This is a genomic window from Brevundimonas sp., from assembly GCF_035627475.1.
Classification (GTDB): Bacteria; Pseudomonadota; Alphaproteobacteria; order Caulobacterales; family Caulobacteraceae; genus Brevundimonas.
This window is the reverse complement of the sequence record NZ_DASPLR010000030.1, coordinates 55760-111714: the sequence shown is the minus strand read 5'-3', so window position 1 is coordinate 111714 and position 55955 is coordinate 55760. Positions and strand designations below refer to the sequence as shown.

The 55955-nt window shown below is 69.8% G+C and carries 54 protein-coding genes (2 of these 54 running past the window's edge); 25 read left to right on the top strand and 29 right to left on the bottom strand.

Features of this window, described 5'->3' with window-relative positions:
• From VEA62_RS08380 to VEA62_RS08365, 4 genes are all read right to left on the bottom strand, one after another.
• Nucleotides 1-993: the 5' portion of an MBL fold metallo-hydrolase gene (locus VEA62_RS08380; RefSeq protein WP_324820503.1), read on the bottom strand. It extends 588 nt beyond the left edge of the window; only the first 993 of its 1581 coding nucleotides appear in the window; the start codon lies at nucleotides 991-993; its stop codon lies beyond the left edge, outside the window.
• A gap of 45 nt (nucleotides 994-1038) precedes the next feature.
• The gene (locus VEA62_RS08375; RefSeq protein WP_324820501.1) at nucleotides 1039-1899 is read right to left on the bottom strand and encodes a universal stress protein; all 861 of its coding nucleotides are present in this window, start codon (nucleotides 1897-1899) and stop codon (nucleotides 1039-1041) included.
• A 68-nt stretch (nucleotides 1900-1967) separates the two neighbouring features.
• Entirely contained in the window at nucleotides 1968-2465 is a 498-nt protein-coding gene (locus VEA62_RS08370) for a pyridoxamine 5'-phosphate oxidase family protein (protein WP_324820499.1), read from the bottom strand.
• Entirely contained in the window at nucleotides 2462-2848 is a 387-nt protein-coding gene (locus tag VEA62_RS08365; RefSeq protein ID WP_324820497.1) for a cytochrome c, read from the bottom strand. The genes VEA62_RS08370 and VEA62_RS08365 overlap by 4 nt, the downstream gene beginning before the upstream one ends.
• 113 nt (nucleotides 2849-2961) lie before the next feature.
• Here VEA62_RS08365 and VEA62_RS08360 point away from each other — a divergent pair, with 113 nt between their 5' ends.
• The 3 genes from VEA62_RS08360 to VEA62_RS08350 are packed head-to-tail and all read left to right on the top strand — an operon-like array spanning nucleotide 2962 to nucleotide 4756.
• A complete protein-coding gene (locus VEA62_RS08360; RefSeq protein WP_324820495.1) occupies nucleotides 2962-3792 on the top strand; it encodes a universal stress protein in 831 nt (276 codons plus the stop codon).
• A gap of 10 nt (nucleotides 3793-3802) precedes the next feature.
• The gene (locus VEA62_RS08355; RefSeq protein WP_324820493.1) at nucleotides 3803-4174 is read left to right on the top strand and encodes a hypothetical protein; all 372 of its coding nucleotides are present in this window, start codon (nucleotides 3803-3805) and stop codon (nucleotides 4172-4174) included.
• 3 nt (nucleotides 4175-4177) lie between these two features.
• Complete coding sequence (locus VEA62_RS08350; protein ID WP_324820491.1) at nucleotides 4178-4756, top strand: NAD(P)H-dependent oxidoreductase; 579 nt, start codon at nucleotides 4178-4180, stop codon at nucleotides 4754-4756.
• A 58-nt stretch (nucleotides 4757-4814) separates the two neighbouring features.
• On the opposite strand, the gene VEA62_RS08345 is transcribed toward VEA62_RS08350, so the two are convergent.
• Nucleotides 4815-5360 (bottom strand): DUF1003 domain-containing protein, encoded by a 546-nt coding sequence (locus VEA62_RS08345; RefSeq protein ID WP_324820489.1) that lies wholly within the window; start codon nucleotides 5358-5360, stop codon nucleotides 4815-4817.
• Nucleotides 5361-5573: 213 nt separating this feature from the next.
• Nucleotides 5574-7118, bottom strand: a complete 1545-nt coding sequence (locus VEA62_RS08340; protein ID WP_324820487.1) for an acetyl-CoA hydrolase/transferase family protein — start codon at nucleotides 7116-7118, stop codon at nucleotides 5574-5576.
• Nucleotides 7119-7367: 249 nt separating this feature from the next.
• Here VEA62_RS08340 and VEA62_RS08335 point away from each other — a divergent pair, with 249 nt between their 5' ends.
• Nucleotides 7368-9695 (top strand): GH92 family glycosyl hydrolase, encoded by a 2328-nt coding sequence (locus tag VEA62_RS08335; RefSeq protein ID WP_324820485.1) that lies wholly within the window; start codon nucleotides 7368-7370, stop codon nucleotides 9693-9695.
• 40 nt (nucleotides 9696-9735) lie between these two features.
• Here VEA62_RS08335 and VEA62_RS08330 read toward each other — a convergent pair whose 3' ends face one another.
• The 5 genes from VEA62_RS08330 to VEA62_RS08310 form a co-directional block, all read right to left on the bottom strand.
• Complete coding sequence (locus VEA62_RS08330) at nucleotides 9736-11145, bottom strand: glycoside hydrolase family 47 protein (RefSeq protein ID WP_324820483.1); 1410 nt, start codon at nucleotides 11143-11145, stop codon at nucleotides 9736-9738.
• A 41-nt stretch (nucleotides 11146-11186) separates the two neighbouring features.
• Nucleotides 11187-11951 carry a peptidase gene (locus VEA62_RS08325; RefSeq protein WP_324820482.1) on the bottom strand — a complete coding sequence of 255 codons (765 nt, stop codon included), beginning with the start codon at nucleotides 11949-11951 and terminating at the stop codon, nucleotides 11187-11189.
• A 73-nt stretch (nucleotides 11952-12024) separates the two neighbouring features.
• Nucleotides 12025-12849 (bottom strand): transglutaminase family protein, encoded by an 825-nt coding sequence (locus VEA62_RS08320; RefSeq protein WP_324820480.1) that lies wholly within the window; start codon nucleotides 12847-12849, stop codon nucleotides 12025-12027.
• A gap of 4 nt (nucleotides 12850-12853) precedes the next feature.
• Nucleotides 12854-13786: an alpha-E domain-containing protein gene (locus VEA62_RS08315; RefSeq protein WP_324820478.1), complete on the bottom strand. Its 933-nt coding sequence runs from the start codon at nucleotides 13784-13786 to the stop codon at nucleotides 12854-12856.
• A gap of 146 nt (nucleotides 13787-13932) precedes the next feature.
• Nucleotides 13933-15360 (bottom strand): circularly permuted type 2 ATP-grasp protein, encoded by a 1428-nt coding sequence (locus VEA62_RS08310; protein WP_324820476.1) that lies wholly within the window; start codon nucleotides 15358-15360, stop codon nucleotides 13933-13935.
• A 169-nt stretch (nucleotides 15361-15529) separates the two neighbouring features.
• Here VEA62_RS08310 and VEA62_RS08305 point away from each other — a divergent pair, with 169 nt between their 5' ends.
• Nucleotides 15530-16495, top strand: a complete 966-nt coding sequence (locus VEA62_RS08305) for a hypothetical protein (RefSeq protein WP_324820474.1) — start codon at nucleotides 15530-15532, stop codon at nucleotides 16493-16495.
• A 282-nt stretch (nucleotides 16496-16777) separates the two neighbouring features.
• Here VEA62_RS08305 and VEA62_RS08300 read toward each other — a convergent pair whose 3' ends face one another.
• The 7 genes from VEA62_RS08300 to VEA62_RS08270 all read right to left on the bottom strand — a co-directional run bounded on the left by VEA62_RS08300 (nucleotide 16778) and on the right by VEA62_RS08270 (nucleotide 25681).
• The gene (locus tag VEA62_RS08300; RefSeq protein ID WP_324820472.1) at nucleotides 16778-19213 is read right to left on the bottom strand and encodes an alpha/beta hydrolase family protein; all 2436 of its coding nucleotides are present in this window, start codon (nucleotides 19211-19213) and stop codon (nucleotides 16778-16780) included.
• Between the two features lie 67 nt (nucleotides 19214-19280).
• Complete coding sequence (locus VEA62_RS08295) at nucleotides 19281-20117, bottom strand: hypothetical protein (protein ID WP_324820470.1); 837 nt, start codon at nucleotides 20115-20117, stop codon at nucleotides 19281-19283.
• On the bottom strand, nucleotides 20114-21439 hold the full coding sequence (locus VEA62_RS08290) for a tyrosinase family protein (RefSeq protein ID WP_324820468.1): 1326 nt from the start codon (nucleotides 21437-21439) through the stop codon (nucleotides 20114-20116). The genes VEA62_RS08295 and VEA62_RS08290 overlap by 4 nt, the downstream gene beginning before the upstream one ends.
• Before the next feature lie 58 nt (nucleotides 21440-21497).
• Nucleotides 21498-22016, bottom strand: coding sequence for a hypothetical protein (locus tag VEA62_RS08285; RefSeq protein ID WP_324820466.1), 519 nt, complete (start codon nucleotides 22014-22016; stop codon nucleotides 21498-21500).
• Between the two features lie 15 nt (nucleotides 22017-22031).
• Nucleotides 22032-23468: an MBOAT family protein gene (locus tag VEA62_RS08280; RefSeq protein ID WP_324820465.1), complete on the bottom strand. Its 1437-nt coding sequence runs from the start codon at nucleotides 23466-23468 to the stop codon at nucleotides 22032-22034.
• Entirely contained in the window at nucleotides 23469-24761 is a 1293-nt protein-coding gene (locus VEA62_RS08275; protein ID WP_324820463.1) for a hypothetical protein, read from the bottom strand. It abuts the gene before it with no gap.
• A gap of 2 nt (nucleotides 24762-24763) precedes the next feature.
• Nucleotides 24764-25681: a DUF459 domain-containing protein gene (locus VEA62_RS08270; protein ID WP_324820461.1), complete on the bottom strand. Its 918-nt coding sequence runs from the start codon at nucleotides 25679-25681 to the stop codon at nucleotides 24764-24766.
• Nucleotides 25682-26326: 645 nt separating this feature from the next.
• Between VEA62_RS08270 and VEA62_RS08265 the strand changes: the two genes are divergently transcribed.
• Genes VEA62_RS08265 through VEA62_RS08255 form a run of 3 tightly spaced genes read left to right on the top strand, consistent with a single transcriptional unit; the run spans nucleotide 26327 to nucleotide 28578 of the window.
• On the top strand, nucleotides 26327-27031 hold the full coding sequence (locus VEA62_RS08265) for a CoA transferase subunit A (RefSeq protein WP_324820459.1): 705 nt from the start codon (nucleotides 26327-26329) through the stop codon (nucleotides 27029-27031).
• Nucleotides 27031-27684, top strand: a complete 654-nt coding sequence (locus VEA62_RS08260) for a 3-oxoacid CoA-transferase subunit B (protein WP_324820457.1) — start codon at nucleotides 27031-27033, stop codon at nucleotides 27682-27684. The genes VEA62_RS08265 and VEA62_RS08260 overlap by 1 nt, the downstream gene beginning before the upstream one ends.
• 48 nt (nucleotides 27685-27732) lie before the next feature.
• Nucleotides 27733-28578, top strand: a complete 846-nt coding sequence (locus VEA62_RS08255; RefSeq protein WP_324820455.1) for a hypothetical protein — start codon at nucleotides 27733-27735, stop codon at nucleotides 28576-28578.
• On the opposite strand, the gene VEA62_RS08250 is transcribed toward VEA62_RS08255, so the two are convergent.
• From VEA62_RS08250 to flgK, 8 genes are all read right to left on the bottom strand, one after another.
• Nucleotides 28579-29193 carry an ABC-type transport auxiliary lipoprotein family protein gene (locus tag VEA62_RS08250; RefSeq protein WP_324820453.1) on the bottom strand — a complete coding sequence of 205 codons (615 nt, stop codon included), beginning with the start codon at nucleotides 29191-29193 and terminating at the stop codon, nucleotides 28579-28581.
• Nucleotides 29190-30128: an MlaD family protein gene (locus tag VEA62_RS08245; protein ID WP_324820451.1), complete on the bottom strand. Its 939-nt coding sequence runs from the start codon at nucleotides 30126-30128 to the stop codon at nucleotides 29190-29192. Before VEA62_RS08245 ends, VEA62_RS08250 begins: the two co-directional genes overlap by 4 nt.
• 13 nt (nucleotides 30129-30141) lie before the next feature.
• Nucleotides 30142-30936 (bottom strand): ABC transporter ATP-binding protein, encoded by a 795-nt coding sequence (locus VEA62_RS08240; protein WP_324820449.1) that lies wholly within the window; start codon nucleotides 30934-30936, stop codon nucleotides 30142-30144.
• On the bottom strand, nucleotides 30933-32048 hold the full coding sequence (locus tag VEA62_RS08235) for an ABC transporter permease (RefSeq protein WP_324820447.1): 1116 nt from the start codon (nucleotides 32046-32048) through the stop codon (nucleotides 30933-30935). Before VEA62_RS08235 ends, VEA62_RS08240 begins: the two co-directional genes overlap by 4 nt.
• A gap of 111 nt (nucleotides 32049-32159) precedes the next feature.
• The gene (locus VEA62_RS08230; RefSeq protein WP_324820445.1) at nucleotides 32160-33593 is read right to left on the bottom strand and encodes a UdgX family uracil-DNA binding protein; all 1434 of its coding nucleotides are present in this window, start codon (nucleotides 33591-33593) and stop codon (nucleotides 32160-32162) included.
• On the bottom strand, nucleotides 33593-34834 hold the full coding sequence (locus tag VEA62_RS08225; protein WP_324820443.1) for a putative DNA modification/repair radical SAM protein: 1242 nt from the start codon (nucleotides 34832-34834) through the stop codon (nucleotides 33593-33595). The genes VEA62_RS08230 and VEA62_RS08225 overlap by 1 nt, the downstream gene beginning before the upstream one ends.
• 64 nt (nucleotides 34835-34898) lie before the next feature.
• Entirely contained in the window at nucleotides 34899-35825 is a 927-nt protein-coding gene (locus tag VEA62_RS08220; RefSeq protein WP_324820441.1) for a flagellin, read from the bottom strand.
• The gene (flgK, locus tag VEA62_RS08215; RefSeq protein ID WP_324820439.1) at nucleotides 35825-37939 is read right to left on the bottom strand and encodes a flagellar hook-associated protein FlgK; all 2115 of its coding nucleotides are present in this window, start codon (nucleotides 37937-37939) and stop codon (nucleotides 35825-35827) included. Before flgK ends, VEA62_RS08220 begins: the two co-directional genes overlap by 1 nt.
• Before the next feature lie 418 nt (nucleotides 37940-38357).
• Between flgK and VEA62_RS08210 the strand changes: the two genes are divergently transcribed.
• From VEA62_RS08210 to VEA62_RS08185, 6 genes are all read left to right on the top strand, one after another.
• Nucleotides 38358-39746: a flagellar hook-length control protein FliK gene (locus VEA62_RS08210; RefSeq protein ID WP_324820437.1), complete on the top strand. Its 1389-nt coding sequence runs from the start codon at nucleotides 38358-38360 to the stop codon at nucleotides 39744-39746.
• 2 nt (nucleotides 39747-39748) lie between these two features.
• Nucleotides 39749-40504, top strand: a complete 756-nt coding sequence (locus VEA62_RS08205) for a flagellar hook assembly protein FlgD (RefSeq protein ID WP_324820435.1) — start codon at nucleotides 39749-39751, stop codon at nucleotides 40502-40504.
• 13 nt (nucleotides 40505-40517) lie between these two features.
• Complete coding sequence (gene flgE / locus VEA62_RS08200) at nucleotides 40518-41972, top strand: flagellar hook protein FlgE (RefSeq protein WP_324820433.1); 1455 nt, start codon at nucleotides 40518-40520, stop codon at nucleotides 41970-41972.
• A 164-nt stretch (nucleotides 41973-42136) separates the two neighbouring features.
• Nucleotides 42137-42427 (top strand): DUF1153 domain-containing protein, encoded by a 291-nt coding sequence (locus tag VEA62_RS08195; protein WP_168046867.1) that lies wholly within the window; start codon nucleotides 42137-42139, stop codon nucleotides 42425-42427.
• 117 nt (nucleotides 42428-42544) lie between these two features.
• On the top strand, nucleotides 42545-43756 hold the full coding sequence (gene mnmA, locus VEA62_RS08190; protein WP_324820431.1) for a tRNA 2-thiouridine(34) synthase MnmA: 1212 nt from the start codon (nucleotides 42545-42547) through the stop codon (nucleotides 43754-43756).
• Complete coding sequence (locus tag VEA62_RS08185) at nucleotides 43749-44330, top strand: hemerythrin domain-containing protein (RefSeq protein ID WP_324820429.1); 582 nt, start codon at nucleotides 43749-43751, stop codon at nucleotides 44328-44330. Before mnmA ends, VEA62_RS08185 begins: the two co-directional genes overlap by 8 nt.
• On the opposite strand, the gene VEA62_RS08180 is transcribed toward VEA62_RS08185, so the two are convergent.
• Entirely contained in the window at nucleotides 44327-45169 is an 843-nt protein-coding gene (locus tag VEA62_RS08180) for a thioesterase family protein (protein ID WP_324820427.1), read from the bottom strand. The genes VEA62_RS08185 and VEA62_RS08180 overlap by 4 nt on opposite strands.
• A 180-nt stretch (nucleotides 45170-45349) precedes the next feature.
• Between VEA62_RS08180 and VEA62_RS08175 the strand changes: the two genes are divergently transcribed.
• The 6 genes from VEA62_RS08175 (at nucleotide 45350) to VEA62_RS08150 (ending at nucleotide 52054) form a co-directional block, all read left to right on the top strand.
• On the top strand, nucleotides 45350-45847 hold the full coding sequence (locus VEA62_RS08175; RefSeq protein ID WP_324820425.1) for a helix-turn-helix domain-containing protein: 498 nt from the start codon (nucleotides 45350-45352) through the stop codon (nucleotides 45845-45847).
• Nucleotides 45848-45923: 76 nt separating this feature from the next.
• A complete protein-coding gene (locus VEA62_RS08170) occupies nucleotides 45924-47105 on the top strand; it encodes an acetyl-CoA C-acyltransferase (protein ID WP_324820423.1) in 1182 nt (393 codons plus the stop codon).
• Nucleotides 47106-47524: 419 nt separating this feature from the next.
• Nucleotides 47525-47974, top strand: a complete 450-nt coding sequence (locus tag VEA62_RS08165; protein WP_324820421.1) for a DUF305 domain-containing protein — start codon at nucleotides 47525-47527, stop codon at nucleotides 47972-47974.
• Nucleotides 47975-48091: 117 nt separating this feature from the next.
• Nucleotides 48092-49075, top strand: coding sequence for an alpha/beta hydrolase (locus VEA62_RS08160; RefSeq protein ID WP_324820419.1), 984 nt, complete (start codon nucleotides 48092-48094; stop codon nucleotides 49073-49075).
• A 116-nt stretch (nucleotides 49076-49191) separates the two neighbouring features.
• Nucleotides 49192-51555: a M1 family metallopeptidase gene (locus VEA62_RS08155; RefSeq protein WP_324820594.1), complete on the top strand. Its 2364-nt coding sequence runs from the start codon at nucleotides 49192-49194 to the stop codon at nucleotides 51553-51555.
• 4 nt (nucleotides 51556-51559) lie between these two features.
• Entirely contained in the window at nucleotides 51560-52054 is a 495-nt protein-coding gene (locus VEA62_RS08150) for a DUF6702 family protein (RefSeq protein WP_324820417.1), read from the top strand.
• On the opposite strand, the gene VEA62_RS08145 is transcribed toward VEA62_RS08150, so the two are convergent.
• Nucleotides 52051-52287: a helix-turn-helix transcriptional regulator gene (locus tag VEA62_RS08145; protein WP_324820416.1), complete on the bottom strand. Its 237-nt coding sequence runs from the start codon at nucleotides 52285-52287 to the stop codon at nucleotides 52051-52053. The genes VEA62_RS08150 and VEA62_RS08145 overlap by 4 nt on opposite strands.
• On the bottom strand, nucleotides 52287-52784 hold the full coding sequence (locus tag VEA62_RS08140) for a DUF2975 domain-containing protein (RefSeq protein WP_324820415.1): 498 nt from the start codon (nucleotides 52782-52784) through the stop codon (nucleotides 52287-52289). The genes VEA62_RS08145 and VEA62_RS08140 overlap by 1 nt, the downstream gene beginning before the upstream one ends.
• Before the next feature lie 101 nt (nucleotides 52785-52885).
• Between VEA62_RS08140 and VEA62_RS08135 the strand changes: the two genes are divergently transcribed.
• The 5 genes from VEA62_RS08135 to VEA62_RS08115 all read left to right on the top strand — a co-directional run.
• Nucleotides 52886-53839: an ABC transporter ATP-binding protein gene (locus tag VEA62_RS08135; RefSeq protein ID WP_324820413.1), complete on the top strand. Its 954-nt coding sequence runs from the start codon at nucleotides 52886-52888 to the stop codon at nucleotides 53837-53839.
• 14 nt (nucleotides 53840-53853) lie between these two features.
• Nucleotides 53854-54579, top strand: coding sequence for an ABC transporter permease (locus tag VEA62_RS08130; RefSeq protein WP_324820592.1), 726 nt, complete (start codon nucleotides 53854-53856; stop codon nucleotides 54577-54579).
• A 158-nt stretch (nucleotides 54580-54737) separates the two neighbouring features.
• A complete protein-coding gene (locus tag VEA62_RS08125) occupies nucleotides 54738-55076 on the top strand; it encodes a VOC family protein (protein WP_324820411.1) in 339 nt (112 codons plus the stop codon).
• Nucleotides 55061-55504, top strand: a complete 444-nt coding sequence (locus tag VEA62_RS08120; RefSeq protein WP_324820409.1) for a YkgJ family cysteine cluster protein — start codon at nucleotides 55061-55063, stop codon at nucleotides 55502-55504. Before VEA62_RS08125 ends, VEA62_RS08120 begins: the two co-directional genes overlap by 16 nt.
• 64 nt (nucleotides 55505-55568) lie before the next feature.
• Nucleotides 55569-55955: the 5' portion of a hypothetical protein gene (locus VEA62_RS08115; RefSeq protein ID WP_324820406.1), read on the top strand. Its footprint extends 93 nt past the window's final position; 387 of the gene's 480 nt are visible here — the first part of the coding sequence; it begins with the start codon at nucleotides 55569-55571; its stop codon lies beyond the right edge, outside the window.

Below are 55955 nucleotides of genomic sequence, written 5' to 3'. Positions count from 1 at the left end.
GCTCAGGCGCTCGAGCCGATCGCTCTCCTGGGGACGCATCAGGTGGTGGAGGCGGGTGGCGTGGCGCAGCGGTTCGAACGGATTCTCCCCGGAATCCGGGTTCCAGCCGCGCCGCAGAAAGACATCGGTGGCTTCGATGGCGAGCGGAGAGTCGAGGAAGATGTCGGCGGCCAGATCCGGCTCGGCGTCCATCACCGCCAGAAGGTCGAGGATCAGCTCCTGGGCGCGGCCCACGGCGAAGGTCGGCAGCAGCAGCGGTCCGCCCGCCGCGCGCGCCTGGCGGAGTTCATCGGCCAGCGCGCGACGCCGGGCCGAGAGCTCCAGATCGATGCGTTCGCGATCGCCATAGGTGCTCTCGAGAATGACATGGTCGACCCCGGCGGGGCCGTCCGGACGCGGCAGGAAGGGCTGCCGCCCCGATCCGATGTCGCCCGAGAACAGCAGGTTCAGGCCTTCACCCGCCCCATCCACCTGCACTTGGATCGAGGCGGCGCCCAGCAGGTGACCGGCGGGCCAGAAGGTCGCCTGAACGCCTCCCACGACCGCCGTCGGTTCCCCGAATTTGACCCGCTCGAACAGCCGAAGCGTCGGATCGACGTCCTGGGTCGTATAGATCGGCTCGACCGACTTCAGGCCTCGCTGGGCGTTGCGCCGGTTGAGGTGCCGCACCTCGCTTTCCTGGATGCCGGCGGCGTCCGCCAACATCACCTCGCACAGATCGCGCGTTCCCCGCGTCGAGAAGATCGGCCCCCGGTAGCCAGCCCTGACCAGCTTCGGGAGCAAGCCCGAATGGTCGATGTGGGCGTGGGTCAGCAACACCGCGTCGAGCGACTCGACCGCAAACGGAAAGGGCTCGTAGTTCAGCGCCTTGAGCGTCTTCGGCCCCTGGAACATGCCGCAGTCGATGAGAATTCGCCGGCCAGCCGACTCGAGCAGCATGCAGGAGCCGGTGACGCACTCGGCGGCCCCGTAAAAGGTCAGGTCAGCGGTCAAGTTGCGGTTTCCGGGGACAGTGGAGGGACAGCGGCTGGAGAGACGTCAGTGCGCCAGCAGAAGGCTGGGTCCTTCCTTGCGCCCGAGGAAGCTTCGCGTCGCGCCGCCGAAGACCGTCTCGCGAACCCGGGAGTGTCCCCAGGCGCCCGCCACAAGCAGCCCCGCCTGCAGGGCCTCGGCCCCCGCGATCAGCGCCGCGCCCTCCTCGGGGCCCTCCACCAGGGTCGCTACCCCGGCGCCGACACCGTGAAGCCGGAGGTAGGCGTTGAGGTGCTCCACGTCGGGATCGGCGGTCTGCGGGTCGAGAGTCGTCACGCACTGAAGCACATGGATGGCGCTGGCCATCGCCAGCAGCGGCAGGGCGGCGCGGACGGCCCGGCCCGCTTGCGGGCTTCCGTCCCAAGCGATAGCGGCCGGACCGGCCAGGCGCTCCGGTTCACCGCGCGCGATCAGCACCGGCGCGCGGTCCGCGAGCAGGGTCTGGCCCAGCAATTCCCTTCCCGGCCCGGTCTGGAGCGCCTCCTGGGCGACCACTACCAGGTCCGCCAGGGCTGCATGGCGTGACACGGCCAGCGACGGCCGAAGTCCCCGCGTGAGGACGGACAGCCGCGGCGCGCCCTCCCCGGCGCCGAACACCACGTCCGCCTCGTTCGCCGCCTGGCGCGCCGCCTCGGTGATGCGGTCGTGCAGCTCCCGCTCCGCCGCCGTCACCTCCTCGATGGCCTCCTGCGACAGCGTCGCGCCCAGGGTCATGCCGAGGGCGATCATGTCTATGGCGGAGTCGGCATAGGTCGGGATCACCTCGACGACGGCGTCGTGCTGACCCGCAAGCCAGGCGGCGAAGGCCAGGGCGGAGGCGTCCCCGGCGCCGCCTGACGCGAGGGCGAGAATGCGTTTGAAGCTCATGCCGGGTCTCCCTTTTCTATCAGCCTGGATCAGGCGGGCCGCCTTGGCCTTGATCGGAGTCAAACACCTCAGAACAGCCGGGAAACGCTCTCGTCCCCGCTCTCGCCGACCGTGAATGTCTCCGCTTCGCTGCGCCCCCGCGTCACCCCGACGGCGGAGATGATGGTCGGCCTGAAGTGAAGCACGGCCACGGAGTCGCCCGACGGGGAGTAGATGTGCACCTCGGGGTAGCGCTCGCCGATGCGGCGATTGAGCCGTCCGACGGCTTCCGGATCGACCACCTCCGCCACCCGTCCCGCCATGGAGACGCCGACGCCGCCGCCATGGCCGCCGCTCTCGGACCGGATCGCCACCGAGGCGCGCGGATCAGCCGAAAGGTTGGCGTATTTCTGGCTCGTGCGGGCGACGATGAAATACAGGTTCAGGCCTTCGTTCAGATAGCCCACGGTGGTCGCCTGCGGCCAGCCGTCGGGGCGGTTGCAGGCGATCGTCATCAGCCGCTCGCGCTCCAGCAGCTCGACGATGGCGTCGACCGCACGGCCGTGGATTGGAGCCGGAGCGCTCATTGCTCCGCCTTCACGGTCTCGAGATAGGCGATCAGATCGTCGATCTCGCTGGCGCGGAACACAAAGGCCGGCATGGCCGGATGGCTGGTCACCAGCCCCTCGGCGAAGGCCTCCTCCAGTTGATCGAGAGGGTAGCGGTGCGCGATCTCGCGGAACGGAGTGGCCTCCGCCATCGGGCTGGCGCCGACGGGTCCGACCGAATGGCAGTTGGCGCAGGTCCTGGCCGCGATACGCTGGCCGCGCGCCGCGGCGTCCATCGCCGCATCCGGGCTTGCCGACGCGGGCGAGGCCGACGCGGGCGAGGACGGCGGCTGGCCCGCGCAGGCGGCGGCGCCCAGGGTGAGGGCGGCGAGGGCGCCGGGGCCGAAACGGTGCATGAACATGCTGCATCTCCAGGGTGGCGCACGATCACCCGACGGTGAACACACGGCGTTGATCCTGATCAAAGCGCGCGACACCGGCGTGCGGTTCTCTCGGGCCAGACCTGGAGACCACCATGACCTACGCCAGCCTGCTCGTCGCCGTCGACGACGGCCCGGAAAGCGACAGCCGCCTCGAACTGGCCTGCGACCTCGCAAACGCCTTCAACGCCCACCTGACCGGTCTCTGCGTCGGCTCCATCGCACCGCCCCTGTATGATCCGCTTGCCGGCGGAGCCATGGCCGGAGAGCTGTTCACCCTCTACCGCGACATGGCGGAGGCTGAGGTGGAAAGCGCCCGCACGCGCTTCTTCCAGATCATCCGCGACCGGGACGTGGAGGCTGACTGGCGGGGCAAGGTCGGCTTCCCCGGCGAGGCCTGCACGCGCGCCGCCCGGGCGGCGGATCTGGTCATACTCGGCGGCCGCAACACGCGCGCGCCCTATCACGCGCCGGACGTCGCCGACGTGCTGATGGGATGCGGCCGGCCTGTGCTGGTCTCCCCGCCGACGCGCCTGCGCAATCCCGTGGGGGAACATGCCCTCGTCGCATGGAAGGACTGCCGCGAAGCCCGTCTGGCCCTGGCCGCGGCGATTCCGCTGCTGCAGCGGGCGAAGGGCGTTACCCTCTATGCGATCCGGCCGGGCGACGAGCACGAAGTCGCCGACGCCGAACTCGCCGACGTCGTCCGATACCTGACGCGCCACGGGATCGCCGCCGAGCCGGTGGTCGCCCATCCAGGCGACACCGCGGCCGGTCGTCAGATTCTGGACGAAGCACTCGCCCGCAGCGCGGGCCTGATCGTGGCCGGGGGCTACGGCCACGCCCGCATGCGCGAATGGGCGCTCGGCGGCGTGACGCGCGACCTGCTCGACGACAGCACGATCTGCGTCTGCCTCGCCCACTAGGAGGGTCCTGATGACCGCACACATCCGCCACATCCGCCTGGAACTCGCGCGCGAGCCCGCCCATCCGAATGGCGACGCCAGTACTGGCTACGACATCGTCGCCTTCCTCGACGACGAGGGCCGGCTGGATACCGCCGCCTGCCGCGACCAGTCCGACCGTTGCCGGGTGCGGCGCTTCGAACACGACGCCACCGCGGCGACCGGCCAGCTCCGCCATACGACCGGCGACCGCTGGCTGCTGGATTTTCCAGGCGGCGACCGCGAGGACGCGACCGGCTTCCGCCTCGGCGAGGAGCGCTTCGTGCCGGGTGAATATGTCTCGATCATCGCCGGCGACGGCGCCACCCATACCTATCTCGTCGAGCGCGTGGCGGAGCTCTGAGCCATGGCCCGCCGGATCCTCGTGCTGGACGGCCATCCGGATCCCGATCCCGGCCGCTACTGTCACGCCCTCGCCGCCGCCTACGCCCAGGGCGGGGCCGGCGCGGGGCACCTGGTCCACCGCGTGAACCTGTCAGGGATGGACTTTCCGATGCTGACCACCCGACAGGACTGGGACGCCGGAACGCCCTGCCCTGCGGTGCTCGCCTTGCAGGAAGAGCTGCTGTGGGCCGAGCACGTGGTGATCATCTATCCCCTCTGGCTGGGAGCCATGCCGGCCCGGCTCAAGGCGCTGTTCGAGCAGGTCCTGCGGCCGGCCTTCGCCTTCGGCGGAAGGGCGGTGGCGCCGGGGAGCGGCCGGCTGAAGGGACGCTCGGTGCGGATCATCGTCACCATGGGCATGCCGGCGCTGATCTATCGGACGGTCTTCTTCAGCCACTCCCTCAAGGCCCTCAAGACCGGCATCCTCGCCCTGGTCGGCTTCGGCCCGACCCGGGAGACGGTTCTGGGCGGGATCGAGTCGCGCCGCGATCGCGATCGCCTGCTGAAGCGCATCCGCGAAATGGGCGCACGCGCGGCCTAGGGCGGATCGGCTTTCGAGTCGGCGCTCCCGGGCCGCGGGCCGTGCCGGGTCGCGCGGCTCAACGCGGGGCGCGTTCGGCCGCGTAAGGCGGGGCCGACGGTGGTGAAACCGCCAGGGCCGCCTCGATCCGCTGCAGTTGCTGCTCATTCAGTTGCAGCCGGTCGTGCAGACGCATGATCTCGAGTTCGGCCCTCAGGTTGACGCGATAGTCATGCTCGGCGGCCTGGCGGTCCCGGGCCGCCTGCCGGTTCTGGCTCATCAGGATGATCGGAGCCTGGACGGCCGCGAGGGTGGACAGCACAAGGTTCAGGAAGATGAAGGGGTAGGGATCGAACGCCCAGCGCGCCAGCGCCAGATTGGCCGCGATCCAGACCAGCATGGCCAGCGCAAAGCCGCCCAGGAAGCTCCAGGAGCCGCCGATCCGGGCGACCCGGTCGGCGGTCCGGTCCCAGAAGTCGCGATCATCGGCCATCGAGGGCCCGACGCCCGTTGGAGCTTCGGCCGCCATCAGGTCGACGACGCTGCGCTGGACCGGCGTGAGCTCGGCGTAGCCGGCGCCGAGGAGGCCGAGCGCGAGTTCTTCCTGCCGTTCCGTCGCGGTCATGGCCGGCTCAGTTCCGGTTGCGAGGCGGGAGGCGGGCCCAGATCGACACGCCCTCGACCACAAGGATGGCGAGCGAGACGGCCGCGCAGACGGCGACGATGACTGGGACGGCCATTTCCGGCACGGCTGACTCCTTTCGGAGCCAAACAGTCGCCCGACCCGGCGGGCGCCGCCTTGATCCGGATCAAGGCGGGCCCTGGGCAGGCCGGAGGATCACTCCGGCTTCATGGTGCCGGTGCGGACGAAACGGTCGTGCCAGGAGAGAGCCTCCTGCAGCAGCATCGGCGACTGCTGACCGAAGGACTCCCGCCTGGCCCGCGCATAATAGTCCGCCAGGGCCGGGCGGTAATCCGGATGGGCGCAGTTCTCGATCACCAGCGTCGCCCGCTGCTTGGGCGACAGGCCCCTGAGGTCGGCCAGACCCTGTTCGGTGACGATCACCTGCACGTCCTGCGGAATATGGTCGACGTGCGAGGCGTGGGGGACGATCGTCGAGATGCGTCCGCCCTTGGCCGTCGAGGCCGACATGAAGACCGAAATGTAGGCGTTGCGGGCGAAGTCGCCCGAGCCGCCTATGCCGTTCTGGATCCGCGACCCCATGACATGGGTGGAGTTCACGCTGCCGAAGATGTCCGCCTCGATCATGCCGTTCATGGCGATGCAGCCGAGCCGGCGGATCAGTTCCGGGTGATTGCTGATCTCCTGCGGCCTCAGCACGATCCTGTCGTGGAACTCGGCCATCCGGGCGTTGAGGTCGTGCGCCGCCTCCGGGCTCAGCGAGAACGCCGTCGCCGAGGCGGAGAGCAGCCGGCCGGATTCGAGCAGATGCAGCATGCCGTCCTGGATGACCTCGGTGAAGGCGGTCATCCCGTGGAAGGGCCCTTCCCCCAGCCCGCTCAGGACCGCGTTGGCCGTGTTGCCCACGCCCGACTGCAGCGGCAGCAGCGACGGCGGCAACCGGCCCCTGGCGACTTCGTGGGAGAGAAATTCCAGTAGGTGCCCGGCGATGGCGAGGTCGGTGGAATCGGCCGGCGCGAACGGTGCATTGCGGTCCGGCGCATCGGTCTCGACGATGGCGACGATCCGGTCCGGGTCGCAGCGAAATCCCGACTCCCCGATGCGGTCGCCGGCGCGCACCAGCGGGATCGGCCGCCGGTCCGGCGGCAAGGCCGTGCCATAGTAGATGTCGTGCATCCCCTCCAGGGCCGGGTTCTGCCAGCGGTTGACCTCGAGGATGACCTGCGAGGCGCGGTCCAGCCAGGTCTTGTTGTTCCCGACCGAGGACGAGGGGATCAGGGAGCCGTCCTCACGGATGCCGGAAATCTCGACCACGGCGGTGTCCAGCGGGCCGAGAATACCCTGCCAGGCGGCCGGAGCCACCTGGCTGAGGTGCATGTCGAAATACTCCATCTCCCCGCGATTGATCTTCTCGCGGGCGACCGGGTCGGAGTTGTACGGCAGCCGGAACTCGATCCCGTCGGCCTTGGCCAGGGCGCCGTCGAGCTCCGGGCCGGTGGAGGCGCCGGTCCAGACCTTTACGCGGAACGGGCGGCCCTGCTCGTGCTCGCGCTCGATCCGGCCCCCCAGCGCCAGGGGAACCGCCTTCGGATAGCCGGATCCCGTGAAGCCGCTCAGCCCGATGGTGCTGCCGGGCGCAATCAACGCCGCCGCCGCCTCGGCGTCCATCACCTTGCGCCGATGCGCGGCCGAATTGATCCGGCTCATGATCCCTGCTCCTATTGTCTCCGCCGCACGCATTGGCCTCGCGCGCGCCGCCCGGCCTTGATGCGGATCAAGGATGACCTCCGCCGGCCAGGCCTGCCCGCCGGGGGCCGAACGGATTTCCGACCACCGGCACGATCACCGGCCTGCTGATCGGGTCGTGGGACGGCCTGCTGCTGTATCAGGGAACGGAGTCGCCGGACAGTCGCCCGGTGCATGGCTGACGGCCGCTGGCATCCTGCCGGCGGCCTGCTAGGGTCCGGTCATGAGCGGCGGAGGATGCGGATGCGGCGGCTGGCGACTATGGCGACGGTTGTGGCCTTGAGCCTGGCGGGCACGGCGGCGGCGCAGGAGGCCCCCTCCCCCTTCGACGCCGTCGATCCCTTCATCGGAACGGCCGGCAAGGGGCACACCTTCCCGGGCGCGGTCGCGCCGTTCGGCATGGTCCAGCTCAGCCCGGACACCGACTACAAGCTGCTGCGCGAGGGCTACGACTGGGCCTCGGGCTATCGCTACGACGATCCGACCATCCTCGGCTTCTCGCACACCCATTTCTCCGGCACCGGCCACTCCGACCTCGGCGACCTTCTGGTCGTCCCCCAGTCCGGCGAGCTCCGGTGGGACGCCGGCGCCGTCGGCGAGCCCGGCTCGGGCTATCGCTCGCGCTACGACAAGGCATCGGAGGTCGCCGAGCCGGGCTATTACGCCGTCGACCTGACCGACTCGGGCGTACGCGCAGAGCTGACCACCGGCGTCCGCGTCGGCCTGCACCGCTACGCCTTCCCCACCGGCGCCCCGGCCCGGTTGCTGATCGACTTCCGCCCCTCGATCTACGACTACCCGGGCAAGGTTCTGTGGTCGCGCATCCGGGTTCATCCCGACGGCACGGTCACCGGCTTCCGCGAGACCCGCGGCTGGGCTCCGGGGCGCCAGTTCTGGTTCGCCATGCGCTTTTCGAAGCCGGTGGCCGGCTACGAACTGCGTGACCGCGAGGAAAACGTCCCTTACCGCGGCTTCCGCCAGCCGGGCCGCTCCCCCGCCGACCGCCAGCAGGTCGAGGGTCGCCAGCTGGAGGCCGCCTTCGACTTCGGCCCGATCGACGGGCCGCTGCTGGTCCAGGTGGCCATCTCCTCGGTCGACGAGGCCGGGGCCATAGCCAATCTGGAGTCCGAGGGCGGATCCTTCGACTTCGACGGCGTCCGCGCCAGCACCCGCGCCCGATGGGAAGAGGCCCTGAACGTCGTCCAGATCGAGGCCGCGCCCGAGATGCGGACCAGCCTCTATACCGCCCTGTATCACGCCCTCATCGCGCCCTCGGTGCACAGCGACGCCGATGGGCGCTGGCGGGGACCGGACAACGGCGTGCACAGGTCCGACTTCACCGTCCATTCGACCTTCAGCCTGTGGGACACGTTCCGCGCCGAGCATCCGCTGCTGACCCTCGTGGCCCCGCCCGAGCGCAACGCCGACATGGTCAACTCCCTGATCGCCGCCCAGCAGGTCAGCCCGTATGGCATCCTGCCGGTCTGGGCCTTCGCGGGTCAGGAGACCTGGACCATGATCGGCTACCACGCCGTCCCCGTCATCGCCGACGCGTATCTGAAGGGCGTGCCCGGCGTCGACGGCGAGGCCGCCCTGAACGCCATGATCGCCAGCGCCACATACCGGCCCTACGGCGGCCTCGGCGACTATATGGACCTCGGCTGGGTGCCCATCGACCGCGAGCCCGAAGCCGCGTCCAAGACCGTCGAATACGCCTATGACGACTGGACCATCGCCCGCATGGCCGAGCGGCTCGGCAAGCCCGACGTCGCCGCCGAATTCGACCGCCGGGCCGGCTTCTGGCGCAACACCTTCGACCCCGCCACCGGCTTCGTCCGCGCCCGCCTCGCCGACGGCGCCTTCCGCGAGCCCTTCGACCCGACCGCCATCAACTACGGCTCGGACTACACCGAGGGCAATGCCTGGCAATATTCCTGGTTCGTGCCCCAGGACATGGCGGGGCTGGTCACGGCCATGGGCGGCGACGCGGCGACGGTGGCGAAGCTGGACGCCATGTTCGACTTCGACAACTCCGGGCTCGACTATTCCCACGCCGAGGACATCGCCGGCCTGATCGGCCAGTACATCCACGGCAACGAGCCCAGCCACCACTCGGCCTACGCCTACGTCTTCGCCGGCGCCCCGTGGCGCACCCAGGCGCGGCTGAAGCAGATCATCGACAGCCAGTACCACTCACGCCCCGACGGCCTCGCCGGCAACGACGACGTTGGTCAGATGTCGGCCTGGCTGATGTTCAGCGCCATGGGCTTCTATCCGGTCACGCCGGGCTCCGGCCAGTACGTCATCGGCCGTCCCTTCACCGACCGCACGGTGCTCAACCTCGCCAACGGCCGCCGCTTCACCATCGCCGCCGAGGGCCTGTCCGACGACCACCCCTGGATCCAGTCGGTCACCCTCAACGGCCATCCGCTGGACCGCGCCTGGATCGGCCACGACGAGATCATGGCCGGCGGCGAACTGCGCTTCGTGATGGGGACGGAACCGAATACGGCGTGGGGCGCCGGGGCGGAGGCGCGGCCGTATTCGATGAGCGGGTACGGCGGGAACTGAGGTTCACCTTCCATTCGCCTCCGCGAACGGAGAGGTGAACTCACGCGCGCACGAACCCCCTCAGCACATTCGCCTCCGTGCTCAGCACCAGCCGGTCCAGATCGACCCGCTTCGGCTCGGCGAACATCAGGAAGTAGTATTTCATCTGCTCTGACCACCAGTAGCCGGGGCAGTTGTCGCCCTGGGTCATCGGCCGCGTGGTGATGTCGACCAGCGCGGTGTAGCCATAGGCCGCCTTCGAGGTGGCCTTCATGTTGCGGTAGTGGATCGCCGTCAGGGCCCGGTAGCGCTCGTCGCGGTCGCCCTGCCACAGGTTCAGACAGGCGTCGGCGAACTCCGGCCGCAGCCCGGTGCGCTTGCCGCGCGGCGTCGCCGTGGTCACCTCGATCGACTCGGGGATGATGGTGTAGCGCGCCTGCATGTCCTCGTAGCTGCGCAGGAAGTCGTTCCCCTCGGCCCGGAACCCCGCCTGTCCCAGCAGCCCGGCCAGATAGCCGCCCAACACCGTCTGCGACGTCCCCGTGACCTCGCCGGTCTCGTAGTCCACCATCGGGAACCACAGCCGCCCGTCGTAGCGGCGGCCCTGATGCGCGATCATCGCCGCCAGGCACTCCTCGGCCCAGCCCTTCATCTCGACGTCGCCGAACAGCTCCCAGCTGTCCCACAGGTATTCGTAGAAGCTGTCGGCATAGACGTCGATCGAGGCGTTGCGGCTGGTGAACCGGCCCGTCTCCGCATGGATGTTCGCCGCCATCAGCCCCTTGTCGGATCGCATGTCCAGCGCGTGCTTCATCGCCCGCCTGGCCGCCGCATAATAGCGGTCGTCGCCCGTCAGCTGCCCCAGCACCCCGAACTCGGTCGCATAGGTGCCGATCTCGGCGAGGTTGGTCTCCGGGTCGCGCACCGCCCCCGTCCGCAGGTTCACATAGCGGTACGGCAGCCCGTGCGGCGACGCCTCGAACGCCTTCATCAGCCGGTCCGCCAGATCCTTCGCCTTGCTCAGCAGCACCGGGTCGCCGCACGCCAGATGCGCCGACAGCAGGCCGCCGACCAGCCGGATATTGGTCTCGAACACCTGCGAATAGCCGTCGATGTCGAAGTCGAGGTTCGACTTCACCCAGTCCACGCCCTGCTGGAACTCGGCGTCCAGCTCCATGATCCACAGCGTGTCCAGCGCCTCGACCAGCGACAGGCCGAGATCATGCCCCTCGATGAAGAAGGACTGCGCCGCGCCCGAGACCGGATTGATCTCGTCCCTGCCCCAGGCCCGGTCGACATAGTGGTCCCACGCCCATTTGAACTCGGCCTTCACATCCGCGCCGAGCGCGGCCCAGTCCTCGCTCTGACTGGCTTGCGACTGCGCGGCGGCGGGCAGTCCGGACATCCCGGCGAGAACGGAACCGCCCATCAGGGCGAGGGCGGAGCGGCGGTGCAGGCGGGGCTGGGTCATGCGTCACCGTATCCCGCTGACGCCGGTCTGCAACCGTCCCGCTAGCGGCTGGCCGCCAGCCTCGGTCCGCCCGTCATCCACGGCGGCTCCGGCATCGCCCGCCGCGCCGCCGACTGCGCCCGCGTCCACTGGTCGTGCAGATCGTTGAAATAGGCGTCGTCCTCCTCGATGCGGCGCACGTCGCCGCTCAGGAAGCCGCGCCGCAGCGTCAGCATGTCGAAGGGCGCCCCGACCGCCACGTTCGAGCGCATGGTGGTCGAGAACGAGATCAGCCCCAGCTTGACCGCCTCGGCCAGCGGCGTGTCCCAGGCCAGCCCGCTCTCGAGGATCGGCTTGCCGTATTTCAGCTCACCGATCTGCAGATAGGGCGTATCGCGCCCGCACTCGATGAAATTGCCCTGGCTGTAGATCAGGTACAGCCCCATCTCGCCGCCGGCGATCTGGCCGCCCAGCAGCATCGAGGCCGAGGTGTTCAGGCTGTCCGCCTCCAGCGCCGGCGCGATCGACTGGCGCACGCTGCGCAGGGCGTGGCCCAGCAGCTGGGCGCAGCGGTACAGGCTGGGCGCCGTCTCCAGCGTCTCGGACGGCTCTCCGACATTCAGGTGCACGCCCTCGCGGATCATCGCCATGGCCGTCTGGGTCACCGACAGGTTGCCGGCGGTGCAGACGCCCAGCACCCGGTCGCCGGGCCGGTCGACGACATGCAGCTTGCGGTAGGACGAGATATTGTCGACGCCCGCGTTGGTCCGGGTGTCGGCGATCATCGCCAACCCCTCCTCGACCAGCATGCCCACGCAATAGGTCATGCGACGCCTCGACTCAGGCCTGCATCCGTCATCTGGCGACGGTAACAGATTCCCCCGCCCGTCGATCCCGCGACTACGCCTGTTGCTGGCTCTGTTGCATGTCGGCATCACGCACGGTCAGCCGCACCGCCAGCCGCTCCCCGCCGCCGCCGTAGCTGGCCCCGCGCACCGGCGCCGCGCCCAGATAGTCCAGTCCCGTCGCCACCCTGACGTAGCGGTCCGTCGGGCAGATCCCGTTGGCCGGGTCGAAACCGACCCAGCCGAGGTCGTCGAGCCAGGCCTCGGCCCAGGCGTGCGCCGCCTCCTGGTCCTGGGTGTCCCGGCGCAGCAGATGGCCCGAGACATAGCGCGCCGGCACCCCCATCTGCCGTGCGCAGGCGATGAAGACGTGGGCGTGGTCCTGGCAGACGCCGCGTCCCAGCGCGAGCACTTCGGCGGCGGTGTGCGTCGGCGTCGTCACCCCCACCTCGAAGGCCACCGAGCCGTGGATCGCCGTCATCAGCCGGTGCATCCGGTCCAGCGGCGGATGGGCCGAGAACTCCGAGGCGAACACCGAGATCAGCTTGTCCCGCCGCGTCAGGGCCGTATCGCGCAGGAACACCAGCGGCGACAGCGTCTCCTGGTCCGGCGGCACGACCCCGCCCGTGTCGCTGGTGATGACCTCGCCCGACACCCGCACCGTCAGGCTCTGCGTCGGCTGCTCGGTGTAGAGGGTGTGCACGACGTTGCCGAACGCGTCCTCCGAACGGTGCAGCCGGGCGTCGACGTCGGTCTCCACCGCCCAGTGGCGCACCTGCTGCGCCTCGCTGGAGCGCGGCGTCAGGCGCAGGCTCTGGATGATGAAGCGCGCGGCCCGGTCGTAGGCGTAGGTGGTGGCGTGATCGATCTGGATGCGCATGCGGTCAGGCCAGGTACTGGTCGTGGATGGCCTGGGCCAGCCGCCCGTTCTCGGCGAGGAAGGCCTGGATGTATTCGTGCAGGCCCGACTGGAAGATGGCCTCGATGCGCGAATTGTCGAACGATCGCATTCGGTCCGCCGCCAGCCGCTGCGCCGGACCGCGCCGCCCGTAGTCGTTGGCCAGCCGCTCCAGATAGCGCACCATCGAGGCCTGGCAGCTCGCCAGCGAGCGCGGCATCTGCCGGTTCAGCACCAGCAGGTCGGCCACCAGCCACGGCTTGACCGAGTCGCGATAGACCCAGCGATAGGCCGTCAGCGCCGACACCTCGCGCAGCAGCGTCGTCCACTGGAAATAGTCCAGCTGCCCGCCGACCCGCTCTCCCTCGGGCAGCAGCAAATGGTATTTCACGTCCAGCAGCCGCGCCGTGTTGTCGGCCCGCTCGATCGCCGCGCCCAGCCTCAGGAAATAGTAGCCGTCGTTCCTCAACATGGTCCGCGAGGTCGCGCCCTCGACGGACAGGGTGACCGTCTTCACCCACTCCAGGAAGCGCGTGAAGTCGTCTCGCCGGGTCGGCTGGCCCTGCTCCTCCAGCCCGTTCCACGCCCCGTTGATGGCCTCCCACAGCTCGATGGTCAGGGCGGTGCGCACCGAGCGGGCGTTGGTCCGCGCCCGGGTGATGCAGGCGGTGATCGACGACGGATTCTCCGGCGAGAAGGCCAGGTATTCGCGCACCGACTTCTCGGTCGGCGACCGTCCCAGCGCCCTGGGCACGCTGGCGCACGCCAGGGCGCTGGCCCACACCGTCTCCGCATCGCCGTCGCCGCGCGTCGGAATCGCCGCCAGCCGGATCGTCGCCTCCAGGATGCGCGCGAGAAAATCCGCCCGCTCGATATAGCGGCCGGTCCAGTACAGGCTGTCTGCGGTGCGGGAGAGCATATTAAAGCCCGCTCATCCCGGCGAATGCCGGGACCCAGATGGAAAGACGCCGTCCGCCCTTGGGTTGAAGAGAGCCCGTCGTCCCATCGACTGCTCTTGTGATCTGGGTCCCGGCATTCGCCGGGATGAGCGAACGTTGAAAGATCTCAAACATCCAGCACCCAGGTGTCCTTGGTGCCGCCGCCCTGGCTGGAGTTGACCACCAGCGAGCCCGGCTTCAGCGCCACCCGCGTCAGCCCGCCGGGCGCCACCCTCACCCCCTCGGGGCTCGACAGCACGAAGGGCCGCAGGTCGATGTGGCGCGGCGCCAGTTCCCCGTTCCTGTCCAGCGTCGGGGCGGTCGACAGCTCCAGCGTCGGCTGGGCGATGAAGTCGTCGGGGTCGTTGATCAGCCGCTTGCGGAACGCCTCGATCTCCGTCTTCGACGCCGCCGGCCCGACCAGCATGCCATAGCCGCCAGAGCCGCCGACCTCCTTCACCACCAGATCCCCCAGATTGGCCAGCACGTGCTTCAGCGCCTCTGGCTCGCGGCAGCGCCACGTCGGCACGTTCTTCAGGATCGGCTCCTCGCCGGTGAAGAAGCGGATGATCTCCGGCATGTAGGTATAGACCGCCTTGTCGTCGGCCACCCCGGTGCCGACGGCGTTGGCCAGGGTCACCGCCCCCTCCTGATAGGCGGTCATCAGCCCCGGCACGCCCAGCGCCGAGTCCGGCCGGAAGGTCAGGGGATCGAGGAAGTCGTCGTCTATGCGCCGGTAGATCACATCCACCTGCTGCCGCCCCTGGGTGGTGCGCATGAACACCTTGCCGTCGTCGACGAACAGGTCGCGCCCCTCGACCAGCTCCACCCCCAGCTTGTCGGCCAGGAAGCTGTGTTCGTAATAGGCCGAGTTGTACGGTCCCGGCGTCAGCACGACGATCGTCGGATCGCTCCCCGCCGCCTCGGGCGCGCAGGCTCTCAGCGACGCCAGCAGCATGTCGGCATAGGTCTCGACCGGCCGCACCGGATAGTCGGCAAACAGATCGGGGAACAGCCGCATCATCATCTCGCGGTTCTCCAGCATGTAGGAGACCCCGGACGGCGTGCGGCAATTGTCCTCCAGCACATAGAAGCCGTCCTCGCCGGTCCGCACCAGATCCACGCCGGCGATCTGCACCCACACCCCGCGTGGCGGCCGCCGGCCCTGCATCTCCGGCGCATAATGGGGATTGGTCAGCACCAGCTCGGCTGGCAGCACGCCGGCCTTCAGACACTCCTGGGGGCCGTAGACGTCGGCGAGGAACAGGTTGATGGCATTGACCCGCTGGATCAGCCCGGCCTCCAGCCCGGCCCACTCCGCCGCCCCGATGATGCGCGGCACCACGTCGAAGGGGATCAGCCGCTCGCTCGACTCGGCGTCGCCATAGACGGCGAAGGTGATGCCCATGCGGCGGAAGAACAGTTCGGCCTGGCGCGAGCGCGATTGCAGCAGGCCGTCGGGCGCGTCGGCGAGCCAGCGCGCCAGCCCCCGATAGCTCTCCCGGACGTCCGCCCCATAGGCGGCCGCGTCTCCTGACATCTCGTCGAAGGCCATGCCGCTCCCGCTGCAGGTGAACCACAAGCGTGGCCCTATAAGTTACGCGCACGCAACAGGATTGTTGCACCGCCACGTCCGCGCCTGACACCTTCGTGAGCGCGTCGGTTTGCCGGAACATCCCCGGTCAGGTCCTGTTTTCCGGTCCTCAGCAACGGAGTGCAGGACCATGCAGAATCCCTTCCGTCACGAAGACCAGCGGGGGCGACCCGATCACGACGACCGCCTGTCGCAGGGCGGCGACGGGCGCGGTCAGCGGCCCGAGGAATATCGCACCTGGGGCGGCGGCGACGGCGGCCGCACCGCCGAGGCCTTCCGCCATCAGGGCCACGACCAGGGCTATGGCCAGGGCCCCGAGCAGTCCGGCGCCTCGGGCTGGGGTTACGGCCAGAACCAGCAGAGCCAGTACGGCCAGGGCATGTCGACGCCCTACACCGGTGAACGCGGCTCCAGCGGCCCATACGGCCCCGGCGGGTATCAGTCTGGTTCGCAATCGTACGGCGGACAGCAGTACGGACAGGACTATGGCTCGCAGGGCTACGGCCAGGGATCCATGGGCCAGGGCTCAATGAGCCAGGGCGGCGGCATGGGCCAGGGCTCCATGTCCGGAGGCATGGGCGCCCGGTCGTTCGACCAGCGCGGCTACGGCCAGTCCGGTGGCCAGACCGGCGGCCAGACCGGCGGCTATGGCTCGCAGATGAGCCAGGGCTACGGCGGCCCCGGCTACGGAGCCCAGGGTCATGGCGGCCAGGGCTACGCGGGCCAGTCCTATGGAGGCCAGGGTTATGGCGAGCAGGGCGGGATGAGTCAGGGCTACGCCAGCCACGGCTACGCCCCGGGCTCGCAGATCTGGGAGGGCTCCGGTCGTGGAATGGGCGGCCAGACCCACGAACACCACGATTTCGAGCCCGACTACCTGCACTGGCGCCAGCAGCAGCTGTCCGCCTTCGACCAGGACTACAGGTCCTGGCGCGACGAACGCCGCCAGAAATTCTCGTCGGATTTCGCCAGCTGGCGCCAGAACCGCCCGCGAAGCGAGGCCTCGGGTGAACACCACACCCCGGCCGAAAATCCCATCGTCGGCGATGTCTCCGACGGCGGCACGGGCAACGCCGCTGACGCGAAGAAGCGCTAGGGACAGCCATTCCTGTCCGACGAGGGCCCGGCGGCGACGCCGGGCCCTTTTCATTGTGGATCCGGAGTCCTTGTCATCCCGGACGCCGCAAGGCGGCGATCCGGGACGCGCCGACTCCAAACGTCATCCTCCCGGAAGCTGCGCCAGCAGCTATCCGGGAGACAGGTCCGGCACGCTGCGGCGGTTACCCGTCTCCCGGACAATCGCGGGCGATTTCCGGGAGGGACGCTCTTTGCACGGCCCCCGTCCCGGCTCTCCGCTTCGCTTCGGCCGGGATGACAACTACCGCGCCGGCGCGTTCTTTACATACTGATCCAGCCAGCGGGTCATCTCCCACAGGGTGTGGCCGACCGACTCCCGCGCGCGATAGCCGTGCGCCTCCAGCGGCAGGACGACATAACGCACCGTCGCGCCATGCCCCTTCAGCGCCGCATAGAAGCGCTCGGACTGCACCGGGAAGGTGCCCGAATTGTCGTCGGCCTCGCCATGGATCAGCAGGATCGGCTCATTGACCCGGTTGGCGTAGGTGAAGGGCGACATCTCCGTATAGGTGTCGGTCGCCTCCCAGTAGGTGCGCTGCTCGGCCTGGAAGCCGAACGGCGTCAGGGTCCGGTTGTAGGCCCCCGACCGGGCGATGCCGGTGCGGAACAGGTCGGTGTGGGCCAGCAGGTTGGCGGTCATGAAGGCGCCGTAGCTGTGCCCGCCGACGGCGATCCGGTCGCGGTCGGCCACGCCCATCTCGACCACCGCATTGACCGCCGCCTCGGCCGAGGCGCGCAGTTGCTCGATATAGGTGTCGTTGGGCTCGGCCCCGTCAGCGCCCACGATCGGCATCGAGGGATCGTCCAGCACGGCATAGCCCTGGGTCAGCAGGAACAGGTGGCTGGAGCCGCCCGGGCGCACGAAGCGGTTGGCGTTGTCGACCACCTGCCCCGCCACGGCGGCGTCGGTGAACTCGGCCGGATAGGCCCACATCACCAGCGGCAGCGGCCCGTCGCGGTCCTTGTCGTAGCCGGCCGGCAGATACAGGGTGCCCGACAACTGCACCCCGTCGGCGCGGGTGTAGGTGATCAGCTGCCGCGTCACGCCGGCCAGCTGCGGGGCCGGATCGGGGAACTGGGTCAGGGCGTCCGGCGCCTGAGCATCGAGGTTCCGCACATACAGGTTCGGCGGATCGTTGCGGGTCTCGCGTCGCGTCACCAGCCGCCGCGCCTCGTCGTCCAGCACTCCGACGATGCTCTCGTAATCGCCGCTGGCCGAGGTCCACAGCCGCTCGCTGGCGCCGCTGGTCAGGTCCATGGCCGCGAGGAAGGGATACTCGCCCTCGCGGGTCGCCCCGGCCCCGGTCATCAGCACCCGCCCGTCCGACGTGAACCGCGCCACCGGGAAGCCGGCCGCGTTCGGCTCGGTCAGCGGCGAGCCGGGGTCGTTGTAGCGGTCCTGATAGTTGCGCTCGAGCAGCACCCGCCCGGCGCCCGGGTTCGACGGATCGACCACGTAACGGGTCTCATGCCGGGTGTTGAACCAGCGGCTGGTGACCAGCGCCGTGTCCGCGTCGCCCCACGTCACCCCGGCGTAGCGCTCCTTCAGATCGACCAGCGGCGTCGGCTCGGCGCTGAACGGCGCGGCCAGCATGAACACCCGGTCGCGCACCTCGGCGGGCGTGCGGGGATCGCCGCCGTCCTGGGCCTCGGTCCAGACCAGGGTCGCCGGCGCGTCGGCCCGCCAGTTGACCGAGCGCGGCCCCGGCGCCGTGGCGTCGAACGGCGTCGGGATATTGTCGCGCAGCGGCAGGTCCGCGACGCGGTGCACCTCCCGCCCCTGCAGGTCGATGACCGAGATCTCGGCCGGGAACAGGGCCGCCGGCACGACATAGCTATAGGGCTTCTTCACCTGCGTCCGCAGCACGTAGCGCCCGTCCGGCGACACGCCGGCGCCCAGATGCACGCCCGGCTCGCCCAGCGGCCGCGCCGCGCCCTGCAGCGGGACCAGCGTCAGCTGCGAGGTGAAATAGTGCTCGAACAGCGCCTCGTCGCCGCTGTTCGACAGCAGGTCCTGATAGGTCCGCGCCGGCGCCGTGCGCCCCATGCTCTCCTCGACGATCGGCCCAGACGGCGGCCGGGTCACGTCCGGCGCCGGTCCGCGGCCCTCGGGGACCATCCGCACCACCAGACCGGCGCTGTCCGGCGTCCAGTCGAACGCCCCGCCCGCCGCCGCATTGACCCGGGCGTCGGTCAGCTTGCGCGCCTCGCCGCTCGCCACGTCGGCGACCCACAGCTCCAGCCCGGTGGGCGCATCCATCAGGAAGGCCACCGACCGGCCGTCCGGCGACCACCCCGGCGAGGTGAAGCGCGCATTGGCCGGCAGCGGCACCGCGCGCGCCGGCCCGCCCGCCACCGGCTGGAAGCTCAGCCCGGTCAGCCAGCTGACCCGGCTGTTGGCCGGCCCGTTGTTGCGCGGATTGATCCGGTAGCCGGCCAACCGCAGCATCGGCTCGGCCAGTTCGGCGATCGGCGGCAGGTTGGCCCGGTCGTACAGCGCCAGCGTCGTCCGGTCGGGGCTCAGGCTCGGCGTCGGCGTCGGCTTGGTGTCCAGAATGTCGGCGATCGGCGCCGGCGGCTGCTGATAGGTCAGGGCGTCCTGCGCCAGCACGGGCCCGCTGAAGGCGGCGATGAGCACGAGGGCGGGCAGGGCCCGGGCGAGAAGACGATGACGCATGTTCAGACCCCACAGCCGCCGGTCCGTCCGGCGGGCCGGGCACGCTAGGGTTCGTCGTCGCCGCCGGTCAAGGCCGCCGCGGCGCCGCTCCGGTCATGGCGTAGCAGCTGGCCCGGCTCGGCCGCCGGCCCTCGCGGTCTCCGTACGCCGCCCGGATCGAGCAGATGTCCGCCGGGCTCAGCTCGCCCTTCCACCGGTCGGCGTTGCAGTAGTTCATGATCGAGGCCGCGTCGTAATAGGTCTCGTCGGCGTCCTCCGGCTCCGGCGTGCCCATCCGCGCCACGCAGTCCGGCGCGCGCGGGCTGACGTGGTCGTGGCTGAACCCCAGCGCATGCCCCAGCTCGTGCAGGGCGTCGGCGTAGAAGCAGCCCTCCCGCCCCACGCTGCCGCGCCGCCCGCAGATGCGGTTGGTGACGAGGTATTCGGCGTTCAACGTGATCGTCCCGCCGCGCACCAGATTGACCCCCAGATGGCTGGCCGAGGCGAACAACTCGGGGTCGTGCACGATGCGGATCGGGATCCGCCGCTCCGGCCCCGAGGTCGGGCCGGCGGCGCAATCGGCGCGGATGTCGAAATCCACCTTCGCCACCGCCTCCCAGGCGGCCGCCGCCTCCATCACCTTGTCCCGCGCCCAGCCGTCCCCGGCCGCCGGGGCCTGGAAGCACAGCGGCACGATCCCGCCCGGCCACATGTCCGCCTCGACCGGCGGCGGCGCCATCGGAGGCGGCGGCGGCGGCGGCGGGGGCGGAGGCGGAGGCGGCGGTGGCGGGGGCGGGGGCGCCATCACCGGCGGCGGCTCCTGCTGGAACAGCGCACAACCCGTCGTCGGCGCGGCGATCAGCCCCGCCAGAGCCAGCAACAGAACGACCCTCAACCGCGTCCAGTTCACGTCCCCGCCCCTCATGCCCAGCGCGTCTCCGTCAGCGTCAGCTTCAGCTCGATCCACGCCGCCCGCGCCTCCGGCCGCGCCAGCTCCGGCGCCAGGTCCTCCGCGAACACCGTGACCGCCGCCGGCCCGTCCCCGGCCGCCAGCAGATTCAGCACCTCCTCCCCGAACCGGAACGGCAGGACATAGGGCCCGCGATGGCCCGCATGGCCCTCCCCCGGCTCCGGCAGGTGCACGAAGGTCGGCGACGAGCCCAGCGAGCGCTCCCGCCCGCCCGCCGTCAGCCGGATTTCGATCGACCGGTCCTCCAGCCCCGCCTCCCGCGCATAGGCCGCCATCCCCTCGCCCGCGATCATCAGCGCATCATCGGCTTCGCGCATCCGCGCCACCGCCTCGTCGGGCAGCGCCAGCCTCATCCGGCCGGACCCGTCCGCCGCCTCCGCCCGCACCGTCCAGCTCCGCCCGCCGAGCGGGACCCGCCGCGTCGCCCCCGGCGGACCCGCCTCGGCCACATTGAACACCGGGAAGGGATACAGCCGGTCGTAGTCGTACCCCAGCGGCCGCGTCTCCAGCGCCCCACCCACCGGCAGTTCACCCACCGGCCTCCCCTCCGCGTCGACGAAGCCGGTCACCGTCAGGGCCGTCCAGTCCGCCGGATACAGCCCCCGCCCCCGGGCGCCATGCCAGGTCGCCCAGACCCGGTCGACATTGCTGTGGTGCAGCCAGAACATCGGGTCCTGGGCCGAGGTCCGCGGATGCTTCATCGCCCCGCCGATCAGCTGATGGATGTGGTTGTGCCCGTATCCCTCGACCATCCCCGCCCCCTCCGGCAGCTTGCCGCAGAAGGTGGCGAAATCGTCCGACGCCAGCCGGGCCGTATAGGACGACTCCGCCCAGCGCGCCGCGGCGAAGTCCAGCGTCTCCACGCCCCGCGCCCGGTTCCGCTCGTACAGCGGCGAGTCGGGGTCGCAGACCCACTCCGGCAGGAACCGGTGCTCCTGCCAGTCCCAGTAGGGCATGGCGAAGGTCCCGTGCCCGGTCAGCCGGGCCACGATCCGCTCCATATGCACCAGCTGCTGCCGGTGCCACGGCAGGAACAGGCCGTTGTTGTGCTGCGAGCTGCGGTGATGGATCTGCGTCTGGCGCGTCCACGACAGGCCGTCGCTGCGCCGCTTCATGATCCGCACCGCCTCGCCGAAGGCGGCGACGTCTTCGCTGGCCGCCGTCAGCCCGCCCGCGCCCTTGCGGAGGCGGAGCGGCGTCTGCGCCCGCGCCGCGCCGGCGCCCACCGTCGCGGCGGCGACGCCTCCGGCCAGCGCCGCGCGCCGGTTCATCTTCATCGCAACGCCCCCCGCTTCCCCGCGACCGACGCGCGGCGTCAGCCCCGCCGCTGAGCTTTCACGACTCCGCCGCCGGTGTCGAGCCGTCCGGCTCCCGCGCCTGGCCGATGAACCGCGCGCCGCGCGCCGCGTCCCAGGCCTCGCGCACCCCCTGCCGCGGCTGGTCCACGCCGAACACCGCCAGCTGGGCCACCCACACCTCCGACAGCTGACGCACCGTCTCGGGAACCCAGCCCGGCGGCTGCTGGCGCGACCAGTTCAGCGGCGAGACGGCGTTGAAGACCAGCAGGAAGGCCGCGGCGACCATCACCGTCCGGCTGGTCCAGCGCCGGTCGCGCGCCGCCACGCCCTCGTCGTCCAGCGGCGCCGCCGGCGGAAAGGCGAACCGGCCCAGCGCCACCAGGGCGTTCTCCCGCGTCGGCAGGTCGTGGGCGTCCGCCGCCTCGATCCAGTCGCTCGGCGGATCCGGCTCGGCCGGCGCCGCCACGCTCTCGGCCAGCGGCGGAAACGGCGACTCCGGCCGGTGGACCGGGAACGGCTCCAGCGGGATCGGCGGGTCGTCGCGTTCGTTCGTCATGCCGCCTCCAACGCTCTAGAACTGGAAATAGATGAAGGGCGCCACGCCCTCGGGCCGCACCGCCTCGACCAGCAGTATGGCCGTCCCGATCAGCAGGCCCAGGGTGATCGACGGCGCCGTCTTCAGCCGCTCGGCCATGCCCTCGACGGCGCGCGGCGGCAGCCAGTGCATGGCCAGGCCGCCGACGATCAGGGTCAGCAGCAGCGGCGTCAGCACGACCACCGGCCCGATCCGCCCCAGGCCCTGCAGAACCTGCACCGCCAGATCGAAGCTCTCGGCCCGGAACAGGATCCAGCCCAGGCAGACGATGTGGAAGGTGACCAGCACCCCCACGACCGTCGGCAGCACGGACTTGCGCTCTTCCGCCCCCTCGGGCCGTTTGAACATCGCCCGCCCCAGCCGCTCGATCACCTGCACCCCCCCGTGCAGCGCGCCCCACGCCAGGAAGGTCAGCGCCGCCCCGTGCCACAGCCCGCCCAGCACCATGGTGATGAAGACGTTGATGCAGCTGGCGAACAGCCCCTTCCGTCCGCCCCCCAGCGGCACATACAGATAGTCCCTCAGCCAGCTCGACAGGCTGATGTGCCAGCGCCGCCAGAAGCTCTGCAGCGACGCCGCCCGGTACGGCTGGTCGAAATTCCTCGGGAAGGAATAGCCCAGCAGCGCCGCCAGCCCGATGGCCATGTCCGAATAGGCCGAGAAGTCGCAGTAGATCTGGACCGCATAGCCATAGACCGCCGCCGCGATGTCCACCGCCCCGTAGGCGGTCGGATCGAAGAACACCGGATCGACCAGGTTGGTCGACAGCTCCGAGGCGATCACCGTCTTCTTGAACAGCCCCCAGACGATCAGCAGCAGCCCGTGCGTGGCCATCACCCGCGTCAGCCGCGGCGTCCGCTCGAACTGCGGCAGCAGGTCCGAGGCCCGCACGATGGGCCCCGCCACCAGATGCGGGAAGAAGCTCATCAGCAGCATGACGTCCAGCAGGCTCTTGGCCGGCGGCGTCTTCCCGCGATGCACGTCGACGACGTAGCTGATGCCCTGGAAGGTGAAGAAGGAAATCCCCACCGGCAGCACGATCTGCAGCAGCGGCAGGTCCCGCTCCCAGCCGAACCGCATCAGCAGCTCGCCCGCCTGTTCGACGAAGAAGCCGTAGTATTTGAAGAAGCCGAGGATCAGCAGGTTGACCGCGACGCCCAGCCCGACCAGCCAGCCATTGCCTTTTCCGTCGCCGCGCCGCTCCCGGTCGCGCGCGATCAGCGCCGCCACGCCCCAGTTCAGGATCGCCGAGGCGATCAGCAGCCCGACGAAACGCCAGTCCCACTGGGCATAGAAGAACCAGCTGGCCAGCAGCAGGAACAGCTTGCGCCGCCCGTTCTCGCGATCCAGCGACCAGGCGGTGAAATAGACGACCAGAAAGAAGACGCCGAACGCCAGCGTGGGGAACAGCATCTAGTCCGCGCTCCCCGTCACGGACCGCGAATCCTTCCACGCGTCGTACGCGGCCAGCAGGTCGTCGGCCAGAACGCCGCCGATCCAGTCGGCCCCGGCGCCGGTGAAATGCACCCGGTCGCCGCGCATATAGGGCTCGGCCATCAACGCCAGCCGGTCCGCGGAACAGTCGCCGCCCATCCGTCCATGCCAGTCCCAGAACGCCACACCCATGTCGGCGGCGACCCGCCTCTGCACGTCCCGGACCATGGCCAGCGTCGGCGGAGGCGCGCGCAGGCCGTCGGCGCTGCAGCCGTCCACGACGCCGTTTCTCAGCGCGTCCGGAGCCCCGAGGATCAGGATCGAGGCCTGCCACGGCGCGAACCGCCGCATCTTCTCGACCTCCGCCCGCAGCAGCCGCTCGTAGGCCGCCGGATCGAGGGCGGGATCGAACCCCTCGTTGGTGCCGTAGGCGAGCACGACCAGGGATGGCGCGAGAAAGCCGATGACCATGCCCATCGTCGTCTCGTCCCGCGACGCCAGGTCCGCCAGCGTCGCCCCGGTCAGCCCGAGGCTGGACACCACCACCCCGGGGCCGGGGCGCTCGGTCCAGACGGTGTCGAGGATCACGCCCCGCCCGGTCCCGCGAAACGTCACCACCGGCGCGGGCCGGAACAGGTCCATCCGCTGGCACGACGGCCCGTTGTCGTCCGATCCGTTCAGGTCGACCGGCCACGGCGCCTCGTCGCCGACGTCGATGGACAGCCCCTCGCCCGGCCCTCGCGGCCAGCCGCAGACCCCGACCCGGCCGGCCTCCGCCCCCGGCTCCAGCCTCAGCGTCAACTCCGCCCCCGGAACCGCCCGCGCCCGCACCGCCCCCGGCCCGAACGCCGTCGTCTCCTCGCCCGCGACGGGGCGCAAGGGGGCCCGTTCCACCGTCCAGCCGCGCGCCTCCATCTGCACCTGATAGGGGGCATAGCCGTCATGCGGCGCACCCGCCGGCAGGACGCCCCGCCCTCCGGATCCGAAGCGCTGCTGCAGGACCGTCCTCAGCTTGCCGGTGATGCGGTCGCCAGCCGTATGGCTGTCGCCGAGCTGAAGGATGCGGACCGGCTCGCCCCGCGTCCCGTCCTCGGTCGCGGCCAAGGCCTCGAACAGGCCGGTCAGCGCTTCCGGCTGGCACAGACCGCCGGAGCAGACCGAAAATCCGGCCGCCGGCGTGGGCATGGGAACATAGGGAGTCGCCTGCCCGGCCGCGGCGAAGGCCGGCGCCGCCAACAGCCCCCATGCCAGGACCGCCCCGATCCCCCGCATGCTCAGCCGGCGGGTGTGGAATCGGACGCCGCCGGCCGGTCCAGCCCCGCGTCCCGCTTCAGCCGCTCGGCGACCGGCCCGCTCATGCGCAGGTACCCGGCCATCGACATGTGGATCCCGTCGTTGGCCCGCATCAGCACCTTGCGGCCGCTGGCGTTCGGCAGATAGGCCTCGTAGCGGCCCTCCTCGTTCGAGGTCAGGGCGGTCGTCTCCACGTAGGGCACGCCCAGCGCCCGCATCCGCGCCTCGACCACATCGTTGATCAGCGCCATCCGCCCGTCGAAGCGGCTGCTCTTCATTCGCGGCAACCCGACCCAGTAGACCGCCACATCACGGCTGCGCAGCATGGCCACCAGGTTGTCGATCCGCGTCGCATAGGCGGCTTTCCAGCCCTCGGTGCCGAAGTCGTGGATCACGCCGTCCAGGCTGATGCCCTGGGCGTCATTGGTGCCGAACAGGATCACCGCCACGTCGATCGGCGTCTCGTTGATCTGGCGCTCGGTCTTGGCCTGGATGTCCACGTAGTCGTAGCGGGACAGGCCGGTGGACACCTCCGAGAACTTGGTCACCGTCACCTTCGGCTGGTCCCTCAGGTCCCGGTAGAGGCCGGCGTAGAGGCCGTCGGCCATCGAGTCGCCGAACACCCCGATCCGCAACGGTCCCTGCGCGAGCCGCGCGGAGAGGGGCGTCACGGCGGGAACCGCGGGCGGGGCGGCGACCACGGCCGCCGGCGGGGCGGCGGGCGGGCTCTCCGCCGGCGCCGAGGCGTTGGCGCGGTCGCCCAGCATCACCGTGGGATTGCGCAGCCACTGACGGCCGTCGGGCGTCAGCAGCAGCCCGGCCGCGACCCCGACCAGAAAGGTCACCGTCAGTGTGTTGACGCCAGCCCGCACCTCGTCCCCCGAACGTGTATCCGCCAAGCTTGGTCTTTTACCCTATCGTCGCTGCCTGACCATCTCACGCCCGCCTCACGCGAAGAAAAAGGTTAACGCCACCACCGTCTCCTCCCCGTCGCGTAGCGATGGGGAGGGGGACCGCGAAGCGGTGGAGGGGCGAAACGGCGCAACGGTCGTGCGTCGGAAAGAGCCCCTCCGTCACGGCGCGCATTAGCGCCGCGCCACCTCCCCATCGCTGCGCGACAGGGAGGAGACGCAACAGTCCATGACGCTGTGCTGGCAATCCGCGAAAACATGGTCTGGTTCAGCGGAAAACATCCGCCCTTTTCAGCTACTTCGCCGTTTCTAGAAGCTATCTTCCATCCGGATAAGCCGGCGGGCGCATAATGCCGCCCTTCGACCGCGGTCTTTGACAATCGAATCCCCGCCCCGCCGCCGCAGGCGCGTCCCCTCAAACCCAATGTAGACTCTGCCGACTCTGCCACACCGAATTTCGCCGCCCACCCTGCCGACTCTGCCGACTCTGCCATCCCTTTTTTTTCGGTTTCACCCGGCAGAGCCCTTCACCGCCGCCCGGCGCGCTCCCGAGACTTGCCCCGCCCGCCCCGCCGCCGTAGAGACCGGAACAGGCCGTCGATATTCATCAGGCGGTGAAAATATGAGGAAGCGATGCGGAAGATCTTCCCCGACGCCAGATCCGCGCTGGAAGGCCTGACCTTCGACGGCATGACCGTCATGTCCGGCGGCTTCGGCCTGTGCGGCATCCCCGAGCACCTGATCGCCGCCCTGCGCGACAGCGGCGTCAAGGGCCTGACCGTCATCTCGAACAACGCCGGCGTCGACGGCTTCGGCCTCGGCCAGCTGCTCGAGACGAAGCAGATCGCGAAGATGATCTCCTCCTACGTCGGCGAGAACAAGGAGTTCGAGCGCCAGTATCTGGCCGGCGAGCTCCAGCTCGAGTTCAACCCCCAGGGCACGCTGGCCGAGCGCATCCGCGCCGGCGGCGCCGGCATCCCCGCCTTCTTCACCGCCACCGGCGTCGGCACCCTCGTCGCCGAGGGCAAGGAAGTCCGCGAGTTCGACGGCCGTCAGTACGTCATGGAGACCGGCCTCGTCGCCGACCTGTCCATCGTCAAGGCCTGGAAGGCGGACGAGCGCGGCAACCTCGTCTTCCGCAAGACCGCCCGCAACTTCAATCCAATGATGGCTACGGCCGGCAAGGTCACCGTCGTCGAGGTCGAGCAGATCGTCCCCACCGGCTCGCTCGACCCCGACCACATCCACACCCCGGGCATCTACGTCGACCGCATCGTCCAGACCGTGCCCGAGAAGCGCATCGAACAACGCACCGTCCGCCAGAGGGAGGCTTCGTAATGGCCCGGACCCGCGAACAGCTCGCCGAACGCGCCGCAAAGGAGCTGCAGGACGGCTTCTACGTCAATCTCGGCATCGGCATCCCGACCCTGGTCGCCAACTACATCCCCGAGGGGATGGAGGTGACCCTGCAGTCCGAGAACGGCATGCTCGGCATGGGCCCCTTCCCGTACGAGAACGAGGTCGATCCCGACCTGATCAACGCCGGCAAGCAGACGATCACCGAGATCCCCGAGACCAGCTATTTCAGCTCCTCGGACAGCTTCGCCATGATCCGCGGCGGCCACATCAACCTGTCCATCCTCGGGGCCATGGAAGTGGCCGAGAACGGCGACATCGCCAACTGGATGATCCCGGGCAAGCTGGTGAAGGGCATGGGCGGCGCCATGGACCTCGTCGCCGGCGTCAAGCGCGTGGTCGTGGTCATGGACCACGCCAACAAGCACGGCCAGTCGAAGGTGCTGAAATCCTGCACCCTCCCCCTGACCGGCACGGGCGTCGTCAGCCGCATCATCACCGACCTGTGCGTCTTCGACGTCAAGCCGGACGGCGCCGGCCTCGAGCTGATCGAACTGGCCGACGGCGTCACCCTCGACGAGGTCGCCGCGAAGACCGAGGCCAGCTACACCGTTGCCGAAGGCCTCAAGGCGTAGTCAAAGTTAACCCTTCGGGGCCGCGAGGCCGCTGGGGGGGACGGGCCAATGGCTGACGGAGGCTACCGCTGGCAGGGACACGCGCCGGCGCCCGACGCCGCCCGCGTCGAGGCGATCCACGCCGGCTACGATGAAGCCGGCGCCGCCACCTTCGCCGAGCCCGCCCGCGCCGCCGCCGTCGAACGCATCGACGCCGCCCTCGCCGCCGCCCGCGCCGGCGACCTGACCACGGCCGCGGACCAGCTGACCCGGGCGCGCTCGGTGCTGGCCGGCCTCGACCCCGCCGCCCTCGAGCCCCGCCGCGGCCTCGCCGGCCTGTTCGACAGCCGCCGCAAGCGCCTCAAGGCCTTCCGCGAAGCCTTCCGCCGCGCCGCCGCGTCCCTCACCGCGGCCGCCTCCGACCTGGCCGGACATGTCGAGGCCGCCGCCCGGCGCTCCGCCGCGCTGGACGGCGTCTGGACCGGGATCCGCGACGCCATGGTCGAGCTCGACGCCCACCTGTTCGCCGCCGCCCGCCGCCTCGCCGGCCATCGGCCCGCCGAAGACGCCCCGCCCCATCCGCTGGAAGCCCGCAAGGCCGCGCTCGACGCCTGCCGCGCCGCCGCCCTCGGCGCCCTGCCCCTGATCCGCGGCGCCCAGAACGCCGACGCCCGCGCCGCCGAGGCGCTCAAGGCCTGCAGCGACGGCATGGCCGCCTGGAGCCGGGACTGGAGCGAGGCCCTCGGTCTCGCCGGCAAGCGGCCCAGAAAGGTCCGCCCGGATCGCGAGCGCCTGCTCCGCCTGCGCGACGGGATGGTGGCCCGCATCGACCGGGCGCTCGCCGAACTGACCGCCTCCAGCGCCCGCCGCGCCGCCGTCGGGACGCGCCTGTCGGATCTGCGCGCGCCGCTCTGATCAGCCCGCGTTGGCGTCGGTCCAGGCCACGATCTGCGTATTCAGGTCGCGCGTGGCGATATCGAAGGCGTCGACGATGGCCGAGACCCGGTTCGCCGAGGCCGGCTGCTGGACCGTGAACGTCCGCTCCGCCGCCACCGTCCGGTCCGGCAGGGCCAGCAGCCGCGCCCGCGCCGTCACCACCACCGTCGGAACCGCGCCCGGCGCGTCATAGCGGGCCTCGAACGCGCGCACGTCGACGTCCAGCGACCGCTCGCCGCGGATCAGCTCGCGCGGCCCGATCAGCCGCACCCGCGTGGCCTGTCCGGCGAACGCGTTCTCGAGGCTCTCCATGTACAGGTCGCTGGCCGGCGACACCCACCGGGCTCCGGCGATGTAGGCGGTCTCGGTGCCGGTGACGCCCAGGATCTTGTCGCCCTCGACCGCCTCCGGGAACTGGACCCGCCGCAGGTTGACCTGGCGCAGACCCGCCTGCCCCTCGACCGCGGCGCTCGCCGCCGCCGGACCGCCGAAGCGATAGGTCTGCACCGGATCGGGCGTGGACAGCAGCGCGCAGCCGGCCACGGCCATGACGCCGGCCGCCGCGGTCGCGAGCTTGATCGAAGAGCGGATCACGGCTGGACCTCCATTTCCTTGCTCGGCGCGCGGCCGATGAACTCGCGCGGGCTGGACCGCACCTCGTCGATCAGCCCCTCCAGCGAGCGGGTCGCGTCCTCCAGCCCCTGGATCGCCTGCTGCATTTGCGGCAGGCCGGTGGTGACGAACTCGTTGACCGGGCCCTCGGCGCCCGTCGCGATCCGGTTGATCGACGCCACGGCCGTGCGGGCCTCCTGGGCGGCGGCGTTGATGTTGGCTACAGCCTCCCGGCCGTCGCCCTCGACGATGCCGCGGGTGCTGACCGCCAGCGCCTCGTATTCGGCGACCGCCGAGTTGGCTCTGGTCAGCGCCTGCTCGAGCTGCTGCAGCATCCCCTTGCGGGCTTCCAGCTCCGTGCTCAACGACTCGATGTTCTTCAGGCTGGTCGAGAACGAGCGGACATTGTCGTCAGACAGCACCCGATTGATCCGGTTCAGCGCATCCACGGTCTGCGCCAGCACCGTGCCCGATCCCGACAGCAGCTCCGCGATCGGCGACGGCTGGCTCTGGATCACCGGCACGACATTGTCGGGATATTGCGACTTCAGGATCGCGCTGTTCGGATTGCCCGCGGTGATCTGGATGTAGTTCAGGCCGGTGATGCCCTGCGGCTCCAGCTGGGCGCGCGAGGTCACCCTGACCGGCGTGGTGCCGTCGATGCGGATGCGCGCGATGACCTGGTCGCCCTTCTTCGGATCCAGGTTCAGGTCCGTGACCTCGCCGACCCGGATGCCGTTGAAATGCACCTCGCCTCCCTCCGACAGGCCCCGCACGGGACCGTAGAAGACGATGTCGTAGACGTCGTAGTCGCTGTTGAACTGCAGCCGGGCCAGCCAGATGGCGAACACCGCCAGCGCCGCCAGAAGGGCGATGGTGGCGATGCCGACGGCGGCATAGTGGGCGTCTCTTTCCATCTCTCCGCTCTCCTCAGGCGGCCTTCTTGCCGGCGCGACCGCGCGGGCCGAGGAAGTATTCCCTGATCCAGGGGTGGTCCGACTGTTCCAGTTCCTGAACGGTCGCCTTGGCCACGATCCGCTTGTCCGCCACCACCGCCACCTTGTCGGTGATGGCGTAGAGGCTGTCGAGGTCGTGGGTGATCATGAAGACCGTCAGCCCCAGATCGTCCGACAGCTGACGGATCAGATGATCGAAGGCGGCGGCTCCGATCGGATCCAGCCCGGCCGTCGGTTCATCCAGAAACAGCAACTCGGGGTCCAGCGCCAGCGCCCGCGCCAGACCGACGCGCTTGCGCATGCCGCCCGACAGTTCCGCCGGCTTCTGGTGATGCGCCTCCGGCTTCAGCCCGACCATGGCGATCTTCATCTCCGCCAGTTCGCGGATGACGTCCTTGGGCAGTCTGGTGTGCTCGACCAGCGGCGACGCCACGTTGTCGAGGACGCTCAGCGACGAGAACAGGGCGCCCTGCTGGAAGAGGACTCCTGTCCGGCGCTCGATATCGGCCGCCTGTTCCTTGCTGAGATCGGACATGTCGTGCCCGAACACCCGTACCGAACCGCCGTCCGGCTCCTTCAGGCCGATGATGGAATTGAGCAGCACCGTCTTGCCCGAGCCGGACCCGCCAACCACGCCGAGGATCTCACCACGCTCCACGTCGAGGTCCAGGTTCTCGTGGATGACGCGCTCGCCGAACTGGCTGAGCAGCCCCCGCACCTCGATCAGGGCTTCCGGCTTCGCGGCCGTTTTCTCCGTCGCGCCGGTCACCAGTTCAGCTCCAGGAAGATCATGGCGAAGACGGCGTCGAGAAAGATGATGGCGAAGATGGCCTGGACCACGGCCGCGGTGACCCGTCGGCCAAGGCTCTCGACATCGCCCGCCACGGCCATGCCCTGCCGGCAGCCGATGGCCGCGACCACGACGGCGAACACCGGCGCCTTGATCAGACCCACGCCCAGGTGAGTGGCCATCTTCGGATCTTCGATCATCCTCTGGATGAAGAAGGATGGCCCGTACGACAGCTCGCTCCACGTCACCAGCAAGCCGCCGAACAGACCGGCGATCATCCCCACGAAAGTCAGCAGGGGCAGCATGGCCAGCATGGCCGCCAGCCGGGGGATGACCAGCGCCTGGAAGGGATTCACCCCCATCACCTGCATGGCGTCGACTTCCTGGTTCATCCGCATGGAGCCGATTTCTGCGGCGAACGAGGAGGACGAGCGGCCGGCCAGCAGCACGGAGGTGATCACCACGGCGAACTCCCTCAGGACCGACACGGCCACCAGTTGGACGGTGAACACCGCCGCCCCGAACTGGGTCAGCATGTTCGCGCCCAGATAGGCGATCACCGCGCCGATGAAGAAGTTGGTTACGAGGATGATCGGTATCGCGTCGAGCCCCGCCCTTTCGCCCTGACTGAACCATGCCGCCCAGCGGATGCGGCCCGGGTGGCGCAACGCCGCCCCCACCGCCACGATCAGCCGACCGAGGAAGGCCAGCGACAGGGTCGCCTCCGCGACGATGTCCTGTATGCCGCGTCCGACCTTGGCGAAGGCGCGCACCCAGCCGGGGGACCGTCGCGGCGGGCCCGCACTCTCCCGCTCCAGCCGCTCGACCAGCGCATAGGTGCGCCCCGCCTCCGGCCGCTGCCGCCAGGCCGTCTCCGGCAGGACGCAGTTGCTGGCCTGGACAATGGCCAAGGCGCCCGCCGTGTCGAATCGCCCAAGTTCACTGAGGTCGACAGCATCGACGCAGCGCTCCGCGAGCGTTTCGTCCAGCCGGCGCGAGATCCGGCCAAGGTTGGTTGCGGTCCAGTCGCCGATCAGGCGCAGGGTCAGACGCCCCTCGCCGTCATCAATCTGAAAGTCCGCTGCAGCCATGCCCCTACCTAGATTGCGCCGTTCGCTTTGCCTACGGTTGGACCACGGCAAAGCTGGGCAGAGCGGAAGAACGCCGCCGGGGCGTAATCGTTCAGACACGTTGATTCACTGCTAGAGCAGTGATCTGGCCTGCTTCAGGTCGGCCACGAACCGGCTCCGCTCCCCGGCCCGGGCGGCGGCGTCCGGAATGCGCAGCAGATAGGACGGATGCACCGTCAGCAGGGCCTTGGCCCCGTCGGGGAGGTCTATGCCCCGGCCTCGTTCCCTGGTCACGGCGACCTTGCGCGACAGCACACCGAGGGCCGCCGTCGCCCCCAGCGTCACGATAACCCTCGGCTTGACCAGCCGTCGCTCGGCGTCCAGCCACCATCGACAGGCGCTGACCTCGCCCGTGGAGGGCGTCTTGTGCAGTCGCCGCTTGCCGCGGGGTTCATGCTTGAAATGTTTGACGGCGTTGGTGACGAAGACGTCATCCCGGTCAATGCCGGCCTCGTCGAGGGCGAGATCCAGCACCCGTCCGGCAGGTCCGACGAAGGGATGGCCGGCGAGGTCTTCCTGATCGCCCGGCTGCTCGCCGACGATCATCAGCTTCGCCTTCTTCGGCCCCTCGCCGCAGACTCCCTGGGTCGCATCCCGCCACAGCGGGCACCGGCGGCAGGCCTGCACCGCCTGATCAAGTTCGGCGAGGGTCGATGGCACGAAGCCTTCCTCGAAGGACCGATCCGGGTTCATTCGCGACAGGGTCTTCGCAAGACGGGCGTTCGGTTCGGGGGCGGGGGCGGAGACCATGGCTTCCGTCCGAACCTCCGACCGCGCCACCAGTTCCGGGATCAGCGCCGCCTCGGGCAGGTTCTTCCAGTAGCGCCGGGGCATTTCGCCCTGCATCGCCCTGGTCTTCAGCCGCGCGGGGTTGAACGTCGAGGCGTAGTAGGTCTTCCAGAACTCCTCCATCTCGTCTTCGGCGGGGGCCATATCGCGGGTGGCCGGAGGACCGAGGGCGAGGACCTGTCCGTCCCAGTACGCCGCTCCGTCCGGAGTCAGAATCGACCAGCGCATCGCCGTGAACCGGCGGGCGAAGAACGGCGCCGTCTTTTCAAGAACCCGGTGAGCCGGCTCGAACCATGCGATCCAGTGTTCGCCCGCCTCGTCCTCCACCTGTCGGAAGCGAACGAAGGCCTTCATCTTGTGGCTGGCCCGGCTGACGTTCTTCGCGCGCCCGAGCGCATCGGCCACGTCGGGATCGGTGACGATCTTCATCAGGTCGGGTTCGTCGCCCAGCCGCCACAGCAGGCGGTACAGCAGGTCGAACCGGTCGCCGGAGCGATGCAGGATCACCTCCTGCGCCAGCCCGACGAAGCTCTGGGGCACGCTGAACGCCGCAGCGCCGGAGGCGGGCGGAGGCAGGCTTTCGTCGAACAGACCGTCCGCACCGGGCCCGATCCGGAATCCCGCCCGCTCCGGCCTTACGCCAGCCAACCGGAAGGCTCGCGCCGCCTTGCGCCAACCGTCGAAATCGGTCTCGCCGTCCAGACCCGCGACGTGCATCAGAACAGGCTCATCTGCACCGGGGCCGGATCCGGCGCGATGCGCGCGCGCAGGTCGGCGGCGTCGGTCAGCCCACCAGGCGTCCAGTCCAGCGCCGTGATGAACGGGCGGACCTTGTTGACGCCGCGACAGAGCCGGCCGACATCCTCGAGCCGAAGCGTACGCCAGCGCCGCACCGACACGATGCGGTCGACGGACTTGACGCCCAGCCCGGGCACCCGAAGCAGCATCTCTCGCGGGGCGGTGTTCACATCGACCGGAAACTGCTCGCGCCGGTTCAGGGCCCAGGCCAATTTGGGATCGATGGCGAGGTCCAGCATGCCGTCCGTCGCCGCCTCGCCGATTTCCGGCGCGGAGAAGCCGTAGAACCGCATCAGCCAGTCCGCCTGATACAGTCTGTGCTCTCGCATCAGCGGCGGCTTCGCCAGCGGCAGGGCGCTCGAGGAATCCGGGATCGGGCTGAAGGCCGAATAGTAGACGCGGCGCAGGCCATAGCCTCCATAGAGCGAGGCGCTGCGGGCCATGATCTCGGTGTCAGCGGCCCCGTCCGCACCGACAATCAGTTGCGTGGATTGGCCGGCGGGTGCGAACCTGGGCGGCTTGATCCGGTCCCGCTTGCCCGGCCTCGCGGCTTCGGCCGCCATCCTGACCTGGCCCATCGCCTTCTTGATGACCCCGATGTCCTTCTGGGGCGCGAGCCGCTTCAGCGCCTCGTCGCGGGGCAACTCGATATTGGCGGACAGGCGGTCGGCGTAGAGTCCAGCCTCCTCGACCAACCGCGGGTCTGCCTCCGGGATCAGCTTCAGATGGATGTAGCCGCGGAAGTCGTGCTCGGTGCGCAGCTTCTTCGCCACCAGCACCAGTTGCTCCATCGTGTAGTCGCCCGAGCGGATGATGCCTGACGACAGGAACAGTCCCTCGATATAGTTCCGCTTGTAGAAACTCAGCGTCAGATCGACCACCTCATCCGCGGTGAACCGGGCCCGGGGAACGTTGGAGCTCGCCCGGTTGATGCAGTAGGCGCAGTCGTAGACGCAGAAATTGGTCAGCAGGATCTTCAGCAGCGAGACGCAGCGGCCGTCCGGCGTATAGGCGTGGCAGATGCCCATTCCCTCGGTCGAGCCGACCCCCTTGCCGCCGACGGAGTCCCGGCTCGATGTGCCGGACGAAGCGCAACTTGCGTCGTACTTGGCGGCGTCCGCGAGGATGGAGAGCTTTCGCCGGAGATCGATCTGGGCCATTTGTTCACACTATGTTCCACCGGGAACATTGCGTCCAGCTTGGCCGGAGGGGCGATTTGCCGCGTCAGGTCAAATAGTTGAGCAGCGACACCTGTCTCAGCTGGGATATCACCTGCGCAGACGCCTGGATCGCCACCTGCGACAGCTGCAGATCGGTGATCGCGACGGCCATGTCGGCGTCGGTCCGGTTCGACACCAGTTCGTCGAGTGAGCCCAGCTGGGCCTCGTGACCCTTGGTCACGCTCTCGACCTGGTTAGCCATGGATCCGGTCTTGGCGATCTTGTCGATCACCGCCGTCGCCGCCTGTTCCAGCCGGCCGAACTGGGTGGTGAGGAAGGTCTTCTGGGCTTCCGTCACCTTGCCGGTCAGCGGCCCGTTGACGCCCGTGTGATAGGCCTGGATGTCGCGAAGTATCTCGAGCACCTCGCTGCCCAGTTCGTCGGCGAGAAAGCCGGTCTCGAGGGTTGTGCCCTCCGCCACCCGGCTTGCCGTCTTGAGCGTGTCGTTGACGAATACCGAGGCGACGGTTGGCGCGGCCGCCAGTTCGTCGAGGCTGGCGACGGTGACCGGCGATGTCGCCGTCGAGGCCCCCGAGAACAGATATCCGCCGTGGTGCCGCATGGTGAGCCCGCCGCGGATGGCCTGGAATTGCCCCTCCAGTTCCAGCATCAGCGAGCCCGCGGAATCCGTGGCCAGAACGCTGCCGACCGCGTCCCGCAGGCCGGCGATGCCGTCGCTGATCTGGGTCATGGCGAGGTCTTGCGTCGTCAGCCGCGCGGTGACCGCTTTCGAGGTGTCGATGAAGCCCTGGATCCGGCTCTGCGCTCCCTTGAGCGCCGTCAGCGTCTCGGCCTGCCGGCCAAATCCTGTCAGGTCGGTTGCGTTCTTCTGGGTCGACACCCGCTCCTGCGCATCGGCCGCGCGAGTCTGGGCCTTCATCAGGTCGAGAAGGGCCGACTGGTAGTTTCCGAAGGTGGCGACGCGGGTCATCAGATCATCCCCAGAAGCGTGTCGTACATGTCCTTGGCCGCCTGGATCAGTCGCGCCGAGGCGTTGAAGGCCTGCTGGTAGGTGGTCATCAGGACCAGTTCCTCGTCCAGATTGACCCCCTCATAGGCAGTCTGGCGGGCCGAGGCCTCGGTCGCCAAGGCCGCCGCCGTCTCACTTCGGTTCTTGGCCGCCGCCGCCTTGCCGCCGATCTCGCCCGACAGTTCGGAGGCGTATCGCGAAACCGAGATGAGGCCGCCTGACGAGTCCCCGGCCGCGGCGAAGTTCGCCGCCCGCTCGCCTGCGTCGGCCAGCAGCAGCGCACCCCGGCCGTCACCCGGGCTTAAGGCCGAAGCGCCGACCGCGGCGGACAGGTTGAACTGGGCCAGCGCCAGCTTCCCGGGACTTTGGCGAATGTCGGTGCGCAGCGAGAAGCCGTCCGCGCGGGAAGCCCGGACGCCGCCGCCGATGCCGAACAGTTCCGTGACCGAAACGCCCGACGGAACCTGGATGGTCGTGTCCTCGAGCACGCTCATCGCCGGCGCGGGAGCGCCATAGCCGGTGAAGCTGAGCGAGCCGTCGGCGGCCAGGGCGAACGAGCCGAAACGGCCCACCCCAGTCGCCGGATCGTTCAGGGCGGTGATCAGGTCGCCGACCGTGCCGCCGGGCGGCACGGCTACCTGGATATCGCGCAGCTTGGATCCGCTCTCGCCCGTGAAGCGGAAGGTCAGGGCCTCGCCCGCCGTGAAACCGTGGAGAGAGGCCGCGGTCATGCCCGTCTCGTAAAAGGCCGGGCGGTCGGTCGAGATCAGATCATTGAGCCCGAAATAGTGCGAGAAGCCCCGACCGGCCTTGCTCGAAGGACTGGTCGGGTCGTCAGCCACGGCCACGCCGTTGGCGCCGCTCGCCGCAATGGTCAGCTTGCCGTCGACGAAGCTGGCGGTCGCCGCCCCGCCCAACTGGGCATTGAGAACCGTCAGGAAGCTCGCCGGCGTCGCGGCGACGCCGTTCACCGTCATGGTGGCGCCGCTGAAGACGATGTCGGCGCGGCTCTGCACGACTCCGGCGGCGTTGGTGACAGCGACCGTAGTCTGACCGCTGAAGCCGGCGATCGCGCTTTCGAACGTCTGGCCGACATTGCGGCCAGTCAGACTGTTCGGGGCCGGGACGGCGCTGTTGGCGTTATGGGCCCGGTTCAGTTCGTCGGCGACGTGGGCCACCAGTTCGGCGAGCCGCTCGGCGGTCGCGGGCGCCTCGACGTCGCGCAACTCGACCAGACCCTTGATCTCGCCGGACACGACGTTGTCCAGCAAGGAGCGCTTCTGGCCGCCGGGCTCGGTGACCCAGATCTCGTTGAAGGCCGTCTCGCCCGTGACGGTGCCGGCTCGGGTGTAGCTGAGCGTCGCCGCCCCCTCCCCCGCCAGCAGGGTCCCGGCGCCCGTGCGGATCGAAACTCCGCCAACCGGCCGAACCGAAACCCGGATGTCCATGAGCTCGGCCAGTTGACCGATAAGGGCCGACTGGGCGGTTTCCGCGCCCGAGGCGTCGCCGTTGACCACCGTCGCGCGGGCGATCTCGAGGTTCAGTCCCTCGATCTGCTGCAGCAGGTTGTTGGCCTTCTCGATCGCGCTCTGGATGCGGCCGTCCGCGTCCTCCCGCACGGCCTGGATCTGTTCGCCAATGCGCCCCGCCTCATCGAACAGGGCCTGGGTACGGAACAGCGCATCCTGACGGCGCGGCGACGAGGTCGGATCCTCGGCGCTCGCGGCGAAGGCGGCGAACACCCCGTCGACCTGCGAGAAGAAGCCGCTGTCGCCGCCCGGATCGCCGAACAGCGACTGAATGCGGTCGTACAGTTCATGGCGCACGCCCTGCCGCGCCGCCTCTGCGCCCGCGTTCAGGCTGGCGGCCTGCAGGAAGCGGTCGGTCGCCAGGCGGATCCGCGCCACCTCGACTCCGGCGCCCATGCCCTCGCTGGTCAGGGTGACCTGGTCGGCGATCTTGCGGACATAGCCGGGTGTGTTGACGTTGGAGACGTTGTCGGAAACGACCCGAAGCTGGGTCTGGGCCGTGGCCAGGCCCGTAGTCGCCGTGTTCATTATGGCGTTCAGCGACATGCGAAGGCCTCCCACGCTGTGGCGCCCGGCAAGCCCTGCCAGCCGACGCGCGCTTTTTGCCCGGCGTCCTTCGCAGACGCTGCGCCCAAGTTACTGAAATTCCGCGAGATCGCGTTTCGCGCCTGTGACATGACCGGTCAGGGGCGCAAATCGCGGGCCAGAACTCCGGCGCCGCCGTGACGCTGGCGGCGCCGGGCAAGAATCGTCGCCACACGGCAAGATTGGACTGGGCTGCGACGGCGGCTCAGCGCGGCATTCGAAGAATATCGCGTGTTTTTTCCGCTGGTTAGACGGACGGCTTGAACTGGCCCGCGACTTGCGCCGCGGCGTCCGAATGTCCGGCGCAGCAAGCGCCCCTGTCACCATCGCTCCGGCGACGCCCCTCGGGACCATGTCCGCGCAAGCCGTACTCTCCATAATGACGCCCGTCCGTCCGGCGACCCCGCGAGGGTCGTCGGACGCTGACGCGTCCGGTTTCGGGGATCTGCTCGCCACCGCGCTCGCAGAGGACGATGGGGCCCCTCGCACCACGGCGGGCCGGGCGACCTCTCGCGCCGAAGAGGCGACGCAAGGCGACCAGGCGCTGGTCCGCGAGGACGAAGCCGTGACGCCTGAAGTCCTGATCACGGCGCCGCCTGCCGCCCCCACGGTCCTCGTTCCAAAGGGCGACACGGAATCCGGCCCCCAGGTCCTGCCCGGGGAGTTCGCTCCCAAGGGGGCCGAGCCCCTTGTCCTGCCGGGTGAAGCCGCGGCGAAGGCCGACGAGCCGCTTTTGCAGCCGGGCACGCCGGTCGCGAAAGGCGGGGAGCCGCAGGTTCTGCCCGGGACGGCCACCGCGAAGGGCTCCGATCCCCTCGTCCTGCCGGGCGCCGCGACCGCCAAGGGATCCGGGCCTCAGATCCTGCCGGGCTCCGGCGTCGGCAAGGGCCCCCAGCCGCAGGTCCTGCCGGGCGAGGAGCCCCTCGATGCCGCCCTGCCGGCGGGCAATGGAGACACGATGCAGGAGGCGCCGTCCGCCGACCTGACGTCGCCGTCCCTGCAGGCAAGGCCCGGCGCAGCTCCGGTCCCCCAGCCCCTGCCGCCTCTGCGCCCCTTGGCCGAACGCACCTCGAAACCCCTCGACGACGCCGCGAAGGCCCTCGAGGCCACGCCGCCCGCGGAGGGCAAGGCGGGCGCCCCGTCCACGACGCCGGCCATGACGCAGCCTGAGCCGCCGGCGAAGACGGCCGCCGCAAGCCCCGCCCCGCTTCCGGCTCCGGCGACCGACGCCCTGTCGGCGCCTGCGGAATCCGGACCGGCCGGAGAGCCGCCGCCGGCCCAGGCCGAAGCGGCCGCCCCCGTTCGGGATCACACCCTGTCGACCCTCTCCCGCGCGACCATCGACGCCACCGCGCAGATCGCGGCCCAGATCCTGCGCAAGCTTGAAGGCCGCTCGACCCGGTTCGAGATCGCGCTGAAGCCGGCGGAACTCGGCCGGGTGGACGTGAAGCTGGACATCGACGCCGAGGGTCGGCTGGCCGCCCGCCTCGCCTTCGACAACCCGGCCGCCGCCACGGACCTTCGCGGCCGCGCCGACGAACTGCGCCGCCAGCTCGAGGCAGCCGGCTTCCAGCTCGCCGACGACGCCTTCGAGTTCGCCGAGCGCGACAGCGGCTCCAGCGCCTTCGACCGCGGGCAGGACGCCCGGCATGGCCAGAACCGCGCCTTCGCCGCCGCCGCGCGCCTCAAGTCTGAAATCGACGTGGCCCAGCCGCCGCAATGGCTGGCGCTCTCCCTCTCGCCCTCGGGCGTGGACATGAAGGTCTGACGATGGTCGACGCCGTCACCACCACCAATAACGCGACCAGCCGGATCAACGCCGGCGCGGGCATGCTGGCCTCGAATTTCGAGACCTTCCTGACGCTGTTGACCTCGCAGCTGAAGAACCAGGATCCCCTGTCTCCGGTCGACTCCAACCAGTTCACCGCCCAGCTGACCCAGATGGCGGGGGTGGAGCAGCAACTCCTGACCAACGAGCTGCTGAAGAGCCTGGTCTCGGCCCAGGGCGGCGGCGGACTGGCCGGCGCGGCCAACTACATCGGCAAGGAGGCCACCGCGGCCTGGTCGGCGACGAAGTTCACCGACGGCGAGGCCGAGTGGAGTTACGAGATCGCCTCGAACGCGGCTTCGGTGAAGCTGGAGGTGCTGGACGGCTCCGGCAATGTGGTCTGGTCGGGAGACGCGCCGGACAAGACCCTCGGCGTCCACGAATTCTCCTGGGACGGCGAGGCCACCACCGGCAACGATGGCCAGGAAGGCCAGGTCTATTCACTCAGGATCACGGCCAAGGACGCCGCCGGCGGCGCCATCGACGCCCAGGTCCTGACCAAGGGCAGGATCACCGGCGTCGAGATGTACGACGGCGAGGCCTACCTGACCGTCGGCAACTCGATCCTGCCGCTGTCCAGCGTCATCGCGCTGGAGGAAGCGCGAACCGCCGCCACGCCCCCTCCCGCCGACGAAGAGGACGAGAGCCTGCTGGCCTCGATCGCCTCGTCGCTCAACCCCCTGAAACTGTTCTCGTAAGGAGCCCCGCGCCATGAGCATCAACAGCGCACTACTGGCCGGCGTGTCCGGCCTGACCGCCAACTCCGCGGCCCTCGCGGCCATCTCCCAGAACATCGCGAACGTGAACACGGTCGGCTACAAGCGGTCGGCTGCCGAATTCCAGACCGTGATCAACAGTCAGGTCACCGGCGCGGGCTATTCCGCGGGCGGCGTCCTCGCGAGCGCCCGCCACTACACCAGCCAGGCGGGGCAATTGCAGCGGACGACCTCGAACACCGACCTGGGCATCGCCGGTCAGGGCTTCTTCGTCGTCACCGAGAAGGCCGAGAACCTCCAGGTCACGGATGGCCGCCTGTTCACGCGCGCCGGCGCCTTCCGCGTCGACAATCTGGGCTATCTGAAGAACACCGCAGGCCTCTACCTGCAGGGCTGGCCCGTCGACGCAGACGGCAACATCAATGCCGATCCGTCGGACCTGAACCGCCTGCGCACCATCAACGTCGGCTCGGTGGGCGGCACGGCCCAGCCCACCACCCGGGTGCAGCTGAACGCCAACATCAAGTCCAGCCAGGCCGTCTCGGCCGAGGCGACCGATGCCGCGGCCGTGCCCCCGGGGGCCAACGCCTACGATCCGGTGACCAATTCCATGGCCATGTGGGACCCGGAAACCGGCGATGGCGTCAAACCCGACTTCGAGCTGACCATCCCCGTGTCGGACTCCAAGGGCGGTCAGCGCACCATCGCCCTGTCCTTCCTCAAGAGCACGGTGCCGAACCAGTGGTACGCCGAGATCCGGGCCATTCCCGAGTCTGACGTGGTCACCGGGGCAGGTCTGACCAACGGACAGCTGAAGACAGGACTGGTCGCCTTCACCCAGGACGGTCGCCTGGACGTCTCCGCCATGGGAGCGCTGGGCGCCGCGGCCCTGTTCCCGGATCCCACCGCCGCCACCCTGAACTTCGGTTCGTCGGACAGCGCCGCCCCCGGAGCCGGCGAGTTCAACTGGGCGGCCGGCCTCGGTATCGATGACCAGGTCCTCGCCTTCGACCTCAGCGCCGCGGCCGGCGGCCTGACCCAGTACGACAGCGCCTCGGTCGTGCAGGCCGTGCTGACCAACGGCACCGCCTTCGGCAATCTGTCCGAGGTCAAGATCGACGACACCGGCTTCGTCACCGCCATCTTCGACAACGGCGTCACCCGTCGGATCGCCCAGATCGCGCTGGCGACCTTCCCCAGCCCCGACGCCCTGCTGGAGTCGACCGGCAACGCCTTCCGGGTCAGTCAGGGCTCCGGCACCTACAATCTGAAAGCCGCCGGAACCGGGGGCGCGGGCACGATCGGGTCTTCGCAGCTCGAGGCCTCTACAGTCGACCTGTCAGCCGAGTTCACGGGCCTGATCACCACCCAGCGCGCCTACTCGGCCTCATCCAAGATCATCACCACGGCAGACGAGATGCTGGCTGAACTTATCAGCATCAAACGCTGATCTCTGGGTAAGGGGTCGTAAACTTCAATGAAGTCTTTGTTGAACACTGACCGGATGGAGGCGGGCCATTTTAGGTTTTCCTTCACCACGACGCTTAAACGGCCCTTAGCCGCCGAACGCTACGGTTCGAACCTTAGTGATGGTGGTCAATGAGGCATAAGCCCATGTTGCAAGAGCGACGCCTTAACAATCAAGGCGAACAGTACGTGGTCGGCCCGACGGGCACGCCCCTGACCCTGCACGATCTCCCGCCGGCCAATACGGACCGCTGGGTGATCCGCCGCAAGGCCGAGGTCGTGGCTGCGGTGCGCGGCGGCCTGATCAGCCTGGACGATGCGCTGGCGCGCTACCGCCTGACCGCCGAGGAGTTCCTCGCCTGGCAGAAGGCGATCGACAAATGGGGCATGCAGGGCCTGCGCACCACCCGCATCCAGCACTACGGCCGCGGCAGCTAGAATACTCTCCCCGAAGATACGGCGGCCGCTTCCGGCGAGGGAGCGGCCGTTGTCGTTTCCGGCGCGGATTCGCCGGCGGCCTCGAAATCGCGCGGCTTTCGCACTAGATAGCGCGCCATGACGCTCGCGGACGACATCTGCCCGGTTCCGACCATCGCCCCAATGTCCGGCAAGGCCGACATGGACGCGGCGATCGAGGCCGCGCGCGCGGCGGTCGGACTGCCGGCCGGATCGCGCGTCGTGGCGGCGATGTCCGGCGGCGTCGACTCCACCGTGGTCGCCGCCCTGCTCCACAAGGCGGGCTACGACGTGGTCGGCGTGACGCTGCAGCTGTACGACCACGGCGCGGCGCTCAAGAAGAAGGGCGCCTGCTGCGCCGGCCAGGACATTCACGACGCACGGCTGGCGGCCGAGATGCTCGGCATCCCGCACTATGTGCTGGACTATGAAAGCCGCTTCCGCGACGCGGTGATCGACCAGTTCGCGGACAGCTACCTGGCCGGCCAGACGCCGGTCCCCTGCATTCGCTGCAACCAGACGGTCAAATTCCGCGACCTGCTCGACGTCGCCCGCGATCTCGGCGCGGAGGCCATGGCGACGGGCCACTATGTGCGCCGTGCGGTCGTTGGGGGCCGCCCCCAGATGCGCAAGGCGGTCGATCACTCGCGCGACCAGTCCTACTTCCTGTTCGCCACGACGGCGGAGCAACTGGGCTATCTGCGCTTTCCGCTCGCTGACCTCGAGAAGCCGCAGGTGCGGGGCGTCGCCGCCGAACTGGGTCTGCGCATCGCGGCCAAGCCCGACAGCCAGGACATCTGCTTCGTCCCCAACGGCGATTACCGGACGCTGATCGACAAGCTGCGGCCGCAGGGCCGCGAGGCGGGCGAGATCGTGCATATGGATGGCCGCGTGCTCGGCTCCCATTCGGGGATCACCGACTACACCATCGGTCAGCGGCGCGGCCTCAACGTCGCCGTGGGCGAACCGCTGTTCGTGACGAAGCTCGATCCGGCGAAGCGGCATGTGATCGTCGGTCCGCGCGAGGCGCTGCTGACCGCGGCCCTGACGCTGGACGAGACCAACTGGCTGGGCGACGAGCCCTCGATGGAGGCGGCCGCGCACGCGGGTGCGCCGGTGCTCGCCCGCGTCCGCTCGACCCGGCCACCCTCGTCTGCCCGGCTGTCGATGACCGATGGCGCGGTATCCGTCGCCTTCGAGACCGGCGAAGAAGGCGTGGCCCCGGGCCAGGCCTGCGCCCTCTATGACCCCGCGGATCCGGACCGGCTGCTCGGCGGCGGCTTCATCACGACGACCACGGCCGTTGTCTGACACGCACGACGATCCGCTGGCGTTGGCGTCCCGCACCGGACTGCCGCCCGAATTCCTGTACCTTCGCGACGCCCTGCCCAGGGAGCGCTGGAGTACGGGCGGCCTGCATCCCACCGCGCGGCGGTGGCTGCACATGCACGGCGGCTTCAGGGCGCACCAGGCGGAGATGGGCGCGATGGTCGACGCCTGGCGCCGCGACCAGGTCGACATCAGAAGCCTGCACCGCTCGCTGATCCCGGCGCTGCAGCAGTACCTGCAGCACCTCGACGGGCACCACCGGATCGAGAGCGGTCATTATTTCCCGGCCCTGCAGCAATTGGAGCCCCGGATCGCGGGGGGGATCGACCTCCTGGACCGGGACCACGAGGCCATCCACGCCCATATCGAGGCGATGGTGCGGACCGGTCGCGCCCTGCACGAGGCGGTGGCGGTCGGGGCGGCGGACGCGGGCGACCGGGTCGAGCGGCTGGCCGACGTCCTCGATCTGGCCGGACCGCAACTGACCCGCCACCTCGACGACGAGGAGGATATCGTCATCCCCCTGATCGCCCTGCGCGGCGACCCGCTGGGCTAGAGGCCCCGCGACGGCATCAGCTTGCGGCGCTGGCGGACGAGGGCGATCGGGCGGCCGTCGGGGGCGTGGGCGACGCCGTCCTCTACGGCCCAGCCGCCGCCGACGTCGCGGCTGGTGAAGTGGAAATAGGCCCAGCCGTCGGGCGAGGTGTCGGGGGTGATCGCGGTCAGCAGATCGGCGCGGAGATCGACGCTGGCGGAGATGATGGGCGGGGCGGGGAAGGCCGTGAAATAGGTCGGGTACAGGCCGTCGAGCAGGAAGAGCAGGCGGGCCTCGTCCAGCGGCGCGGCGTCGATGGTGCGCATCCAGCAGCCGAGTTCGGGGGCGCGGCCGGCGTTCTCGCCGAACAGTTTCGGGCCGGCGACAAAGCGGTGGTCGATGAGCTGGGTGAACCAGGGACCGAAGGCGGGGTCCATGGGCGTCCGGTCGAGGTCACGGACTGGCGTCGGCGCGGCGGCGAGCGGCGTCAGCACCGGTCCATGGACGTCGCGGCCGTAGGTGCCGAGCGCCTGGATCGCGGGCCGGTCGGGCTGGCCGCCCGAGACGGAGGCGTAGACGACGTTGCGGCCGCCGCGGTCAAGGACGGGTCGGAAGCCGATCTCCTCGAACCGGGCCGCGGCGAGGTACTGGATGGTCAGGCTCTGGAGCGGAGGTTCGATGCCCAGGCCCTGCCGCATGGCTCCCGCCGCCAGCGCCGCCATCAGTCCGCCGAAGGGCGCGCCCCTCTCCTGCGGCGCCGAACGGGGAGCGTTGGAAAAGTCGCCGGACAGGCGGGCGGTCAGACCGCCTTCGCCGGCGGCGGTCAGGGTCAGGGCCTCGGCGAGGGTCTGTTGGGTCATGGGCTCGGACTAACGCGGGCGAAAGGCGGGCGGAAGGCCGAAACCTTCCGCCCCAGGTCGAGGGATCCGGAAACGCCGCGAGCGGGTTTGCCGCGAGTCCGTAGCCAAACAAGACTTACCCAGTCCGTTTAGATTGGCAACCCTCTTGCCAAAAGCCTGACGCGGGGTCACCTTTGCCACATGGGACGCACCGCAGACTATTCTCGCCAGAGCTGTTCGATCGCCGCCACGCTGGAGGTGATCGGCGATCCCTGGACCCTGCTGGTCATTCGCGACGCCTTCAACGGGGTCAGCCGGTTCGAGCAGTGGCAGGAGCGGCTGGGCGTGGCGCGCAACGTCCTGGCGGCGCGGCTGAAATCGCTGGTGCAGCACGGCGTGCTGGAGCCGCACCTGTATTCCGAACGGCCGCCGCGCAACGAGTACCGGCTGACGGCCAAGGGCAAGGACCTGTACGGCGTGCTGGTCACCCTGCACGGCTGGGGCGCCAAGCACGTCTACGGCGGGGCCGACGCCGGCATCTCGATGACCCACAAGACCTGCGGCCAGGAACTGACGCCGCGCATCGCCTGCGGCTGTTGCGGCGAACTGGTCAAGCCGCGCGACATCCAGCTGAACCTCGCCGAGAACCGGCCCACGGTCGGCGAGATGATGCCCCGCACCGACGAAGAAGCGGCCTGAGCCGCCCACGCTTGCACGGCGGGTCCAAAGAGCCGATCTAGCCCCCGATTTTTCACTACCCTCCCAAGGTTTCGCCATGTCCGACCCGATCGTCATCTGTTCCTTCGCCCGCACGCCGATGGGCGGCTTCCAGGGCGCGCTGGCGGGTGTGAAGGCCACCGAGCTGGGCTCCACGGCGGTGAAGGCGGCGGTCGAGCGGGCCGGGGTCGATCCGGAGAAGATCGAGCAGATCTACATGGGCTGCGTCCTGCCGGCGGGTCTGGGCCAGGCCCCGGCGCGGCAGGCCGCGCTGGGCGCCGGTCTGGGCCGCCATGTCGAGGCGACCACGGTCAACAAGATGTGCGGTTCGGGCCTGCAGGCGGTGATGATGGCCTCGGACGCCCTGACCGCCGGCAGCGCCGACGTCATCGTGGCCGGCGGCATGGAGAGCATGACCGGCGCGCCGTATCTGATGAACAAGCACCGCGGCGGGGCCCGCATCGGCCACGACGTCATCGTCGACTCGATGATGATGGACGGTCTGGAGGACGCCTATGCGCCCGGCAAGCCGATGGGCTCGTTCGCCGAGGACACGGCGGGGACCTACCAGTTTTCGCGCGAGGCCCAGGACGCCTATGCGATCGAAAGCCTGACCCGGGCCCGCAACGCCATTGCCTCGGGCGCCTTCAAGGCCGAGATCGCGCCGGTCGAGGTGACCACCCGCAAGGGCGTGGAGACGGTCAGTGAGGACGAGCAGCCCGGCAAGGCCATGCCGGAGAAGATCCCCAATCTGAAGCCGGCGTTCGCCAAGGACGGCACCATCACGGCGGCCTCCTCGGCCTCGATCTCGGACGGGGCGGCGGCCGTGGTCATGACCCGCGAGAGCGTGGCGAAGGCCCTGGGCCTGCCGATCGTGGCGCGGATCGTCAGCCACTCGGCCCACGCCCATGAGCCGGGCCTGTTCACCACCGCCCCGGTGCCGGCGATGCAGAAGGCGCTGAAGAGGGCCGGCTGGTCGGTCGAGGACGTCGACCTGTGGGAGATCAACGAAGCCTTCGCCGTGGTGCCGATGATCGCCATGCAGGAGCTGGGCATCGAGCACGCGAAGCTGAACGTGAACGGCGGGGCCACGGCGCTTGGCCACCCGATCGGAGCCTCGGGCGCCCGGGTGCTGGCCACGCTGCTGGCGGCGTTGCAGGCGCGCGGCGGCAAGAAGGGCGTGGCCAGCCTGTGCATCGGCGGCGGCGAGGCCGTGGCCATGGCGGTGGAACTGGCCTGAGGCTGGTTCTACCCGGGTAAAACTCCGAAAACGGAGGGTGCGAAGACGGCAAGGTCGCACCCGGTCCGGCCGGGCCCCTGAAATTCGGGGGGCAGAGTCGGCAGAGTCGGCGCCGGGGCAGCTGTGGCGTTGACGCGCCTTGGCGGCGCGTGCGGCGATTCGATTGTCAAAGACCGGCGGCGGTTCCCCGGGAGGACCGCGGCAAGGAGTATGCGCCCGCCCGCTACTGAGGCGGGAAGACAGCGTCGAGAAAATCGGATGTGGTTGATGCGGCGGGATGTTTTCCTCTGAACCCGACTATAGTTCCGCGGATTGTCAGCACAGCGCCATCGCTTCGGACGCGGAAACGATCGCGGGGGTGGAGGGGGAACAGCGGGGGCCGGCGCCCGGTTGGACAGGTCTCTCAACGGAGGAAGACCATGTCCATCAGACTCATGACCGTCATCGCCGGCGCCGCCGCCGCCACCCTGCTGGCGGCCTGCACGCCAGCGGAAGAGCCCGCCCCGGAAGCCGCCGGCGCCGCCGAAGCGGCCGACGCCGCACGACGGGCCGACGGCATGGACAGCCCGGCCATGGCGGGTCCGCAGACGCCCTATTCGCAGGCCGAGCAGCAGATGCAGCAGGCGATGATGCAGGCCACCGGCGCAGACGCTTCGGAGACCTTCGCCCGCAAGATGATCGAACACCATCGCGGCGGCATCGCCATGTCCGAAGTGCTGATGCGGCAGAACCCCGACGCCAAACTGCGCGAGATGGCCGAAAAGACCATGGCGATGCAGCGCCGCGAGATCGGCGAACTGGAGCGCTGGATCGCCGAACACCAGTCGGGCGGCGCCGAGGCTTCGGCCGCCCCGGCGAAGGAAGGCTGAGCACCCGGTCGCTCCTCCGCCGCGCGGCAGGGCTGAGAGGGCGGGCCGGCCCTGCGCCGCCGCCCTTGCCGACGGTGCGCGCGCCGTCCTAGCCTCTGCGGAGGAGCCGACCCCATGATGCTGAACCGCAGAGACGCGCTGGGCCTCGCCGCCCTGGCCGCGACACCGCTTCCCGGGTCGGGAGTGACACCGGTGTCGCAGACTGACGCCCCGCCGGATCCGGCGGAGACGATCCGGCTGTGGCCAGGCCGGGCGCCGGGTGGGGAGCGGGTGGCCGTGACCCCGCGGGTGGTGGAGCGTTCGACCGATCCGGCCTTCCACGACCGGTTCGCGCAATACACCACCGAGCCCCTGCTGACGGTGCTGCGGCCGGCGCGGCCGAATGGGGCCTCGCTGCTGCTGATCCCGGGCGGCGGCTACAAATGGGCGGTGGTGGACAAGGAGGGGATGGACTGCGCGCGGGTGTTCGCGGCGGCGGGCGTGACCTGTTTCGTGCTGCGCTACCGCCTGCCGGGGGATGGCTGGGCGGCCGGGCCGGACGCGCCGCTGCAGGACGCGCAGCGGGCGCTGCGGCTGGCAAGGGCGCGGGCCGCGGCGGACGGGCTGGACCCGGCGCGCGTGCCGGTGCTCGGCGCGTCGGCAGGCGGGCATCTGGCCGGGATGCTGACGGCGCGGACGGACGCGACCTATGCTCCCGTGGACGCGGCGGACGCGGGGTCGTTCCGGCCGGATCTGTCGATCCTGCTGTATCCGGTGGCGACCATGGCCGATCCGTTCGTCCACGCCGGATCGCGGCGCGAATTGCTGGGCGAGGCGCCGACTGCGGAGGCGATCGAGCGGTATTCGCTGGAGCGGATGGACTGGCGTGGCGCCCCGCCGGCTTTCCTGCTGCACGCCATGGACGACCCGGCCGTGCCCGTGGAGAACAGCCTGCAGCTGCTGACGGCGCTGAGGGCGGCGGGCGTCCCGGCCGAGACCCACCTGTTCGAGGAGGGCGGGCACGGCTTCGGCATCCGGCTGATCGAGGGCCGGCCAGCCGCGGCCTGGCCCGGTCTGGCGCTGGCGTGGGGCATGCGGCGGGGCTGGATTACACAGGTGTAATCTTCTCCGCCTTGCGGGCACGTCGTCGACCGTTAAGGTCGCCGCGGCTCTTCAGGAACGGATGGTTTCGAATGCGTATCGGACTGTTGCTTGCGTCGGTCGCCGGCGTTTCCCTGATGGCGCAGGCGGCGCTGGCGCAGCAGAGCGCCCCCCAGAGCATTGGGCCGGTCGACCAGTCCAAAGGCAGTTTCGAGGACAAGTTCCGCCAGTTCGAGGGCGAGGACTGGCCAACGCCGACCGACTATCGCAACGCCTCGGGCGCGCCGGGCCACCGCTACTGGCAGCAGCAGGTGGACTACGACATAGACGTGTCGCTGGACGAGGGACGGCGGACCCTGACCGGCCGCGAGGCGGTGACCTACACCAACAATTCGCCGGACGCCCTGGGGTATCTGTGGCTGCTGCTGGACCAGCAGAATTATCGCCGCGACTCCCTCGCCGAGCGCACCCGGACCTACAGCAATTCCGAGACCGTCAGCGTCAACGAGATCAGCCGCATCCGGCGCTTCCAGGATTGGGAAGGCGGCTTCAACGACCTGCGCATCGCCGGTCCGGACGGCCAGGCCCTGCCCTTCACCATCGTCGACTCGATGCTGCGGATCGAACTGCCGCGGCCGCTGGCGACGGGACAGAGCTTCGCCTTCACCATCGACTTCACCCTGCCCCTGCCCGAGACCAACGTGGTCGGTGGACGCAGCGGCTACGAGTGCTTCACCAAGGCCCACGAGGACGGCAACTGCCTGTTTCTGGCGGCGCAGTGGTTCCCGCGGCTGGCGGTCTATTCCGACTACGAGGGCTGGCACAATGCCCAGTTCCTCGGCTCGGGCGAGTTCACCCTGGAGTTCGGGGACTACGACGTCTCGATCACCGCCCCGGCCGATCACGTGGTGGCGGCGACGGGAGAACTGCAGAACCCCGAGATCCTGAGCGCCGAGCAGCGGGCGCGGCTGGACCGGGCCCGGACCGCGGACGAGCCGGTCTATATCGTCACGCCCCAGGAGGCCGCGGCGGCCGAGGCGCGGCCGGCGCGATCCGGCACCCGGACGTGGAATTTCAGCGCCGACAACGTGCGCGACTTCGGCTGGGCCTCGAGCCGCAAATTCATCTGGGACGCCATGGGCGTCGAGCAGGAGAGCGCCGAGCATCCCGTGGTCATGGCCATGTCCTTCTATCCGAAGGAGGCCCGGCCGCTGTGGGACGCCTATTCGACGAAGTCGATCGCCCACACCCTGGACGTCTACAACCAGTTCGCCTTCACCTATCCCTATCCCACGGCGCAGTCGGTCAACGGGCCGGTCGGCGGGATGGAATATCCGATGATCACCTTCAACGGGCCGCGGCCCGTGCGGGCGGACGACGGCAGCCTGACCTATACCGAGCGGGCCAAGAACGGGCTGATCGGGGTCGTCATCCACGAGGTCGGCCACACCTATTTCCCGATGATCGTCAACTCGGACGAACGCCAGTGGACGTGGATGGACGAGGGACTGAACAGCTTCCTGCAGTTCCAGGCCGAAAAGCTGTGGGACGCCGACTTCCCGGCCCGGGGCGAGCCGCGCGACATCGTCGAATACATGGTCAGCCAGGACCAGGTGCCGGTGATGACCCAGTCGGACAGCCTGCTGCAGTTCGGCAACAACGCCTACGCCAAGCCGGCCACGGCGCTGGTCATCCTGCGCGAGACGGTGCTGGGCCGCGAACTGTTCGACCGGGCGTTCCGGGAATACGCGCAGCGCTGGGCCTTCAAGCGACCGACGCCGTACGACTTCTTCCGCACCATGGAGGAGAGCTCGGGCGTCGACCTCGACTGGTTCTGGCGGGGCTGGTTCTATTCGACCGACCATGTCGACATCGCGCTGGAAGGCGTGACCGCGGCGCGGCTGGAAAGCACCGATCCGGAGGTGCGCGCCCGCGCCGCCCGCGAGCGCTTCGAGGCCGAGCCGGGGTCGCTGACCGCGGACCGGAACGAGGGCATCGAGACGGTGGTCGAGCGGGATCCCGCCACGCGGGACTTCTACAACCAGACCGACCGGTTCACGGTCACCGCCCAGCAGCGCCGCGACGCCGAAAGCGCGGCCCGCAAGGCCGACGAGGACCGTCGCGCGGCCCAGGGCTTCGACGACAACATCTACCGCTTCACCTTCCGCAACGTCGGCGGGCTGGTCATGCCGGTGATCCTGAAGCTGACCTATTCGGACGGATCGGACGAGACGATCCGCATCCCGGCCGAGGTGTGGCGGCGCAACAGCCGGCAGGTGGTGTGGCAGCACGTGTCGTCCAAGACCCTGACCAGCGCCGAGATCGACCCGCTGTGGGAGACGGCGGACGCCGACCGGGGCAACAACTTCTATCCGCAGCGCATCGACGCGCGGTCGCTGCGGCTGTCGCCCGCGCCGCCTCCGGGGGAGAACCGGATGCGCGACTCCGACGTCGAGGTCAGCCCCGACTCCACCGCCGCGCGCGTGCGCCGCAGGGACTAGCACGATGCTGAAACGCACCCTCCTGACCGCCGCGCTGATCGCGGGCCTGGCCTCGCCGGCCCTGGCCCATCGCGGCCATGCGGGGCTGACGGTGATCGAGATCGACGAGGGCTCCGGCGCGGTCAGCGTGACGCACCGGTTCGCAGCGCACGACGTCGAGCCGGCCCTGCCCAGCATCGCGCCGGAGGCCCAGCCGAGTCTCGACGATCCGCGCGCCGTGGCTGATCTGGAGGCGCATCTGGGGGCGCGGTTCCGGCTGGCGGTCGACGGGGCGGCGGTTCCGGTCAGCCACGTCGGCACCTCGCTGGCGGGCGACAACATCCGGGTGGTGTTCGGCGGCGAGACCGCCGACCGCGACGTGCATGCGGTGACCGTCGACCTCGACTTCTTCCCCGGCGTGCACGACGACCAGGAGCAGCAGGTCAATGTGCGGGTCGGCGGGGTGACGCGGACGGTGGTGTTCCGGCCCGGCGCGGAAGCGCAGACGGTGACCTTCTAGTCCTCTTCCGCCGCCTCGAGGTCGGCGGGATCGAAGTCGTAGTCGAGCAGGTCCCCGGGCCTGCAGTCGAGGGCGGCGCACAGTTTGGCGAGGGTGCGGAAGCGGATGCCCTTGACCTTGCCGGAGCGGAACAGGGACAGCTGGGTCTCCGACAGGCCGACCTCCTGGGCGAGGTCGCGGGCCTTGAGGCCCTTCTTCACGATCAGCTGGTCGAGGGTGACGCGGATCGGCATCAGATCATCTCGTCCAGCTCGGCCTGGACCTTGCCGGCCTGCTCGACCACGCCGCCGAGCAGGAACAGGGCCCCGCCGATCATGCCGAGGGTCATGCCGGGCACGTCGAAATGCAGATAGCCGCCGCGCGCCTCGCCGAGCACCCGCAACAGATTGCTCATCACGAAGACGCTGAACACGCCACCGACGCCGAGGGCCAGGCCGACCCGGCGCAGGGCGTCCGAGACCGTCGGCTGGAACAGGCGGCCCTTGCCAAGGTCGCCCATGGCCCGCCCGATCGACCAGACGCCGAACAGATAGCAGGCGGCGGGGATCGCCCAGATCACGGACACGACCAGCCGGGAGCCGAAGTCCGGAGACCCGCGCGACCAGATCGTGATCGGGGCGACCAGATGGATCAGCGCCAGCAAGGCGCCGACGCTGATCACCATGAACACCGCCAGCCAGCGGAACTGGGCGCAGCGGCGGCGGAAGCGGGCGAGGTCCGTCTGGCTCACGGGGGGATCTCCGATCGGAAAGCTGTCTTATCTTTAATCTTGACTTAAAGACCGCGCGTTTGCAACTTTATGTCTGACTTAAACGAACGAGAGCGCCGACGATGACCGCCGCCATCGAGACCCGCGACCTGACCCGCCGCTTCGGACGCCAGCTGGCCGCCGACGCCGTGTCGATGAGCGTGCCGGACAGGGCCGTCTACGGCTTTCTGGGACGCAACGGCGCGGGCAAGACGACGACGCTGAAGATGCTGCTGGGGCTGATCCGGCCGAGCGGCGGGACGGCGCTGGTCGGCGGGGTCGACGTGGCCCGCGACCGGATCGGGGCGGCGCGCAAGGTCGGGGCGCTGCTGGAGGCGCACGGCTTCTACGGCAATCTGTCCGGGCGCGAGAACCTGGACCTGACGCGCGGCCTGCTGGGCCTGCCGAAGCGCGAGATCGACCGGGTGCTGGAGGTGGTCGAGATGACGGAGCACGCGCGGCGCCGGGTCTGCGACTATTCGCTGGGCATGCGGCAGAGGCTGGGGCTGGCCCGGGCCATGCTGGGCGCGCCGCCGGTGCTGGTGCTGGACGAGCCGACCAACGGGCTGGACCCGGACGGCATCGCCGACATGCGCCGGTTCCTGAGGGCCCTGCCGGAGCGGACCGGGGCCACGGTGCTGCTGTCCAGCCACCTGCTGGGCGAGATCGAGCAGACGGCGACCCATGTGGGCATCCTCAGCCACGGGCGGCTGGTGCTGGAGGGGGAGCTGGCGAGGCTGAAGGCCGATCTGGCGCCGGAGATAGCGCTGCAGACCGACGACGCCGGGCGCGCCACGGCGCTGGCCCGGGCGCGGGGGTTCGACGTCGCGCCGACGGAGGACGGGCTGGTCGCACGGCTGAAGCCGGGGGAGGACGCGCGCACCGCCTCCGCCTCGCTGAACCGGGCCCTGGTCGAGGCCGACATCGCCGTCTTCGCCATCGGCGCCCGGTCGCGCTCGCTGGAGGGCATCTACCGCGAGGTCTCGCCGCCCTCACCCGCCGCCACCTCTGTCAAAGCCCGGCCGGAGTTCGCCTGATGACCGCCTCGCCCCTGTTCGCGCCCCTGTTCGTCGAGATCCGCAAGCTGAACCGGTCGCTGGCCGCGGTGCTGGCCGTGGCGGCGCCGTCGCTGATCGCCATCTTCGTCTTCTTCAACATGATGCGGGGCAAGGCGCCGCAGCCGTGGGACATGTGGATGGTCAGCGCCTCGGGCATCTGGGCCTTCTTCATGCTGCCGATGAGCGTGACGGCCCTGACGGCGCTGGTCGCGCACATGGAGCACGGGCCGAGGTCGTGGGACCATCTGCGCGCCCTGCCCCTGCCCCGCTGGCGGCTGTATGCGGCCAAGGCGGTCTGCGTGCTGGCCGTCGTGGCGCTGATGAGCGCGGCGGTGCTGGCGCTGACCTGGGGCGCGGTGATGCTGGCGGCGGCGATCATGCCGCACCTGCAGCCGACGGGGCCGTTCGATCTGGCCGCCTGCGCCTCGATGATGGGCAGGATGTTCGGCGCCGCCCTGCTGATGATCGCCATCCAGCTGTGGGTCGCCCTGCGCTACGCCAGCTTCGTGCCGGCGCTGGCGGTGGGCATCGGCGGGACCTTCTTCTCGGTCGTGGCGACCTCAGCGAAACAGGGGGTCTTCTTCCCGTGGCAGATGCCCGTCAACATGCTGGCCGGCGAGGCGTGGCGCGTCCAGACGGCCCTGGGGCTGGGGCTTGGCCTCGGCGTGGCGGCGATGGTCGCCGCCCTGGTCCATCTGAGCCGGCGCGAGGTGCTGTGAGGCCGGACGGTCCCCGCGCATGAGGCGCGCCAGGGCGGCGCTTCCGGTCAGCTGCACGATCATCCCCGCCTCATCTATTTGCGACTCATTCGCAGATTGCGTGACGCCGGACGGCGTGGCAAGCCCGAAGGGTCGGTGGCGACTGACGGAGCATCCCCATGCGTGAAGACGGAAAGCTGGACTATCTCGAACTGCCGGGCGGCGACCTGGCCGCTTCCAAGGCCTTCTACGGCGCGGCCTTCGGCTGGAAATTCACAGACTACGGACCGGAGTACGCCGCGTTCGACGAGGGGCTGGACGGCGGTTTCGACGCCCAGGAGGACGCCACGCGCGCGCCCCTGCCCGTCCTGTTCGCGCACGATCTGGAGGCCATGCTGGCCAGGGTGGAGGCCGCGGGCGGGACCATCGTCAAGCCGATCTTCGCCTTCCCCGGCGGACGGCGGTTCCATTTCCGCGACCCGGCGGGCAACGAGCTGGCGGTGTGGTCGGAGACCTGAACCCGCCCGCGAAGAGCTGCGGCGACTGCGGCCTGTGCTGCAAGCTGATGGGGGTTACGGCGCTCGACAAGCCCGCGGGCAAATGGTGCCGTCACTTCAGCAAGGCGGGCGGCTGCGCGGTCTATGAGACGCGGCCCGGCGACTGCCGCGCATTCAACTGCCTGTGGCTGCTGACGGAGGCGCTGGACGAGGCGTGGAAGCCTTCGACGGCGGGGTTCGTGCTGCACAGCGAACGGGGCGGGGCGCGGCTGATCGTGGAGTCCGATCCAGCGCGGCCGCACGACTGGCGGCGCGAGCCCTACCAGTCGACGCTGCGGCGCTGGGCCGCCGCGCCGGGCATGGAGGTGCTGGTGTTCGCGGGCCGGCGCGGCGTGCGCCTGGGCACGGCGGATGAGGCAGTGCGGCGGGCCGGGGCGAACCCGGCCTGATCCGGCCCCGGTTGCGCGCCGGCGGCCGCCGCCCATATCGAGGAAACGCCGTTCGGGGGTCGTGATGCTGGCTTGCGTGATGCTTGTGGTGCTGTGGCTTGTCGCCTTCCCGACCAACCCGCTGGGCCGCGCCCTTCGCAGACTGCTCGTCGATCTGCCGGCCGAACGCCTCGGCGGGGTCACGCCGGGAAAGGCGGCCTTCTACTGCGCCCTGGGGACAGCCGGCGCGATCCTGTTCTGGCTGTTCGAGAGCGAAGGCCTCCGGCTGTTCAGCCTGATGGCGCCCGATCTCATCGTCTGGTTCACGATGTTCGACGTCTCGGTCTTCCTCGACGTGTTTCTGCTGACCGTCGCTGTCGCGGCGAGGGCGCGCGTCCGGATCGTCGCCGTGGCGCTCGTCGGCCAGGTTCAGCAGGTTTCGTCCCGGATCGTCGCGAAGGTCGCCGGCCGC

Coding starts and splice junctions, on each gene's coding strand:
- VEA62_RS08375 (WP_324820501.1), bottom strand. CDS start 1,899: ATGAGCTTCAAACGCATTCTCGCCCTCGCGTCAGGCGGCGCCGGGGAC.
- VEA62_RS08370 (WP_324820499.1), bottom strand. CDS start 2,465: ATGAGCGCTCCGGCTCCAATCCACGGCCGTGCGGTCGACGCCATCGTC.
- VEA62_RS08365 (WP_324820497.1), bottom strand. CDS start 2,848: ATGTTCATGCACCGTTTCGGCCCCGGCGCCCTCGCCGCCCTCACCCTG.
- VEA62_RS08360 (WP_324820495.1), top strand. CDS start 2,962: ATGACCTACGCCAGCCTGCTCGTCGCCGTCGACGACGGCCCGGAAAGC.
- VEA62_RS08355 (WP_324820493.1), top strand. CDS start 3,803: ATGACCGCACACATCCGCCACATCCGCCTGGAACTCGCGCGCGAGCCC.
- VEA62_RS08350 (WP_324820491.1), top strand. CDS start 4,178: ATGGCCCGCCGGATCCTCGTGCTGGACGGCCATCCGGATCCCGATCCC.
- VEA62_RS08345 (WP_324820489.1), bottom strand. CDS start 5,360: ATGACCGCGACGGAACGGCAGGAAGAACTCGCGCTCGGCCTCCTCGGC.
- VEA62_RS08340 (WP_324820487.1), bottom strand. CDS start 7,118: ATGCGTGCGGCGGAGACAATAGGAGCAGGGATCATGAGCCGGATCAAT.
- VEA62_RS08335 (WP_324820485.1), top strand. CDS start 7,368: ATGCGGCGGCTGGCGACTATGGCGACGGTTGTGGCCTTGAGCCTGGCG.
- VEA62_RS08330 (WP_324820483.1), bottom strand. CDS start 11,145: ATGACCCAGCCCCGCCTGCACCGCCGCTCCGCCCTCGCCCTGATGGGC.
- VEA62_RS08325 (WP_324820482.1), bottom strand. CDS start 11,951: ATGACCTATTGCGTGGGCATGCTGGTCGAGGAGGGGTTGGCGATGATC.
- VEA62_RS08320 (WP_324820480.1), bottom strand. CDS start 12,849: ATGCGCATCCAGATCGATCACGCCACCACCTACGCCTACGACCGGGCC.
- VEA62_RS08315 (WP_324820478.1), bottom strand. CDS start 13,786: ATGCTCTCCCGCACCGCAGACAGCCTGTACTGGACCGGCCGCTATATC.
- VEA62_RS08310 (WP_324820476.1), bottom strand. CDS start 15,360: ATGGCCTTCGACGAGATGTCAGGAGACGCGGCCGCCTATGGGGCGGAC.
- VEA62_RS08305 (WP_324820474.1), top strand. CDS start 15,530: ATGCAGAATCCCTTCCGTCACGAAGACCAGCGGGGGCGACCCGATCAC.
- VEA62_RS08300 (WP_324820472.1), bottom strand. CDS start 19,213: ATGCGTCATCGTCTTCTCGCCCGGGCCCTGCCCGCCCTCGTGCTCATC.
- VEA62_RS08295 (WP_324820470.1), bottom strand. CDS start 20,117: ATGAGGGGCGGGGACGTGAACTGGACGCGGTTGAGGGTCGTTCTGTTG.
- VEA62_RS08290 (WP_324820468.1), bottom strand. CDS start 21,439: ATGAAGATGAACCGGCGCGCGGCGCTGGCCGGAGGCGTCGCCGCCGCG.
- VEA62_RS08285 (WP_324820466.1), bottom strand. CDS start 22,016: ATGACGAACGAACGCGACGACCCGCCGATCCCGCTGGAGCCGTTCCCG.
- VEA62_RS08280 (WP_324820465.1), bottom strand. CDS start 23,468: ATGCTGTTCCCCACGCTGGCGTTCGGCGTCTTCTTTCTGGTCGTCTAT.
- VEA62_RS08275 (WP_324820463.1), bottom strand. CDS start 24,761: ATGCGGGGGATCGGGGCGGTCCTGGCATGGGGGCTGTTGGCGGCGCCG.
- VEA62_RS08265 (WP_324820459.1), top strand. CDS start 26,327: ATGCGGAAGATCTTCCCCGACGCCAGATCCGCGCTGGAAGGCCTGACC.
- VEA62_RS08260 (WP_324820457.1), top strand. CDS start 27,031: ATGGCCCGGACCCGCGAACAGCTCGCCGAACGCGCCGCAAAGGAGCTG.
- VEA62_RS08255 (WP_324820455.1), top strand. CDS start 27,733: ATGGCTGACGGAGGCTACCGCTGGCAGGGACACGCGCCGGCGCCCGAC.
- VEA62_RS08245 (WP_324820451.1), bottom strand. CDS start 30,128: ATGGAAAGAGACGCCCACTATGCCGCCGTCGGCATCGCCACCATCGCC.
- VEA62_RS08235 (WP_324820447.1), bottom strand. CDS start 32,048: ATGGCTGCAGCGGACTTTCAGATTGATGACGGCGAGGGGCGTCTGACC.
- VEA62_RS08230 (WP_324820445.1), bottom strand. CDS start 33,593: ATGCACGTCGCGGGTCTGGACGGCGAGACCGATTTCGACGGTTGGCGC.
- VEA62_RS08225 (WP_324820443.1), bottom strand. CDS start 34,834: ATGGCCCAGATCGATCTCCGGCGAAAGCTCTCCATCCTCGCGGACGCC.
- VEA62_RS08220 (WP_324820441.1), bottom strand. CDS start 35,825: ATGACCCGCGTCGCCACCTTCGGAAACTACCAGTCGGCCCTTCTCGAC.
- flgK (WP_324820439.1), bottom strand. CDS start 37,939: ATGTCGCTGAACGCCATAATGAACACGGCGACTACGGGCCTGGCCACG.
- VEA62_RS08210 (WP_324820437.1), top strand. CDS start 38,358: ATGACGCCCGTCCGTCCGGCGACCCCGCGAGGGTCGTCGGACGCTGAC.
- VEA62_RS08205 (WP_324820435.1), top strand. CDS start 39,749: ATGGTCGACGCCGTCACCACCACCAATAACGCGACCAGCCGGATCAAC.
- flgE (WP_324820433.1), top strand. CDS start 40,518: ATGAGCATCAACAGCGCACTACTGGCCGGCGTGTCCGGCCTGACCGCC.
- VEA62_RS08195 (WP_168046867.1), top strand. CDS start 42,137: ATGTTGCAAGAGCGACGCCTTAACAATCAAGGCGAACAGTACGTGGTC.
- mnmA (WP_324820431.1), top strand. CDS start 42,545: ATGACGCTCGCGGACGACATCTGCCCGGTTCCGACCATCGCCCCAATG.
- VEA62_RS08180 (WP_324820427.1), bottom strand. CDS start 45,169: ATGACCCAACAGACCCTCGCCGAGGCCCTGACCCTGACCGCCGCCGGC.
- VEA62_RS08175 (WP_324820425.1), top strand. CDS start 45,350: ATGGGACGCACCGCAGACTATTCTCGCCAGAGCTGTTCGATCGCCGCC.
- VEA62_RS08170 (WP_324820423.1), top strand. CDS start 45,924: ATGTCCGACCCGATCGTCATCTGTTCCTTCGCCCGCACGCCGATGGGC.
- VEA62_RS08165 (WP_324820421.1), top strand. CDS start 47,525: ATGTCCATCAGACTCATGACCGTCATCGCCGGCGCCGCCGCCGCCACC.
- VEA62_RS08160 (WP_324820419.1), top strand. CDS start 48,092: ATGCTGAACCGCAGAGACGCGCTGGGCCTCGCCGCCCTGGCCGCGACA.
- VEA62_RS08155 (WP_324820594.1), top strand. CDS start 49,192: ATGGCGCAGGCGGCGCTGGCGCAGCAGAGCGCCCCCCAGAGCATTGGG.
- VEA62_RS08150 (WP_324820417.1), top strand. CDS start 51,560: ATGCTGAAACGCACCCTCCTGACCGCCGCGCTGATCGCGGGCCTGGCC.
- VEA62_RS08145 (WP_324820416.1), bottom strand. CDS start 52,287: ATGCCGATCCGCGTCACCCTCGACCAGCTGATCGTGAAGAAGGGCCTC.
- VEA62_RS08135 (WP_324820413.1), top strand. CDS start 52,886: ATGACCGCCGCCATCGAGACCCGCGACCTGACCCGCCGCTTCGGACGC.
- VEA62_RS08125 (WP_324820411.1), top strand. CDS start 54,738: ATGCGTGAAGACGGAAAGCTGGACTATCTCGAACTGCCGGGCGGCGAC.